The following is a 53,577-nucleotide window of genomic DNA, read 5'->3' as shown; positions in this document are numbered from 1 at the left end:
TTGAATACATCCTACAAAAATAAGGTTAGTGCGGTAATACCGCACTAATTTTTTTGCTAATTAGTTTATATTCTGATTCTTAAAAATATGAATTACACAAAAAACAGGGTAGAGTCAGAAGTCAGGAGGTATGGTGGCCCGGGATGTATGGTCGCCTTCGCCAATATCTTCTGCAAGGGCTTGGGCAATGTGTTGAGCAACAATATCCATAAATATTACTTATTATATCTAAGACTAAATTATAAAATTACTTTATTATTCTGAGATAAAACTATTCTTCTTCAAATTGAAGCTGGTGAATCAGAAGAATGTTATTTGTTTTTTTAACCAGAAAATATGTTCGGAATGTAGTACTTTTTGTTGTTAATTTCCCGATGGCAAATAGTGAACCTTCAGTTGAAGAACCCTTTTGATTTACCACAAAGGAAAGAGGGGGATAGTGGGAAAAAAAGTTTTTTACAATCATTTCGGATTGAGATTTACTGAAAGTGCCCTCAGAACCGGGCACTGTTAAATCAATACTTGCATTAAAATAAGATGCCAGTTTTTTTGCATCCCCCGAATTAATCGCTGCAGCAATATTGTCTATAATGTTATCTTGATTAATTTCTGAATTAATTTGTTGTGTCATTGACGTATCAATAGGCTCTGCTTTAGCCGAAAAAATTGATAATGTAAAAATCAGTATAATTAATAAATAATTCATAATGCTAAATTTAGCAATGTGTTTATTTACAAAAACCAAGCCATATTTAAAGGCCGAATTTCAAATCAAAAATAAACAATAATGTTGTTCCGAATCAATTTTGTTTGTATATTTTTGTAATCATTTCATTTTACATAGTTATGAAAATCATTCTTTTACTTACGGGAAAAACGAACATAACCTATATTAATGATGGACTGATGGATTACTTTAAAAGAATTAATCATTACATCCGAACAGAAATAATTACCATTCCGGATATTAAAGGCGGGAAAAATTACAACATTACAAAAATTCAGTCGGAAGAAGCAGGAGTTCAAAAAAAATATTTTACAAAAGCTGATTTTATAGTTTTGTTGGATGAAAACGGAGAAGAATTAAGTTCTGTAAATTTTGCCAGATTTGTTGAGCATAAAATGCAAACAGGAATCAAGAACCTGATGTTTGTTATAGGCGGAGCCTATGGCTTTTCGGATGAAATCAGGAATATAGCCAATGCTGAAATTTCATTATCCAGACTGACGTTTCCACACCAGCTTGTCCGTTTGATTTTTATGGAGCAATTATATCGCGCATTTACCATAATACGCAACGAAAAATATCATCATTCCTGAGTTTTCTTTCTCCTGACTTTTATTTTTTTGCGTTTATTCAGCAGTATGTTTGCAAAAAACATCAGTATTAAAGCAAGAGAGATATACTTGAAAATGTGGCCAATATAATCCCCCAAACGCGCATACATCGTCATGCCGTCGTTAGCCCTGATTTTCATTTCTATCACATCGGGAGTCCAGTATTTTGTTTGCTGAAAAACATCTCCACGCTGATTAATAAAAGCCGATATGCCCGTATTGGCTGAACGGGCTATACTTCTTCGTGTTTCAACAGCACGTAGTCTGGCATATTGCAGGTGTTGCCTGTGTCCCGGTGTATCTTGCCACCATCCGTCGTTTGTAATGATGAAAATCAGGTTTGCTTCATTGCGAATATATCCTGTAATAAAGCCGCCATAAATTGATTCATAACAGATAACCGGCGCAGCTTTTACAGGACTTTCTTTCTGTCCAAAAACAGTTCTTTCTTTTTGTGTGGCAACGCTGCCTTTCATTCCGCCAAGGTCAATGGCAAATTTTTGCAAAGGTTTAAGCAGTTTTGGAAAAGGCATCATTTCAACGCCCGGAACCAGCTTTGATTTATGATATAATTGTGGAACCATTGTTGAATCAAGGTATAAAGCGGTATTGCAAACGTCATAATAATTATTTTCACCTTCAGAATAACGAGCTGTTCGCGAGAGCTCTTCTCCCGGCTTGAATATTTTTACCGAAGACATTCCTATTATAATTTTTAAACGGGGGAAATTTTTTATCATACTCTTCAGGCTATCTGTACTTTCGTATTCATTAATTTCGTCTTCAATAATATACTCAGGGATAGCTGTTTCGGGACAAATTAGAAAATCCGTTTCATGAGTAACTTTTTCTTTTGCAAGGTTTAATATCCTATCAAGTTGTACATGAATGGGCATGTAGCCAAATTTCTCATTGTAAGGATCAATGTTTGGCTGAACGACAACGCAAGAGTATTCTGGTCCTTTTTCATTATATGTAAAATATCTTATCAGAGAAAATGCCAGCGGAACTGTTACAACTACTCCCAATGTTAATGAATACAGCAGCACATTTTTTTTGGATTTGTAAGTACCAAAAGCATTAAGCAACAACTTGTACAAAATTATATTCACATATAATATCCATAAATCACCTCCAAAAATTCCCGTAAACTCATACCACTGAACAAAAAGAGGGTAATTTGCAAAGCCATTGCCCAGATTTAACCACGACCATGTCAGGTCCCAGTCAAGATGAAGAAATTCAAATGTAATCCAGAAAAAAATAATTACAAAAAAACCACCACGAGATTTAAATATATTTCGACGTACCAGATGATACATGAAAAAAGTAATGGTCATAAACATGGAATTCAACACTATAGCCATGGCAGCGCCGAATAGTGTCGAATGGTAAATCCACCAGGTAGTTAGAAAATTCCAAATAAAAAAGGCGACATATGAATAAAAAAAGACACCGGATTTAATGAAATTGTGTTTGTTCTTTGAGATGTAATCTTCAATATATAATAAAGGAACAAAAGCAATAAAAAGCAAAAAGGGGAAACCACGTGCCGGCCATGAAAGGGAAAACAATAACCCGCTTAAAACAGAAAAAAGGAATAAATATCTTTTTTTCATAATAAAAAAGAATTGGGCAAATATATGTTTTTTATACGAACTATATGCGAACACAAATGAATTGCAAAGACTTCACTATTGAATTTATGGAATAAAAAAAGCAAAAGCATTTATCGAAAAACACCCTTAACTAAGATGAAAATAATGTTTTTGCAAACTCCTGTTAATTTCCCATCAGGAACATTTTCCCGAATTCCTTCTTAAAATACTGGTCTGCAGCGGTAGGATTCAATTCGATTTTTTCACCATGAAGACGGGTAACAACACGATAAAGATAAACTCCGTTGGCAAGTCTGTCACCGTAATCATCGGTTCCGTTCCATGCATATTCAGTAATGTTTCTTCCAATGTGTATAGGCCCAAGTTCGCTTAAGTCAATCTCTCTTACCACTTTTCCCGTTATGGTCATTATCTGAATTTTAAAATATGTTGGAATTTCGGAGCCGGTGATTGTAAAAACAAAATGGGTAGCTGTTGTAAAGGGGTTGGGCCAATTCATAACCTGGGTGATGGTTGGTTTGTTGATTACCTCAAAACTTATTGAATAGTCGTTGCTCCCGGATTCATTACGTGATACATCCTGAGCTTCAACAAAAAGCTTGTATGTACCATCCTGGGGTAATTCTGTATTATATATGATTTTGCAGCTGTTATTAGGCAGTACGGCTGGTATAAATTGCATGAATTCCTGTCCGTTTTGCATAAAATATATTCTGGTCATTGTTGTACTCCCGGGATATTGAATATATACCCGAAAACAAGCTGTATCGTTCAATGCGAAAAATTTATTTTCATCTTTCAGCGTAATTTGTATTTCCGGTTTTGAAGAAACGATATCTCCATCCATAATATGTACTCCATCAAAAGTTACATCAAGTATCGGATTTGTTATGTCTTTTCCAACATAAAATTTCACTTCTCCGAGATTGTTAAAATGAAATTGTTCCATCTGGTCATTGTCGGGATTCACTTCTATCCATAAGCTATTCAGACCATCCAGGTTTTTTGTTGAAAAAATAACAGTATCTTTCAGCACATCCCCGGCAGGGTGAGGCCTTTGCCTGAAAGAACCAATAGGATGCTTCAGCAAGTTTTTATCCACCACCCAGTATTTGATTAGCAAACTATCCATATCGTAAGTACTAATGTTCTGTGTGGCAGTTGAAAACAAAATATTCTCTCCCTCCTGAACCGTATCCTTATAAAAAGCATAATGAAGCGAAGGATTTAGAGCTGTTTCGGGAGCACCTTCGTATAATACCTGCCAGCGACACATTTGTGGGGGAGTGTGCAATGAATCGTCACGCATAGTAACAAGAAGTTTTAGGCGGGGATAGAGTGTTGCATTAATTCTGGTGTTAAGATTATAAATATCACCAGAATCGGGAGGTATGTTTTTTATAAGGGTATCAATAACTCCATTATTTCTTATACCTAAAACATGTAGTTTGACTTCGTCGGTATTTTCTTGTTCGAAAGCTTCTTGTCTCCAGTGCATTGAACTCCAATTGCTGGCAGGACCAATTATTTCTGAAAGTATGTAGCCTTCTTTCCATTTTGTTGGTATACTGTCATACAATTTAATTATGGAATTGATACTCAAACCTTGTTCTTCGTGAGCAGAGCCAATAGGGCTTCCCTTTTTGCCAAAAAGAATGTAAGGAATATTGTTGGGCAAAAAACGAATATAGGAGCTTCCAAGGGATTCAAAACTTTGATAAAGCTCTTCTTCATAATTTGCAGCATTGTGATTTTTATGGCTGTATACCAGCACATAATTTCCATCGGGAATAAAATCTGAAATGAAACTTCGTAAAGCGTTTCGTCCGTTCGTACTTGAACATGAATAATCAAAGAGTGGCGTAAATGAAGATGAATTATAGTTTATCCATGGCTCGCCTGAAACAGAATCAAACACAGCTACCAGCATTCCATTACCAGATTCACCCAGTGCTGTCCATTGTGTCATGATTACATTATTAACTTTATATAAAATATCCTGCCATGGAATATATGGATAATATCCGGTCTGACACATAATGGATTTTATGTCATTCATAAAATCAAAACGCCTTTGGGGTTTATTGTAATTCACATATTGATAATCATCATTTTTAAATTGATAAAAATGTGCCTGTCCCCAGCCTCTTTTCCCTGAAATATACTGAAATGAACTTTCACGCCAGTTGTAGTTATGTGATGAATTTGAATCAACGCTTACTCGCCAGAAATAAACTATGCTGTCGGTAGTTATGGGAAACACAGGAGCCCATTCAACCACTCCGCCCGAATGTGTTATGTGAAATGTTTGTTTTACCGGGCTGTTAAATGCATCTGTAGTGTCCAGCTGAAATTCAAAATCTGTGGACCCCAGAAAGGTATAACTTGTTGAGGCTTTTAGCGTAAGAGGTAAATCTGGTATTACGGCATATTTGTATGGATAAACAGGGACAATATCAGATGATTTTATCATCAACATCACTTCTGTATAATTATTTGTTTCGGACAACTCATCAATTTCGTGATAAAAATCAAGGTAAATGCGGAATTTATTTAAGCCCAGACCTGCTGTAAAGTCTAATGGGATTTTTAACGACAGGGTATCTTTAAAATATGGAGCCTTGATCATATTGTAATATTCCTGGCTTGAGCCATCGGGGAAAACTCTCACGGTTTGTATGATGAATGAATCGGCAATGGCCATACCGATATTGGTTGAGATAATATTTATATTAAAAGTATCAAGCTCCGAATTAACTTCCGGCGGGTCAAACCATACCTTTTCTGGAGCTATAGTATAATCCGGTTTTTCATAAACATTTAATTTTATTGCTGGGTCCCCATGCAATGTCATGGTTAATAGTGTTTCCTTTATAGTAATGTCAGGTGATTTAACAGAATCTATAGTTTTATTTATTAATTCCCCAATAGTTTTGCCATAGTTTTTATAGGAAATCTGGCGATAGAGTTCGTTTGAAAAAACATTTAAAGCCCATGGTATACCTTGTGCAATGGATGCTAAAAAGGCTATAGAGCCTTTATTTTCAATCAAAACAAATTCTTCACTCGTAGTACTCCAGTTGAGAAAGATATCTCCTGAATAACACGAATTTGCAAGAATAAAAGGGTATTTCCCGTAATTGTCGTATTCCGAAGGATGGTCAAGAGAATTGTCAAACCCAATGGACCCGGCATGTCCAAAAAAAGTCATCATGGATACGCCGTTATTAATAATTATTTTTAAAGAATCCGACTGGTTTATTTGCATAGGAGAGGATGAGGTTTTGAGAAAAGTTTTTACTTCGGCGCCATAAAAAGGTTGCTCAATTATTTGCTTATAATTTTCAAGGTATCCGGCAAATTGCCCCTGTTCAATCGAAGAAGATCCACCTCCAAAATGTAAAACTTTTTTCATCCACTCTTCCGGAATGTTTTGAGCCTGCTCAAACTGCATAACCTTGTTCAGGTAAACTGCCACGTCCTGTGGTGATTGAGCACTCAAACGCCCTGTTGCAATTGACGGCAGATAAGTTGTGTCAGCTATGCCTTGTGAAAATAACAAATCGGAAGGTGAAGAACCAAACGAAGGAACCAGGGTTTGATTGAAATAAGTTGCACTTTTTCTGTAACTAACTGAGGACCCGTCATAACCTGCACGAAAACCTTTTCCAATTAAAAACAAGTGTTTTGGTTTTTCTGAAAAATAAACATTCGCATAACGTATAAAATTTCTGATGCTAAGAGGAGATTTCAACACACCATAGGCAAACTGGTCGTACAAATGTTCCACATTGACAGTAAGTGCATTATATCCTGTTGTATTTCTATAAGAGGCATAATTTTCGGCTTCATCCCATAATGTAGGATGGGTAATGATAAAATAATCGGAAAATTGAGTGTTGGCAATACTCAGATAATTTATAAAATGCGCATCAGGACTTACAGGATAAATCCGGTCAATATAAGAGATGTTATTATCAGATGTCAGAAAACACTTCTTCTCATTTCCTGAATTGGGCAACAGGCACTTGTAAACACCCCCTTCGTAAATAACTTTAATACGACGGTGATTGGTAACATCATACAGCCTGACTGTATCGCCTGAAGCCGCATTAAAATTTGTAAAAAAGAACAAAGATTTTGCTTGTACAGCATCTTTTGCATAAAACAAAAATTTAGAACTTCCTTCAAGGTTTAATGTATGCGGATATTTTACCTGTATATATGAAATAGCGTTTCTGTCGGAAGAAGCTCCCAGGTCATTGATTGATTTAAATATTAATGCAGTATTGCTTGTCCCAAGACTGGCTGTAGAAATTTCAAAATCAAATTTTAATAGTTTGTACCCATCAAAAATAGTATCAATAATATAACCCGCACAAGTGATATTGAGGTGATGGTCGGGATTTAAAAAAGCAACATTAGAAACTCCCAACGTAACAATATTTACAGAAGCGTTGGGGCCTGAATCGTACTTATTGGTAGTGGGGATATTTCTGGTAATCTGCTGTCCTAACCCAAAGGCATTATCAAACCATCCGGTTCCTTCAGTATATTCCGGGTCGAAAATTCCGGTTGAGTTTTTTTGGCCAGCATAATAAGCATTCGTATAATCAAGTCTTGAAAGCACATATATGTATGGGACAGGAGTGTAGGCTGTAAAATTTATGTCATTATCCGCAAGTACTCTGAGATTATTTAGTGAATTGTTCCAGGTAATAAAATATGCAGATGAATCATTAAACAGGCTATAGTTTTTGTTTGCCTGAGCATCGGGATTTTTATACAACGGCGCATCTAGCGAGCCGTCGTTTTTCTCCGCATAAATCTCAATATAATCGCCCGTATTAAATACATTGTCGTTTTCTCCACTTATAAATATGTGTTGCTCAAATCCTTTATTAAATATCTGAATATTCTTCGGATTAATGCTATTGACAGGTACCCCTGCAGAAATCAAAGCGTTATAGTTTAAGCGATAAACCCCATTCTGACTGACATAAAACTTATAGTAAGATTGAGAAAAGTTTATCCATTCATTGCCAAAAGATTGGGCGTTTGAATGCCTGCAAAAAAAAACAAAAAAAATGAAAATTGCAGGTAAAAATTTTTTCATAAATATTAATCTGTGCTTATTGTGGCTTTTCGACATTGTCAACAGAAACTGTTTTTTTCCTATTTATATTAAGTTTCAGTGAAAAAACGTGAGAATAAAGCGCAATGGATGCGTTGCCGATGTCGGTAAAAGCATAATCAATGGCAACGATTTTTTTAATTACTATACCCACACCTATGTTCGGTTGAAATGTAATTTTCTTCTTGCCTTCAAAATCCGTTTCTTTCTGGATATTCCCAAAACCAGCCCGTACGAAAATAATATCATTATATCCCAGCTCCAAGCCTCCATGAGGGTCAATGGAAAGAAGATTGCTACGTATCAGCACATTTCTTTTTCCATCAAAAGTCATATCAAGGTCCACCGCAATCAATGCCGAGAATTTTTTTGGCATATCAAAACGCTTGGCGGCTCCGATGTTAAGCCTGGGCAAAGTCAACTCAAGGGTACTTTCGGGAATTTCATTACCCGTGCGGGTGAATACCTCTTTCATATTATCATTAAGATTGTATTTCCAGGCATTAAATGTTGAAGTGATGTCTCTTGCCATGACGCCAAAATACCATTTTTTCATTTCATACTGTACCCCAAAATCTAACCCGAATCCCCATGAATTGGCAAAAGAACCTACTTTTCTGTAAATAATTTTGGCATTACCACCGTAACGAAGTCCTTCAATTTTTGATTTACGTGCGTAAGAAAAAATAAAGGCATAATCGGCGGCGGAAAAAGTGGTAATACGGTCGTAGTCAATATTGCCCTGTGCGTCTATTAATTCGGTTGTATTTGGAATATCATCCACCCCAAACCTTATGAAAGAAAATGCTCCGGTGCTTTTTTCGTCAATTTTCACTGCCAGAGCCACGTAATCGTATTTTGCAATACCGGCAAAATATTCGGAGTGCATCAATCCTGCCTGAAACTGTGAAGGAACCATGGCCAGGCCTGCAGTATTCCAATACCCCGAAGTAACATCACTTACAAAGGCAACATTTGAATTTGACATACCCAAAGCTCTTGCGCCAACGCCAATAGAAAGAAATTCATTGCTGTACTTCGGAGCCTGGGAATAAGCAAAGTAAGTAAACGTGAATAAAAGCACTATAACTGCAAAAATTTTACGGGGCATCCTTATCAAAATTTTAGTTGTTATTGAGTAACGAAAAAATAAAAAAATAATTATCTGTTTCTTTATTATAGCACTATAAAGATACAAAAAATGTGTCATTTAAAAGAAAATACTTGTAAATATCAAAGAAAGTTGTATGTTTGAGTAATAAATTATAAAGTCGGATAAAAAATGAAAAAATCACTTGCGGCAATATTTTTTATTGTGTCCGTTTTTCAAGTGCGTGCTGAAATAAATATCGGAAACAGCATAGAATGGTTGTGTACCGATGCGGTTATTATTTCAAAAGGGACATTATTAAGTTTCGAAAAACAGGAAACAGGCACTCATCAATGGCTATGTACTTTTGAAACGGCCGAAGCGTTAAAGGGTTCATCGGCTAGCCCTCTGCAGTTTTTTGTCAGTAATATAGCAGAAGACAGCCTTACAAAATATATTTCAGAAAAAACGAACCTGCTAATCTTTTTACATGAAAATCAAAAAAAAGATAAAAAACTAAAAACGCAATGGGTTGTTATGGAAACATATAACTCGAATCCGGCACTAGTTAACCTGATTTCGCCTCAGAAAATACTTATATCAGCTGTTGATTTTTCCGTTCTGTCATCGCAGGATATCATACTATCTAAATGCCGCACTATCTTGAAAAGCATTGCTATGTATGAATCCGGGAACAAGACGGCATTTTTAAATTACCTTGAAATCCCCATAGATACGGAAGCTTTCGGACTTTTATATTCAGGAAGTTCCTGCATTCTGCAGGTGCCCGACTTCATGTTTCCTGACTCCAGAAAAAAATTATACTGAGCAGGTAAAAATTACATTTAAATGTACTACTGCCAAAATAGCTGCCCAGAAGCCAAACTTGTATTATCTCAAATTCGTCATTTAAACTTTTTTTTATAAAAAACTTCTTTCTTTTATATCTTTGACAACTTAAAAAATTTATGAAACCCGCATTTAACATTAACAAGCCCGAGCAACTCCGTGAAATCATTTCCGCTTTTCGCATCAGCCGAATTATCCTTACGGCATACGAGCTGGATATTTTTTCGCATATTGCTACGCAAGGTTCCGAATCACAGGAGATTTGTCAAAAGATAAAAACAGATGCCCGCGCTACCGACAGGATTATGAATGCACTTTGTGCTATTGGCCTGCTTCAAAAACGAAAACAAAAATTTTACAATACTCCTTTTTCGTCAGAATATTTATCACGAAGTAGTAGCAATTATTTAAAAGGCCTTATGCATAGTGTCAGTATGTGGGACACGTGGTCAACGATGACAGAAATGATACGCACCGGGAAAAGCCAGCGTAAAAAAGTTAAGAGCCGCAAAAACACGAACTGGTCAGAAGCATTTATAGGTGCTATGCACGAAAGGGCACACAAACAGGCAAAAGCCCTGCTCGACAAATTGAATCTCACAGAGGTGCGGTATTTTCTTGATATCGGCGGGGGATCCGGAGTTTACGCAATGGAGTTTGTGAAAAGAAACAACAAGAACAAAGCTACTATTTTTGACCTGCCGGATATTATTCCGATAACAAAAAAATATGTAAAACTGGAAGGCCTGGAAAAGCGAATTAGCTTCATTTGCGGCGATTACAACAAAAACGGTTTTGGCTCGGGTTATGACATGGCCTTTCTCTCCGCCATCATACATATTAATTCGCCTGCTCAAAATCACAAACTCATAAAGAAATGTTATAATGCCTTAAACCGGGGAGGGCAAATAGTGATACAGGACCACGTGATGGACGAAGACAGAACTTCACCTTTCGGAGGGGCTTTGTTTGCTATGAATATGCTTGTGTCCACCGAGCATGGAGATACCTATACAGAAAGGGAAATTTCAGACTGGTTAAAAAACGAGGGATTTTCAGGGGTTAAACGTACTGAAACTTTTAACAATGCTATGATAACAGCAATGAAATAACAAAACATTTTTTTTAAAAATCTTAAATTCATAACATGAGTAAAAATTATAACAAACACGCATCTTCGGGCACTGTTTACTTTTTAGGACTGATAGGCGCCGCCATTTATTACATTTCTATGGCCACAACTTTCTGGATGGGTGTTCTCGGGTTTTTGAAAGCCATGGTATGGCCTGTATTTTTGGTGTATGAAGCCCTGAAGTTTTTGGCAGCATAAGGTTTTGCTTTGCTGGTTTGAGGATAAAAGAAAAATCATAGTGAGCTATCTTTGCCCTCACTGCCGAGGTGGACATCGTGTGGCAGTTGGGAAAAAATCCTTTAATTTTAATATTCAAATACAAATCTATATACCAATGCATATGGATTATTTTCATGGGTTGATTTTTGATTACCTTCTGCATTAGTTACAATAAATTCTATTGTAGAAGCCCGAAGCCGGCAGCAGACAGGCGAACTGATAAAAATTCTGTTTTTTCCTGCGGCAATCTGCATCATCCCTGTCTTTCCGGTAGGCGGGCGCGGGAGACTTTCTCGTTTTTTTCCCGCTGATTACGCAGATTTTCGCAGAAAACTTTTACCACAACATAAAAACAATACTACTTCGACAACATTCAAAAAAGATGTAAACCACCCCATTCTTTGTCTTCCTATAGGATAAGAGGCAAAGACGAAAGCAAAGTTTACATCTTTTTTCGCCGCATTTTTAACCGCAAAGTTCGCAAAGGAAATCGCAAAGTTCGCCAAGCGGTCTTTTCATCCGCGCTAATCTGCGCTCCGCCTTGGCGGACTGCGGGACATAAAAAGAAGATGTTCCCCGCTGATTATAGCAGAAAAATTTTCTATTGAAGGAGCAGTCGTAGCGCCACTCTAAGTGGTACTACGACTTGCTATAGGCAAAGACGAAAAACCATAAAGGAGTCGTCGGAGCGCCAACATGTTTCATGTCATTGATATTTATCAAAAGAAAAGCAAAATAAAATTTTTTCATTTTTCATTTTAAAATTTATTTAATATATTTGCTTTGTTAAAATGAATTTAACACGCGTTCTTTTTTTACGAAATTAAAATAAAGCGTTAGTCAGCCGAAAGGCTGATAAACTTTTATTCTTGCTTTAGAAAACTGGTAATTTTCAATTTCTGTCGGGGATAATAGGTGAACGCTCACGCAAAAGCGTGGGCATAACTTGTTTGACAGAAAAGGTATACCAGTACCTCTAAGGCGAATATAGTTACAGTTCCACGCTTTTTTATTTATAAATACTTCGTTGGGGCTGCGGAGAAGAAATAAATAAATTATGAAAAAATTATTATTTTTTGTAATGCTTTGCTTCCCGATTTTATTATTGGCACAGCAAGAGGACGACAACTTTTTATTATTTGAAGGTGTTATAAATACTGATGAATCAAGAAAAGCATCTGATCTCTTTGAAACGGCTAAATTGTGGTTTTCTAAACCATCATCTGATATTAAAAGAAGCGTTGATTATATTAATTCTGAGGGGGGTCAAATACAGGGGAGCTTTACCTTGCCGTATTTTTGTGGTATTGGTTCTATGAAAAAAATTAAATGTAATGGAACCATAACTTTTGATGGAACAGTATTATTAAAAGACGGGAAATATCGGTATGTTTTTGAAAATTTTCTGCATAAAGGCAACGGTATCTCTTTTGGTAAAATAACTAACGAGAGTTTTTGTCCTTATGAAGAAATAAAACATGGAAGAGGTTTTAGAAATAAGCAATGGTTAAATATTAAATCAATAATAAATGAAAAAGTTGAAGAATTAATTATTGATTTAAAAAACACAATGGGAAAGGCAACACAAATGAAGGATTGGTAAAAATATAGGTTTAGTAAAGGCAAAACTTAACATGTGTAATTTTATAAATACATTAAATTATGAAAACTAAATTCCTTAAACTATTTGCTTTATTAATTTTATTATCATTAGCATTCAATACAAGTTGTAAGGATGATGATGAAAATAATAATGATACAAACGACCCTATCAATTTAAAAGTAACTGATTACGATGGCAATGAATATAATACTGTAAATATTAATGGTAAAATATGGATGACTGAAAATTTAAAAGTTACTCATTACAGAAACGGAGACCAAATACCAAACGTAACGGATTGGTATGAATGGGTTGATTTAACATATGGTGCATTTTGCAATTATAATAATGTTGGAACTTTAGGTAACATTTATGGCAGGTTATATAATTACTATGCTGTTTCCGACTACAGAAATATTGCGCCTGATGGTTGGCATGTGGCCACTATTAGCGACTGGAACGAGTTAATTAGTTATGCTGGCGGTGAAAGTGTAGCCGGAGGGAAATTGAAGGAAACTGGAACTACACACTGGGAAAGCCCAAACACTGGTGCCACAGACACATATGGATTTTGTGCACTTCCAGGTGGATGGGCATCGCTAGGAGATGAATATACAGGAATTAAATATTATGGAAAATGGTGGACAAGTAACCTTTCAGGCGATGATTATACATGGATAATTATGATTAATTATTCCATGGGATCTATTGAGGTTCTTAAAGATTGGTCATATGAAGCAGGTCTTTCTGTTAGATGTGTAAAGGATTAATACAATAAATTAAAGAAATCGCTCGCGGGAATTGCATTCTCTGTTTTTTTTCAATTTCATCTTTTTCTAAAAACGGCATCATTTTCATAAGAATTTTCGGTTTGAATCGAAAAATCTTATGATTATTTTCGGTTTGAATCGAAATTTAGTATGTTTTTAAACAGAAGTGTAATGGGTTTTTGAAATTTCATTTACAACACATTCAATAATTGTTCTTTAATTTTCTCCAGCTCGTCCTTCATCTCCACCACAATTTTCTGTATTTCGTAATCATTGGCTTTGGAGCCGAGGGTGTTAATTTCACGGCCCATTTCCTGGGCTATAAACCCCAACTTTCTCCCGTTGGAATTGTCTTCGTTCATGGTTTGCAAGAAATAATCCCCGTGTTTTTTTAAACGGACTTTCTCTTCGGTGAAATCCATTTTTTCCAGAAAATAAATCACTTCCTGCTCAAATCGGTTGGCATCAATTTTTTCCTGTGGAAATACCGATTCGAGATTGGTTTGTATGCGCTGTTTGATTTGATTAATGCGATTTTTCTCGAAAGTTTTTATTTGGGGTAAGCCCTGTAAAATGAGCAAGACGTGCTGTTCAATGTCTTTTTTCATAACATTGCCTTCGTTTTTTCGGAATGTGACCAGATTGTCTACTGCTTTTTCAAAGCTTTCAAAGATTTTTACCCACTCATTTTCATTCACTTCATCCATTGGGGTTTTCACAACATCCGGTAACCTGACCAGCAGGGGAACAATTTCCTGAGGCAGCTCTAACCCAAGCTCTGCAGATAATTGTTTAATATCTTCAAGATATTTAATGGCCTGAGGCGTGTTCAGTGAAAAATTCCCATGAGCAAAAAGGTATTCGATATTGATGTACAAATCAATTTTTCCCCGTTCCAGTTTTTTTGAAATGAATGAACGAATTTCGGGCTCCTTATCACGTAAAACAGCGGGCAGCTTAATGTTCAGGTCAAGTTGTTTGCTGTTCACAGATTTTATTTCTATGGAGATTTTTTTATCGGGCAGTTCGCACACTGCCTTGCCGTAGCCGGTCATTGATTTCATAAACAGGGTTTTGATTCATGCAAATGTAGGAATAATCATGGTATCGTTATTCAATAATTTTCTCTGTGAAACTCCGTTTTTTCTCTGCTTCCCTCTGTGGTTTTTTTATTGTTCTTTTAACCACAGTGGTCACAGAGTTTTTACAGAGGACACAGGGGAAAGGCAAGCCTTTGAGTATTTATGACAAATAGGTTATTAACAATTTTTATCATAAATTTGAGTTTTTTAAATATCCCGTTTTATAGGTATATTAGCATTATCCTTTTGTAACCAATTTGAAAAAGATACTATACATATTTTTGTTCTTATGTGCAATTAGTATTCACTTGCATGCACAGGATTTTTCAAATTTCCGGCTAAAAAAAATAACTGTAGATAATGATACAATAATCCTCGACACATTAAGCTTAATTCCCAAAAGTATTATAATTACTACTGACGTTGGGCTCACCCCGGACACATCGAAATATTTTATTGATTATGTAAATGGGATGCTGATTTTTACGGATAAGAATTATTATGAAAATGAACTTAAAAATACTAATCTGAATATCTCTTACAGGGTATTCCCTATATTGTTTTCTGCCGTTAGAAGTCATAAAAAATCCACACTAATTAATGATGCCACTAAAGAAATAAAAAATCCTTTTTTATACCAATACAAAACTACTACCGAAGATGTTTTTAAGTGGGGTTTACTCAACCGTAGCGGGAATATTTCTCGTGGAGTGTCTTTTGGTAACAATCAGGACCTGGTTGTAAACTCAAGTTTAAACCTTCAGTTGTCGGGCTATTTATCGGAAAATATTCAAGTTCTTGCTGCCATTACCGACAACAACATACCCATACAACCCGATGGGAACACCCAGCAAATACAGGAATTCGATAAAGTTTTTATACAGTTGTTTAATAAGAACAATAAACTCATTGCCGGTGATTTTGAAATAAATCGCCCCCCCGGATATTTTATGAATTTCTACAAAAAAGCTCAGGGGGTTTTGATAGAGTCAAACTTAATACTTTCCTCAAAAAAGCGCCCCGAAAATGAAGTAAAACTGAAGCTCGAAGGCAGCGGTGCATTGTCAAAAGGGCGCTATGCAAGAAATGTTCTTGCTGTTGTTGAAGGCAATCAGGGCCCCTATAAACTTATGGGGAATAACAACGAAACATATATTATTATTCTCGCCGGAACCGAACGCGTTTATATTGACGGTATCCTGCTAACCCGGGGACAGGAAAACGATTATGTGATAGATTACAATACGGGGGAAGTAAGTTTTACCCCAAAAAACATGATTACTAAAGATAAAAGAGTTGTGGTGGAGTTTGAATATACCGACCGTTATTATGCCCGTACCATGTTTTTCGCAGGAGTAGGCATGGAGTATAAAAAACTGAATGTACGATTTAATTTTTTCTCGGAACAGGATTTAAAGAACCAGCCATTGCTGCAAGAGTTGAGCGACAGCCAGAAACAGTTATTATCGGATATTGGAGACAGTGTGCAGGCTGCCATTGTTCCCAATATTGATAGTTTGGAATTTTCAAACACATACGTAATGTACAAAATGATTGATACGGTGGTAAACCTGGTGATTTATGATTCGGTTTTTGTATATTCAACCAATCCTGACAGTGCTTTTTACCGGCTGGGCTTTTCTTATGTTGGCTCAGGGAAAGGCAATTATGTTCTTTCGCAAAGCTCAGCCAACGGAAGGGTTTTTAAATGGGTAGCTCCGCAAGGTGGAAATTCCTCAGGAGATTATGAACCACTTACATTTCTTATAGCTCCGAAAAAAAACCAGATGTATTCGCTGGCTTTGGATTATGCTATTGGAAAAACAACCCGCATAAATGTGGAAGGCGCTTTAAGTATCTATGATAAAAATCTTTTTTCTTCTCTGAATAAAAAAGATGATATTGGATATGCGTTAAAAACTTCTGTCAACAACAGCATCCCGTTTGCAAAAAAAAGTAAAAACGAATGGAAACTTATAGCGGATATCAGTAATGAATGGGTGAGCAGGTATTTTAATCCTATTGAGCAATACCGTCCTGTTGAATTCATGCGCGACTGGAACCTGACAAACAATCTATCAGCTGATGAAAATATTAGCGGACTGAAATTTGGTGTACAAAATAATAAAAATCAAAATGCTATTTATCAGTTTAAATATTATACGCATGGCAGTTCTTACCAAGGCCTCTTGAATCAACTTGACGTTAACGGAGACTGGAAGAATTTTTTCCTGACGTTCAGCGGAAGTTATCTGAATACAAGTACACCAAATTATAAAACTATTTATTTTAAACAAAAAGCACATTTGGTAAAAAAGTTCAAATGGTTCTCGCTTGGAGTGCGTGAAGAGCAGGAACACAATACGTTTAAACCGGATACAACTCAAACCCTAATAGCTAACAGTTTTGCTTTTAATATTTATGAAGCCTATTTTGGGAGTCCTGATACTGCAAAAAACAAATATTATGTAAGCTATAAAAAAAGATTTGATTATCTGCCTGTTGAAAACAAGCTTGTATTGGCTTCCGATGCCGATGATATCAACCTGAATGTTGATTTGGCGAAAAATCCCCGGCATATATTTAAAGTGAGGGCTACATACCGCATGCTGAAGCTCAAAGATACAACTATCAGCACTAACAAACCTGAAAATATATTGCTGGGAAGGCTGGAATATTATACCAATTTTGCAAAAAAAGTTTTTCAATCTACAACTTATTATGAAGTTGGCTCCGGTATGGAGGAGAAAAAAGAATATTCTTATATTGAAGTTCCTGCCGGGCAGGGTATTTATACCTGGTCGGACTATAACAGCGACGGAATTAAACAGATTAATGAGTTTGAAATAGCTGCTTTTACCGACCAGGCTAATTATATAAGGGTGTTTACACCCACCAATGATTATATCAAGACATACTCCAATGGGTTTAGCGAGGTGTTAAATATTGAGCCTGCAAATGCCTGGAAAAATAAAACCGGTTTAAGGAAAATTATATCGCGTTTTGGTTTGTTGACAACATATAGTGTGGCGCATAAAAGCACCAACGTAAACTTATTACAGGCCTATAACCCCTTTTATTTCCGTGCAGATGATACGACTTTAATGACACTAAGTACTGTGTTTAAATCAGTTTTGTTTTTTAATAAGAACAACCCGAAAATTGCAGCCGAAGTTTCCTATCAGTTCAACAACTCTAAATTGTTATTGTTAAATGGTTATGAAATACGCTCTCAGGAATTCGTTGGAAGTAAAGTCAGGTGGAATATTACCCGTAAGTTTTACACTAATATTCAGTTTGAAATTGGAAGAAAAAAATATGATTCGGAATATTTTTTTGAAAAAAATTACACCATTGATTCTTGGAAAGTTGAGCCTAAATTTATATTTCAACCCGGAAATAAATTTCGCACCAGCCTGACCTATGTTTTTTCCGACAAGAAAAATATTGAAGCGCAACCCCTTATTCGAGCAGTAACTCATAATTTTGGCCTTGAAGGCAAATATAATTTCCCCGGTAAAGGAACTTTACAGGCAAAAGCAAACTATATCAACATTGCATTTAATGCAGATGAAAATACTTCTGTCGCTTATGAAATGCTGAATGGTTTCAGGCGCGGACAAAATATCACCTGGGGATTGTCCTTTCAATATAATTTAGGAAATAATATACAACTGGATATAATTTATGATGGCAGGAAAATGGGGGAAAATAAAATCATACACGTTGGCAGCGTGCAGGTAAGAGCATATTTTTAACAGCTAAGAATAATGAGTAAAAAGGTGATTTTCAGATATATTTTTCGCCTTTTTCAATTCTGACATCATTCACGAATTGACGAATCTGTTGTTCGTCATTCTTACGGCATACCAACAAAACATTTTCTGATTCAACAATAATATAGTCGTTCAAGCCCTGCAAAACCACAAGTTTGTCTTCGGGCATGTTTACAATACAATTATTACTGTCGTACATGATAACATTTTTACCGACTACAGCATTTCCGTTTTCATTTTGCTGGCGGTTTTCGTAAAGCGAACCCCAGGTTCCAAGGTCAGACCACCCTAGGTCAGCGCAAAGCACATATACGTTGTCAGCTTTTTCCATGATACCATAATCAATAGAAATGCTTTTGCAAACAGTATAAGTTTCCCTGATAAAAACTATTTCTTCGGGAGTATCATATATTCCAACTCCTTTTTTAAAAGCGTCGTTGATTTCGGGCAGGTATTTTTCAAATGCTTCTAAAATACTTTTGTTTGACCAGATAAAAATTCCGGAATTCCATAGAAAATCACCGCTTTCAAGAAATTGCTTTGCCATGTCCAGACCCGGTTTCTCGGTAAAAGTTTTAACTTTTTTCAATCTACTGTCGGCCGGATAAGAATCAATGTCTTTGAATTGTATATAACCATAACCTGTGTCGGGCCTGCTGGGAGTTATACCAATAGTTAAAAGCCAATTATTTGCTTTGCTGGCTAGTAAAGCGGATTTAATCACATCCGTAAAAACGTCTTCTTTAAGGATGATATGGTCAGAAGGAGCAACAATGATATTTGCTTCGGGGTGTTTTTCATTTATTTTATAACAAGCATAAGCAACACAAGGGGCTGTGTTTCTGCGTGATGGTTCTGATATAATCTGGTTTTCTTTGATAAAAGGTAATTGTTCCCTCACAAGCTGAGCATAGGATGCATTGGTAACTATATAAATATTTTCTTTAGGGATGATACGTTCAAATCTTTTAAAAGTCTGTTGTATAAGTGTTTCTCCCGTGCCAAGAATATCAAGAAATTGTTTCGGATGGGTGGTTCGGCTCATGGGCCAGAAACGAGAACCTATTCCTCCGGCCATTATCACACAAAAGTTATTATCCATGTTTTTCTTTTAATTTAGAAAATTGGTGCAAAAATATAAATAATCATTAAACTGATTCATACAGAAATATATAAAAAACAAAATCAGGGGGTTTTACTATTCTTTTGGCAAAACAGGCATCAGGGCACTGACATAATACCATCGGCGGTTATCAAGGCAAAAACATTTATATCTCGTTCTTATTTTAGGTCCTTTTGTGAAAGACATATTGTTTTTGGTTTTGAAAGTAACATTTTCAGGTAAGTCTTCCAGGTGAAGGGTATTGTTAAGGTGAGAGTTATATGATGAAAGAGCTCTTGCCAGGTTTTGTTCACCGCTTTTTTCTGAGGGGTATCTTCTGGCGATAAGTTTAGCAATAATGTATTCAATATCTTTAGGGAAAATAGAATTGCTTAATAAAAAAAACAACAAATTATAATATATCGTTTTCCATTCATTGCCATGAGGCTTTACCTTATTTCTGTATGTCACCCATGTAAGTAAGTGCGCATATTCGTGTACCAGGGTTATTAAAAAATTATAAGGATTTAAGTTGTTATTTACACTTATCCTGTGGTAATTTACTTTTTTATCAGGGGGACGGTAATCGCCGGTTTTACTATTACGCTCCCGTGTAATTTTTATTTGCAACGAGTAAGCTTCCAGCCAATTGCAAAGTATTTCATAAGAATGGTCTGGCAGGTAACGCCAAAGATTTTCCTTATCCACGCTTCAATGGGCTTTCAAAAGTATTAGTCTTGTTGCTAAATGTTGGACATTGATTATAGCGGTAATTTCTATTGGCAGCACAGGACAATAATACCATCATGCCAACAATGATGAACACAAGAACAACTCGTTTTAATTTCATATATTTTGTTTTGTTTCTGTGGGTTTTTTTATCGAAAATGTGGGGCAATCTTTACATTTATGCTGTTGAGATATCTTGCAGGAAGTAAATGAAAAAAAAATAAAGGCAGCAAACACAATCCCTGTAATTTTTACTGTTTTCATCTTCATTGTTTGTACAAAAATAAATCAAAAATCAATAATACACAAAATGTATTTATGTATTAACGTTTTAATTTATTGTTTAATTTCGCAAAACCAATATCCGGCATTTGAAAAAAACTCTGTTTACTATCGGGCAGTATATAGATTTGATGAGAAAGGTGTTTACCAAACACGAAAAAGCTTCTGTTTTTCGTAGCCAAATCATCACCGAAGTAAATAACCTTGGACTAGATTCGTTGGGAATAGTTGCATTTATTTCTGTTTTTATGGGGGCTGTTGTTGCCATTCAAACAGGTTATAATTCTACCAGCGCATGGATACCTGACTACACAGTTGGGTTTACTACTCGCGCATCCATTGTACTGGAATTTTCTCCAACCATTATCTGCCTGATTTTAGCCGGCAAAGTTGGTTCCAGAATATCGTCAGAAATAGGTACCATGAGGGTTACAGAGCAAATTGATGCACTGGAAATTATGGGTGTAAATTCAGCCAATTTTCTGATTTTGCCTAAAATTGTTTCTTCAGTAATTATATTTCCAATTTTGGTAATTATAAGTATGTTTCTTGGCATTTTCGGGGGGTGGTTTGCTTCTGTTACTTTTGGCATTGTCACTTCTTCCGCATATTACGAAGGCATTACACTTGATTTTATCCCATTTGAAATTTTTTATTCGCTGGTAAAAACGGCTGTTTTTTCTTTTATTATTACTTCTGTATCAGGATATTATGGTTATTATGCATACGGTGGTGCTCTTGAAGTAGGAAAAGCAAGCACTAAAGCTGTTGTTACCAGCAGTATATTAATTATTTTATTTAACCTTCTTATCACCCAAATAATGCTCGGATGATTGAAACAAGGAACTTATCGAAAGGATTTGGTGAACACAAAGTTATCAATGATATCAACCTGATTTTTGAACGCGGGAAAACCAACCTTATCATAGGACCGAGCGGATCGGGGAAAACTGTTCTTATGAAATGCATTGTTGGATTGCTTGATATTGACGAAGGCATGGTGTTGTTTGATGAGCGAAATTTTACGGATATGAACTTTAAAGAAAGAAAATCCATTCGTCAGGAAATAGGGATGATGTTTCAGGGTGGCGCATTGTTTGATTCCATGACTGTTGAGGAAAATGTGATGTTTCCGCTGAGCATGTTTACAAAAAAACCTCTTGAAGAAAAACAGGACCGTGTAAATTTTTGCCTGAAAAGGGTTAATCTGGAGAATGTAAATATGCTTTATCCCGCCGAATTGAGCGGAGGTATGAAAAAACGGGTTGCTATTGCCCGGGCCATCGCTATGAATCCAAGTTATTTATTTTGTGACGAACCAAATTCCGGTCTTGACCCGAAAACTTCCATCCTGATAGATAACCTTATCAGTGAAATTACGCAGGAGTATCAGATTACAACGGTTATTAATACCCACGACATGAATTCGGTGATTGAAATTGGAAATAAAGTGGCATTTATTTATAAAGGAAAACTCTGGTGGGAAGGGGATAACAATATGGTACTTGATACCGACAATGAGGAATTGAACAATTTTGTTTATGCTACAGAACTTACACGCCGCTTAAAAAAATAAATGCATTTTCTTGATATAGTAATATTAATACTTTTAGGTATTGGATTTTTTAAAGGATTCAGGAAAGGCTTAGTCATTGAATTGGCAAGTTTAGCGGCACTTTTTCTGGGCGTTTTTGCAGGTATTTATTTCAGCGATTTTGTCAGTGGGTTGTTGATAAATAACTTTTCATTAAACGCATCTTATACTTCGGCTATTGCGTTTATAATTGTTTTTATTGCCGTACTTATAATGGTTCGTGTTATTGCTAAAATGATAGAAAAATTGATGGACCTTGTATCCCTTGGTTTTTTTAATAAACTATTTGGCGCATTATTTTCGCTGTTAAAGTATGCTTTTATAATTAGCTTGCTGTTTTATATTCTTTGTAAACTCGATATTAATCAAAAAATTATTACTCCAGATATTAAAGAAAAATCTTTATTATACAAGCCTGTAAGCGTTATAGCTCCGTTTAGCATTCCTTTAATTAAAAAGGAAATTAATATAATAAAATCTGCTAAAGAGTGATAATTAATCAAATAACGTTGTTATTTGTTTATTTTTTTGAAAAAAGTATAAAAAATAGTCAGTCCTAAATGCGCCAGAAGTACTGTTCCTAAAATTATCAGGCAATATATATACCAAGGGTTTGCAAAGTTTCTATCAAGGTACCAGTTCACCTTGTAATCTAAAGTTTTATTTATCATAAAAAAAGTAAAACCAAACAAAATACTTATTGAAAAATGCATAAGAATTATTTCTGGAGTGCAAAATTTTCTTAAAATAGGTTTGTTGTTACTCATTGCTAGTCACATTTTTTTATTTCATACATGCCTTTCATCGCCTTATCGTAATCGGGACATTCTATATCGCTCCAATAATTGCCATGTGGCTCAAGGTGCCCGAAATTATCCCAATAAGCTTTTTTTCCCATTGCATCATAATGTAAAGCCCCGCTTTTATATTGTATTGTATAAATAACACTCATAAATGCCGTCAGAAGAATTAATAAAAGAAATGGAATTTTTATCCAGAATTTTTTTTGCCAAATCCAATGAATAAATAAGGCTAAAAATATCGCCATAATACCATAGGAATCAATCATTACCCGTTGCCCCAAACTTCCTCCATACCACCAGCACCACCAGGAAAATATAATATAAATATTAAATACGAAGAAAATGACTGTAGGGAAAAAGAGTTGTTTTAAGTGCTTATAGGAAATAATTATCCCAACGATAGCAAAAAACATTAGAGGTGTGTAGAGCAGCCAACCTTTTTTGTAACTAAACAAACCATAAATAATTTCAGGTGAATTGAAAAAAAAGTTTTCATCACGATATGAATAAAACATCCAGTGTCCTGTTACTGTTTTCCAATAATAAAATTGTGGCAACCAGATTAATACAGCGCATATTGCGATAAGAATTAAATGTGGAAATTTTTTAATAAAGAAAAAAAATCTTTCTTTAATATCCTTTACGCTTTTAATATTATAAAGTAGTAGAAATAAGCCCACTATTACATTTGTTGGCCTTATTAATGAAATTATTCCTAATAAAACACCCAGAATGATTGTTCTTGTCAGTGTTGTTTTTTGATGCCACTTTATGGTATAAAATACAAATACAGTGATGAGACTAAAAGAATATACATGTGACATTGGGGACTGCAGGGTGGCATAATAAAACAAATTTGTGCCAATAAAAATGAGTAATATCGTGAAAGCTGTGACAAACTCATTAAAAAACATTTTTAATAATTTTTTTAAAAAAACAAAGCCAATAATAAGATAGCATAATGAGCTAATCATCAACGCAATATGATAAGGTTTTGAGTATCCAAGTGCGCTATTCCCGCTTAACTTTGCATACCAGTGCCCCACCACGAAAAAAGGAGCATAAAGATAAGCGACACCCATACTCATTTTTAAAACATGTTTTTTCGTGGGGTCTTTTAACGACCATATTCTGAACTCTCCTTTTGTCTTTTCATCTTTGGTAAATTCAAGTGAAATATCATTATATATAAAAGCTGCCGGCAAATAGGCATAATACAAAATAACATCACTTGTTATCACTCCGTTTTCGTCTGTCCATTTGTCGTATTTTAAAATATAAAAACCTGTAATGATTGCAATAAAAAAAATTGCAATTCTCGACAGGGTAAAAGATTTGAACACAAAACTCATGAATGGCAAAACAATAAAAAATAGTGTTTTATTATCACAAATTAATCTATAATAGCTTTCACACCGGGCAACTCTCTTCCCTCTATATACTCGAGCATAGCCCCGCCGCCGGTTGAAACATAACTGATCTGGTCGGCAAGGTTGTACTGATTAATCGCAGCTACGGAATCGCCGCCGCCAACAAGAGAAAAGGAACCGCTGATAGTAGCACTGGCAACAGCTATGGCAATGGCTTTGGTTCCCTGTTTGAAATTGGGGAGTTCAAAAACACCCATGGGGCCGTTCCACAGGATGGTTTCTGATTTGTTAATTATTTCTGCAAAACGGCGGCATGATTTTTTCCCGATGTCAAGCCCCATCCAGTCGCCTTTTATTTTATCCACAGGGCTTTCTTTAAAATTGGCTTCATCATAAAAACCATCGGCAATTATAGCATCCGTGGGAATATAAAGATTGACACCTTTAAGCATCATATCCTGAACCATCTCTTTAACTTCAGGAATTTTATCATCTTCAATAAGCGAACCGCCGACTTCTCCACCAAAAGCTTTAATAAAAGTAAACGCCATACCGCCACCCACAATGATATTATCAACTTTATTAATAAGGTTTTTAATAATGGAAATTTTTGATGAAACCTTAGCCCCTCCCACAATGGCCGTAAAAGGAGGCTTTGCTTCGTTTAGAATTAAGTTCAGGTTGTGGAGTTCATTAGCAAGTAATAAACCAAAATATTTGTTATTAGGGAAAAACTCTGCAATAGTTGCTGTTGAAGTATGTTTCCTGTGTGCTGTTGCAAAAGCATCGTTAATGTATGCATCACCTAGTGAAGCAAGCTCTTTCGCAAATTTTTTATCGCCTTTTTCTTCTTCAGGGTAAAACCTCAGGTTTTCCAGAAGTACAACGTCGCCAGGTTTAAGAGCGCCACAAACCTCAAAAGTTTTTGGGCCAAACAAATCTCTAGTGAAAATTATATTGCGATTCAAAAGTTTAGAAAGCCTTGGCACAATAGGTGTCAGAGAATAATCCTGTTCGTAACCTCCTTTGGGTCGGCCAAGATGTGACATTAATATTACAGCTCCTCCGTCATTCAATACTTTCTGAATGGTCGGAATCGATTCTTTTATGCGTGTGTCATCGGTTATCTGACGGTTTTGATCCAGAGGAACATTAAAATCAACACGTATCAGAACTTTTTTATTTTTAAAACTAACCTTATCTATGGTTTTTACTTTATCAATGTTTTTTGTCATAATAAAAAATGTATTTTTTTGTAAAAGTATAAAACAGTTTTTTATTCTCAAAAGGAATTCATTTTTTTTAAATAATTCCTTTTATAAAAACTTTAAATTTGTATTATTAATCAAGTAATCATCAAAATTGGTATCTGGGATTATCTTTAATTATGCTCAATTTGAACAAAAGCGGGAACTTAAATAAATAATTGCAGAATTATGAAAGATATAAAAGTAACTCTTGTCCAGTATGACCTTATATGGGAGCAACGAGAAAAAAATTATAAAAAATTAAATAAAATATTTGACCAAATTGAAAACCACCAGGATATAATTTTGCTCCCGGAAATGTTTAGCACAGGCTTTACTACGAATATTGAGGATTTTTCTGAAAATATGGATGGGCCGACAGTAAGTTGGTTGAGGCATCAAACAATGAAATACAAATCTGTGATTGCGGGAAGTTTTATTTTTGATGATGGAAGTAAATGTTATAATCGCCTGGTGTGGATGCAAACTGATGGGAAATATCATGTTTATGACAAGCGTCACCTGTTTCGTTTTGGCAACGAACATAATTATTTTAGCTCCGGGAAACAAAAACATGTTTTTATAGTGAATGATTTTCGTATTTGTCCATTAATCTGTTATGACCTGCGATTCCCTGTTTGGGCAAAAAATACTTATACTACCGGAAAGTTTGAATATGATATCCTGATTTATATTGCCAATTGGCCTGAAGCCCGTAAACATCATTGGGAGATTTTGCTGAAAGCACGCGCCATTGAAAACCTTGCTTATGTTATAGGCTTAAATCGTATTGGAGAAGACGGCAGAAAGATTAAATATTCAGGAAATTCAATGATTGTAAACCCCAGAGGAGAAATCATAGGTAATTTTGATGATTATGAAGAAGGAATTAAAACTATTACATTAAGTAAAAACGAATTAACTCAATACAGGGAAAAATATAATGTGGGAGTGGATTGGGATAATTTTACTATACAGTGATGGAACATTTTGTTTTTTAAAGAATCCGCAGACAAAAAAGTACTTTATAAAATCAATTGTCAGATATTTTTCTGTCAAAAAACCTATGTAAGACAATAAGCAGCCAGAGCCGGTTATAAATATAATCATAACCCTTATTTAAAAAGCAATCTTTAAGTTCTTCAACCTTCCTGAAATTACAAATGTTGTGTTTTTTGATTATGCTTTCTGAAAGATGTTCGTCAATAAGGTATTTTAATTCATTTTTAAGCCACTTTTTTAACGGAATGGCGAATCCCCATTTGGGCCTGTCGAAGTATTGTCTGGGGATGTAATCATATAAAACTTCTTTCAGCAGGTATTTCTGTGTAGTTCCTTTTATTTTAAGTTTTTCTGAGAGGTTAAATGCAAATTCTACGATTCTGTAATCAAGCAGAGGAACACGGGTTTCAAGGGAATATTTCATTGAGGCCCTGTCAACTTTTACTAACAAATCGTCTTTCAGATAATATTTCAAATCAAACAGAGCTTGTGCTTCACTGGCTGAAATACTTGTTGATTTAAGATCTTCGGATAGCAATATTTCTTGCCTGAAATCCGGATGCAGAAGCTTAAATATTTCATTGCACTTGAAAAGGTATTGCTCCTGTGAAAAAATATGGCTTTTTATTTTTGAATAGCCCGGGTAATCAAAAATATGGGCAGCACGCCGGTATCTGTCACCAAGCATTGATAAACTAAAGTAAATGGGCTTATGAAAAGCCCGATAAAAAGGATTTTGCATACGTCTTGCCCAGTTGTATGCTCCATAACCCATGAACAATTCATCTCCTCCATCTCCCGATAAAGTCATGGTAACGTATTTACGCGCCAATTTTGAAACTAACATAGTAGGTATGGCCGACGAGTCAGAAAAAGGTTCATCATATACATCGATTAATTCAGGAATTAATGCAATTGCATCTTTTTCTGTAACCTTAAATTCATGATGCCGGGTGCCAAGATAGTCAGCAACCTTTTGAGCATAAGCACTTTCATTGTATTTTGAATCTTCAAAGCGTATGGAAAAAGTGTTAACGGGTTTGGAGCTAACGCTCTGAGCAATTGCAGTAACAAGGCTTGAATCAACGCCTCCGCTTAAGAAAGTACCAAACGGCACATCGCTAATTAAACGGTATTTTACAGAATTCTCAAGCAGAGTTTTCAATTTGTTTTTAGCCTGGGTTTCATCGCTAAATAAATCACCTTCTATTTTTTCTTCAATATTCCAGTAAGATGAAATAAATATTCCTTCGCTATTCACAACTGCATGAGAAGCTGAGGGAAATTTATATATTTTATCATAAATGGTATGTGGTTCCGGTATGTAACCAAGGTAAAGAAATTCGTTGATTGAGGAGCGGTTAATCTTAACTGATTTTTTTATAAAGGGACTTGTCAGAAGAGATTTAATCTCAGAAGCAAACGCAAAATTATGCCCGTCAAAAAAATAATATAAGGGTTTAATGCCAATCCTGTCCCGAAATAAATATAATTTTTTTTCTGCTTTATTAAATATGGCAATAGCAAACATTCCGTTAAGTTTATTTACAAAAGAAACTCCCCATAATGCAAAAGCTTCAAGAATTACTTCTGTATCTGAGGATGTCTGGAATTTGATAGTGCGTTGTTTCAATATTTCTTCTCTGATTTCACGGAAGTTATATGTTTCTCCATTGTATGCTATTACAAAATTATTATCGTGGGAAAGCATAGGTTGATTGGCTGCTTCACTTAGGTCTATAATACTTAATCGCCTGTGCCCTAATCCTATATAACCGTCAAAAAAATGTCCGGAAGCGTCCGGCCCGCGGTGCTGCAGACGTTGCGTCATCTTCACCAAATCTTCGTTTGAAAAAATGTTTTGTTCTGAATAAAAACCGGCTATTCCACACATACTTGTCGTATTAGTTTATCACCCTCCCAAGACTCTTCGATATTTCTGCCCGGGTTGATTGCCTTTCTTTGAGTTTCTCAAGCAAAATAAGTATTTCCGGATTTTCAGAATTTTCCTTCTGCAGTTTTTTTATTTCATTTTTTATATCAGAAATTTCTTTTGTTATCAGATGAAGGTTTATAGAATTAATAGTATTTGAGATGTCATTGACCAATACATTCCTGTCATCGTCTTCATGCCTGGGTGTATATATTTTATATTTTTCTTCCCAGTATTTGCTTAGTTCGTATTTGCGGCTCAGAATGCTGATAACGGTTTTTGAAAATTCAAGGTTTTTATGGTTGATGAAATGTAGAATATCGGAATGCCCAGTAGTAATCATAATATGAATATACTCATCGTATATGCTCTGAAGTATTTTTTCATGAAAATAAAATTTATTTTTTTTAAGTATTTGCGAAATAAACAAGATAGCTTTTTTTGAAATTATTTCTTTAACCCCATCATTGTTTGTTTCAACAAGCATATTTTCATCACCAAAATTCAGAATAATCCACATCAGGTATCTTTCAAGAGAAGACAAATCGTCCTTGTCAGGCAGAAATTGTTTTTCAGTTTTGTATTCAATGGTTTCGGGAGGTACAAGTTCTTCTTCGTTATGTGTTTCGGATTGAGAAATATTTTTCTTTAATTTTTTTCTCAGATGTTTGTTAAGCTCGTTAATCAAAGATTGCTCTGATATCTGCATCAGGTCTCCACATTCCTTAATGTAAACGCTTCGATGAATCGGTTCGGGAATGAGTGATATGGTTCTAACTATTTCTTTAATTAGTTCTGCTCTTTTTATTGGGTCTGTTTTAGCTTCATCAAGTAAAAGTTTGGTTTTAAACAAAATAAAATTTGCGGAATTTTCTTTAATAAATTTTTTTATCTGTATGGCATCCGTTTTTCTTGCAAAGGAATCCGGATCTTCGCCCTGGGGTAAAATCACTATCCTGACATTCATGCCCTCCTCAATTATCATATCGGTACCTCTCAGAGAAGCTTTTTGCCCGGCTTCATCCCCGTCATATATTATCGTGATGTTGTTAGTAAATTTTTTAATAAGTCTGATTTGCTCTGTTGTGAGCGAAGTCCCTGATGAAGCTACAACATTTTCAATACCGGATTGAAAAAGGGATATGACATCTGTATTGCCTTCAACAAGAAGGCAGTTATCATTAGAAACTAAAGCTTGCTTGGCGAAAAATATTCCGTATAGTGTTTTGCCTTTATTGTATATGTCTGACTCCGGCGAATTAATGTACTTAGGTTTGTTTTTGTCCGATGTCAGTATTCTTGCTGTGAAGCCGATAACCCTGCCTGTCAGGTTGTGAACAGGAAATATAACCCTTTCCCGGAAACGGTCATAATAAGTTCCGTCTTCCTTTTTAATAGAAAGGCCTGTCTTTTCAAGATATTGTATTTTGTAGCCATTCTCAAGGGCTTTTTTTGTCAGGTTATCCCAGGCTGCTGGTGAATAGCCCAATTGAAATTTTTTAATGATGGTCTGGTTAAAACCTCTTTCATTAAAATATGACATACCCACAGAAAGGCCTTCCTCTGTATTGTAGAGGTTGTTGGTGAAGTGTTTCTGAGCGTAAGCAACAAGGTTGTAAAGGCTTTCAAGTTCAGACTGCATCTGTCTTTCTTCCTCGGTCTGAACTTCGTCAACAATTTCAATGTGGTATTTTTCAGCAAGATATTTCAGTGCATCGGGATAACTTAAATGTTCATGGGTCATGATAAAATCAACAGCTCCGCCACCCTTACTGCAACCAAAACAGTAATAAAAACCTTTGGCCGGGGATACAGTAAAAGAAGGAGTTTTTTCATTATGAAAGGGACATAGCCCTACATAATTTGCACCGCGCCTTTTTAATGAAACAAAATCGGAAACAACTTCTTCGATCTTTGCTGCATCTAAAATGTTTTGAATAGTCTCTTTTCTTATCATTTCTTCCCGAAAAACATGGCTAATTTACGAAAAAATACTAATTTTAAGCCTTCATAAAATTACCATGGCACCTGCTCGTAGTTCTGTTAAATTAGTCGTCATTATATTATTGTATTTTGCCGTTTCATCTTGCGCATTATTTGATGTTTCGCGTTCAAAAAATCCAAAAAAAGTTGCTAATCGTTTTCTTAAACATTTTTATAATCAGGAATATGACAAGGCAAAGATATATGGTACGACCAAAACAAGACAAATTGTTGATTTTATGGACCAACTGCAGGCAGTGAGCGGCCAGGATAAATTACCTATGGATACTAAAGTTGTTTTGCTTGATTGTGAACAAAAGGGCGACACAGCATATTGTAATTACCTGGCTAACAATATTAAAAATGAACTCTTACTTATTAAAGTTTACGATAAATGGCTCGTTGACCTGAAAAAAGAAGCTAAAGTCCCTAAGGATAAAACTAAAATGGTTAATGATTTCTTAAAACATCAAAAAACTGATGACAGCAAAAAATAGCTTATTTGTGTTATTGATTTTTATTGGTTTTGCTTGTAAAACAGGTCAGAACGGAAGGCGCCTCACTCCCGAAAAAACTTCAGAATTGTTTTTTAAACATTTGAATAATAATGAGTTTGACAAGGCAAAAGAACTTGGTACAGAACATACTATCAAAATTGTAAAATTTATTGAAACCTTATCAAATATGGGTGGTGGAGACAAAATCCTTCTTATGGATAATAAATCAGAATTTGTTGACTGTGTTATTAATGGCCGGGAAGCCATTTGTAATTATAAAACTTATGACGGTGGGATTCAAAAAGTGTATCTGCTGAAACAAAAAGGCCGATGGCTGGTTGACCTAAGAAAAGACCCTCGGGAAAAACTCAAATAATCAACAAGTTGCTCTCTTATATCAGATTTAAATGGAATTTTATTAATAAAGTTTTTTGGAGAAATTTAGTAAATTTTTTTATTAACGGCGCTATGTGAGTAACTCTGCTCAGCATTAAAAAAAATAAAGATTTAAAGAAGTATTTTTGCAAACCATTTTAATGCATCAGAGTTCTATGCCCAAAAAACAAGCAGGTAAAGAAAAGAAAATATTTGTCCTTGACACCTCTGTAATTCTTTACAATCACAATGCCATAAGAAGTTTCGAAAACAATGATGTTGCCATCCCTATTACTGTACTTGAAGAACTGGATAATTTTAAAAAAGGCAACGACATTAAAAATTTTGAAGCGAGAGAATTTATACGTATTATAGACACGCTTTCTGCTGATTTTACATTGCAGGATTGGATACCGCTTGATTTTAAAAATTGCGGAAAATTTATCGTTGTCATAAATGGAAAGGGTGAACCTGATGCGTGCAAAATACTAGGCGAAGACAAACCGGACCACAGGATATTAAATTCAACGCTATCGCTTATCCGCAAATATCCCGACAAAAAAGTCATATTGGTTACTAAGGATATCAACCTGCGTCTGAAAGCAAAATCTCTGAATATTGTTGCCGAAGATTTTGAGACTGGGAAAATAAAAGATATCGAATCCCTTTATACAGGAAAAACACTAATAGAAAATCTTCCCGGAACAGTGATTGATAAAATTTACACCGAAGGATTTTGCCTGCCGGAAGATATAGGATTGAAAACCCCCATCCCAAACCATTACTTTATATTAAAAAACACAAGAAGTTCGGCCCTGACATTTTTTAATCCCGTTAACGGATTAATAGAACGCATTGAGAAGCGTTCAGCTTTCAGAATAACGCCCCGTAATGCCGAACAGGTTTTTGCTTTACATGCAATATTAAACCCTGCCGTTAAACTTGTGACTTTACAAGGTGTTGCTGGAACAGGAAAAACATTGCTCGCTCTGGCCGGTGCGCTTGAGCAGAAAAGGGATTTCAAACAGATTTATATGGCAAGGCCCATTGTTCCGCTGAGCAATAAAGATATCGGTTACTTGCCGGGAGACATCAAATCAAAGGTTAATCCGTATATGGAACCGTTATTTGATAATTTAAAAATGATACAAAACCAGTTTGATGAAAGAGACAAGGAATATAAAAACATAACGGATGCTGTTGAAAAGGAAAAACTTGTTATTACACCTTTGGCATATATTCGCGGCAGAAGCCTTTCAAATATTTTCTTTATCATTGATGAAGCCCAGAATCTCACACCTCACGAAGTAAAAACCATCATTACACGCGCAGGAGAAAATACTAAGATTGTTTTCACAGGAGATATTTTTCAGATAGACACCCCTTATCTTGATTCAGAAAGTAATGGGCTTTCGGTGCTTATTGATAAAATTAAACATCACCCGATTTATGCGCATGTGCAACTTGAAAAGGGTGAACGCTCCGAATTGGCAAACCTTGCCGGCGAATTGTTGTAGAATATGAAACTTTTTTACAGAACCCTTGGGGAAGGAACTCCATTAGTCATTATTCACGGCCTATTTGGAATGTCCGACAATTGGATTACAATTGCTAAAGTTTTTGCAGAAAAATTCAAAGTGATTTTGCCCGACCTTCGCAATCATGGCAATTCGCCGCATAGCATTGATTTTAACATTAATGTTATGGCAGAAGATATTAATAAATTGTTTCAGCGGCTTGGGATTTCTTCTGCATTTGTAATAGGGCATTCTCTTGGTGGTAGGATAGCCATTTCCTTAGCATTACAATATCCTGAAATAATAGAAAAACTGATAGTAGTTGATATTGCACCACGGAAATATACCGGGAATAAAAACATAACAAACTTACTGGAAGTTATGACCCGCATAGATTTCTCGATGCTTAAAACTTTTTCTCAGATTGAAAAAAAAATTTCACACTTTATATGGGATAAAAAAGTTGTCAATTTATTATTGAAGAATATTAAAAAAACAGATAAGGGTTATTACGAATGGAAATTAAATTTTCCGGTAATAAAATCCAATATTGAAACACTCATGTGTCCGATTATTGAAAAAAACACATTTAAAAAACCTGTAATGTTTTTAAAAGGTGAATTATCCGATTTTATTGTTTCTGAAGATGAACAGGAAATTTCACGCTATTTTCCAGATGCAAAAATTATTACTGTAAAAAACGCAGGGCATTGGGTACATGCAGATGCTCCAAAGGAATTTATTCAACAAGTAAACAGCTTTCTTGAAAACTAAATACTACCTACTTCCATCTCAATGTCTGGATAAGATGATGCACATCTTCTTTGATAAAATTAATCACAGGTGCAAGAGAATCGTTGTTAGGAAGTACGTTAAAATATAAAGCGCCTCTCAGGAAATGCTTAGTGCTGTCGGTAACCCCGAACTGAAATGTGGATGCAACTCCAACACCGGAAATGTCATATATGATTCCATACACTTTGTTTGTGTCGTTTTCATAATAAGAAGGTTCAATATTATCAGCTTTGGCAATATGTTTGTTCACAAACATGCGCGTGTCTTCAAAATATTGGTAGAGGTCGTTATCTGATATTACCTTTTTATAGCTTAGGTGAAGCATTCCGTTAAACTGTCGGAAATCTAAATTAATCCAAAACGGTTCAGCATTATCTCTTCTGTCAGGTTTTATTGTTGAATATACAGGTCGCTCAAATGTATAAGGGCATATACTGTCAAAAGCCACATACTGTTTTTTTGGCAAATCAATTCTGAAATATCCTTTTGGTTTCGGGACATAATTATTATTGTCGCAAGCAATTAAGAATAGAAAGGTAATTATTATTATGAACTTCTTACTCATAAATTGTGGATTCATTTGCTTTAAGAGTAATTTTTACCCTTTTTATTCTTCTGTTATCTGAGGAAATTATAGTGAACAACAGGTCTTTTAATTCTACAATATCATTATTTTGAGGTATTTTCCCGGTAATTTCAAGTATTAATCCGGCCAGAGAATCTGCTTCTCCCTTGGTTTCTTCAAAGTAATTGGGATTAATATTTATTTTTTTTGCTAGGTCGTTTAGCGATGTTTTGCCGTCAAAAATAAAGTTATTATCGTCAATTTTCCGGCAAAAATACTCATCTGATTCAACGTCATATTCGTCATTAATATCTCCCACTATTTCCTCAATAATATCTTCAAGAGTAATAATACCGGATGTGCCCCCATATTCATCCACAACAATAGCCAAATGTATTTTTTTGCTTTTAAATTCTCCCAGCAGATCACTTATTTTCATATTTTCGGGCACGTAAAAAGGCGGACGTATCAAATTCTGCCACTTGAATCCGGTTTTCATATCCAGATATGGAAGCAAATCTTTGATGTACAAAATACCTTTAATGTGGTCAAATGTTTTATGATATACAGGAATTCTTGAAAATCCGTTTTCTCTGATAAAGCTAATTAATTGGGAATATTTTGTGCTATATTCAACAGCAACAACATCAGTTCGGGGTTTCATTATCTCCGAAACCTCTATGTCACTGAATTTTACAATACCCTTCAAAATTTTTCTTTCTTGTTGCTGTGTTTTAGCGTCAGAGGTTATTTCGATGGCTTCAGAAAGTTCGTCAAAAGATATTTGTTGTTTTTTTTGAGACAATTTCTTCTCTATCGTGCTTGTGGATTTGACCAGAATGGAACTCAATGGATAAAATATTTTCTCAAGTATAATCAATGGCTTGGCCATAAAATGAGCAAAATTTATTGCCTTTTGGCTGGCATAAATTTTAGGTAAAATTTCACCAAAGAGTAGTATTAGTGAAGTAATTACAATAAATTCAAGCAGAAAGCTTAAAACATAATGACCGCTAAGGTCAAATAAATTTACGGTGATGTATGTGGCAATGATAACAATAGAAATATTTATGAAATTGTTTCCTATCAACAATGTTGCCAGTAGCTTCTGAGGGTTTTCCAACAACGTGAATATATGCTGGGCGTTTTTTGTTTTCTTGTTTTTTAATTCATCAATTTTTTTAGGGCTCAATGAAAAAAAAGCCATCTCCGAACCAGACATCAGCGCACTGCAAATAAGTAAAAGAAAAAGAAATATAAATGCAATAATAATCCTCGAAGTTATAGGTTTTAGTATAGCCAGAAAAAAAATTATTGTAAGTAGGTTGGGTAAATCCATTTACGGATTATTCAAAAATATTTATTAAAAAGGAAGGTCGTCGGTTGTCGGATTGTCGGAGCCCACCTCATTGCCTGAACTTGGCGGAAAGCTGGCAGAGGATGAGTCTTCATTATTAACATTATCACTTACAATAGTATCAGAACAACTGCTTTCTTTACGCGATAGGTTAATAATATTGCTTGCCACAATCTCTGTAATATACTTTTTATTTCCGTCTTTATCATCATAATTTCTATAGGTTACTTTACCTTCAACGTAAACCTGCATCCCCTTTTTAAGGTTTTTAGCAGCTTTCTCGGCCAGATAACGCCAGGCGACTATATTATGCCATTCCGTATTGTCAACCCATTCGCCGTTTTTATCCTTGTATGATTCTGTGGTGGCCAAACTGAATTTTGCAACAGGGTTGGTTTCATTTATATATTTTATTTCAGGATCTCTTCCCAAATTACCTATGAGTGTTATTTTATTCAAACTTGCCATAATGTGTTACTATTTTATTGAATTATATGCAAATATATTAAAAATTTTGAGTTTAATAGGCACGTGCAAAAATTACTTTTTGTTCTGATATTTTGCCTGAAAATATACAACTACCTGTTTCTTTTGGATTGTTCAGCGGAATGCATCTTATGGTTGCCTTGGTTTCATCTTTGATTTTTTGTTCAGTTTCCGGAGTTCCGTCCCAGTGAGCATAAATAAAACCACCTTTGTCTTCCAGAACTTCGTTAAATTCTTTCCAGTTTTTCACGTAAGACGTATTATCGTCGGTGTAATTCTTAGCTTTCTGAAAAAGATTTTGCTGAATCTGCTCAAGCATGTGTGATATTTTACTGTCAATATCTGTTAGCTGAAAAACAGATTTTTCCAAGGTATCGCGCCTTGCAATTTCAACTGTATTATTCTCCAGGTCTCTTGGACCAATAGCCAGGCGTATAGGAACTCCCTTAAACTCATATTCAGAAAATTTCCATCCGGGAGTTAAAGTATCCCTGTCGTCAAACTTAACAGATATGCCTTTTTTTTCTAATTCTTTTTTTATGTTAAGGGCTTTTTCACTGATGCGGGAAAACTGTTCTGCTGTTTTAAATATGGGAACAATAACCACCTGTATAGGTGCAAGCTTTGGGGGTAAAACCAGCCCGTTATTATCAGAATGCGTCATTACAAGGGCTCCCATTAGACGAGTGGAAACTCCCCATGAAGTTGCCCAGACATAATCAAGTTTGTTTTCTTTGTTTAAAAATTTAACATCAAAAGCTTTGGCAAAATTCTGGCCCAAAAAATGAGATGTTCCGGCCTGTAAAGCTTTTCCATCATGCATCAGGGCTTCAACACAATAGGTTTCAAGAGCTCCGGCAAAGCGCTCATTGACAGTTTTAATACCTTTTATTACCGGCATTGCCATCCAGTTTTGAGCAAAATTTGCATAAACATCCAGAATTTTCAGTGCCTCTGTCAGAGCTTCGGCTTCGGTAGCATGAGCTGTATGGCCTTCCTGCCATAAAAATTCCGTTGTTCTTAAAAACAAGCGAGTTCGCATTTCCCAACGAACCACATTTGCCCATTGATTGGCCAGAATAGGTAAATCCCTGTATGATTTAATCCAGTTCCGGTATGCATCCCAAATAATGGTTTCCGAGGTTGGTCTGATAATAAGTTCTTCTTCTAATTTGGAGTTTTCGTCAACAACTACTCCATTTCCGTCAGGTGCATTCTTTAGTCGATAATGTGTAACTACCGCACATTCTTTGGCAAAACCTTCAACATGACTGGCTTCCTTGCTGAAAAAAGATTTTGGAATGAAAATTGGAAAATACATATTATAATGTCCCGTATCCTTAAACATATTATCCAACGCAGCTTGCATTTTCTCCCAAATAGCGTATCCGTAAGGTTTAATAATCATGCAGCCCCTTACAGCAGAGTTTTCAGCGAGGTCGGCTTTAATAACCAGGTCATTATACCATTGGGAATAATTTTCTTCTTTTGTAATAAAATCTTTAGCCATAAAAATGTGGTATAGAATTTGTGTTTAATAAAAACGAAACAAAACTAAGTAAAAAACAAAACATAAAATTATAAAACTTGGAGGATGTACCATGAAAACAATAATTAAAATTTCGTTCCTGTTAACAATGTTAAGTTTTGCGCTTTCTTGCAATACAGCATATCAGGCAAAAACCGGATATGATGAAGTTTACGGGTATCAGAAAAATACCCCTAACGAACAGGCAACCATAACAACAAATGACCCCTCTGTAAGGGTAAAACCTCCTGCAAATCCCGATAATTATGGAGAAAGTGTAACGGAAAATTATCAGGATATAAATTATACTGAAAACAGATATTATGATTCGGGAGTTGGAAATGATGATTCCGTTATCAATAAATCTTATGAATACGATTATTCTGGGCAAAATCCCGATTATACCACTTCGGAAACCTACACCGACGATAATAATAATACTTACGTAACTAACAATTACTATTATGATGATTATTATGATTATGAATATTCATCAAGAATTCGCAGATTTTATGATTATAATCCCGGATATAGCTATTATGATGATTATTATACAAATTATTACTGGTATAATTATGACCCGTTCTTTTGGGGTACAAGCATATATGTAGGTTATAACTGGTGGTGGCCTTCTTTCTATTTCCGTCCCTGGTGGGGTTATAATTCCGGCTGGTATAATTATGGATGGAATTATTATGGATACTGGGGTGGTGGTTATTACGGGGGTTACCCTTATGGTTACTGCAATGGATACCACAACGGATATTATAATGGGTATTGGAATGGATATTACAATGGATACTGGGATGGTTATTACGATGGATACTATGGATATAATCCCGATTACTATTTCAATAGTTATGACAATAACTCCTATTATTATGGTCACAGAGAAAGTATTGGAGGTAATACCAATAATAATAACGGAACCAATGGCAACCCTTCTTTCGGAAGTAAATATATTCAGGCTCACATAAATGATGTCGTGTCTTCCGGAATTATTAATCCAAATTTGATTAATAAACCTTCGGTAACACAAAATGCTGGAAAGGGAGTTAAAGAACATTTTGGGAAAACCGTATCCCCAATTAATGTTACAAATAACAATAACATTATAAAGGATAATAATTTAAACAGTGTGAAGCCGGGAGTTACGAATAATATTAATAATGTAACTACTCCTAACAATGCTTCGGGAAATAATTCGATAAATAATAATGTTGTAAAGCCAAATATTAGCTCAGGGAACCAAATAAACTCCAATATAAATAATTACACCAAGCCTAATATAAATACAGGTGGCACACAAGGGAAAACCCCAACTAATGTTAACAATGTTGTAAAACCTAATGTGAATTCCGGGAGCCAAACAAATCCCAATATAAATAACTATACCAAGCCTAATATAAATACAGGCGGCACACAAGGAAAAACTCCTGCTAATATTAACAATGTTGTAAAGCCAAGCACAAATACCGGTACCAGAACAAACTCCAATTCAAATAACTACACAAAGCCAAATTCAAACACAGGCACAAACATAAATCAAAACAAAATAAATAACACCTATCAGAAACCTGAAGACCAAAACAACAACAAGCAACCGTCCACAAATATTAAACCGTATAGTAATCCGAATTACAATACTCAAGTTAAACCTCAACAACAGTATTCAAACCCAAGCAATTATAGTGTTCCTGAGAACAACAAGCAGGATAATAACGTGTATAACAAACCTAACAATTATTCTCCAAGTAATTCAAATAACAATTACTATAAAGCTCCACAGAATAATAATACCAATACTTCTTCGCCATCCGGGACAAAGAATAACAATTATTCAAGTCCTTCAAACTCCGGAAGTAAAAATACTTATTCACCTCCTTCTAATTCAGGCAGCAGGAATAATATTTCATCACCTTCGAATTCGGGGAATAAATCAAATTTTTCTTCCCCGTCAAAATCAGGTGGAAGCAGTAATTATTCATCACCGAGGTCAGGAGGCAGCTCCAATTATAGTTCTGGTTCCAGGTCGGGCTCTTCAGGAAGTAGCTCACCGGGTTCATCTGGAAGAAGATAATTATTGTTTATTAAAAATCTTTATAAAAATGAAAAGAATAGTAATTGTAATCGGCCTTATAGTAATCTTTATTAGTGTTATTCATGCTCAGAATGAAACGGATGCCCTAAGATATTCACAGGTCTATTATGGGGGCACTGCCCGATCCACCGCTATGGGCGGTGCTTTTGGAGTTCTAGGGGGTGACTTTTCTTCTTTAAGTATTAATCCTGCAGGGATTGGTATATATAAGAGCAAAGAAATATCCGTAACCCTTGGCAATTATTTTGTTAAAATGAAATCCGAATATAATAAAAATGAAACGGATGATTTTAAATACAATTTTAATTTAAACAGTGCGGGAGCAGTATTTAGTTTTGTTCCTAAAAAAGAGTCTGTTTGCAAAGCAATACAAATCGGTTTTGGTTTTAATCGTTTAAACAATTTTAATTATAATGGATATTTTGAAGGAGAAAATTACCTGAATTCAATTGTTGATGATTTTTTAAGCAAGGCAGAAGGAACTGTCCCCAATGACCTTTATGAATTTGATGCCAAACTTGCATTTAATACTTTTCTCATTGATACAGCCGGAAGTTTGATACATTATGTGAGCCCAATTTTTATGGGTGGAACATTGCAAAGTAAAAGTATCAGTGTTAGTGGCTCAAGTAACGAAATGGTAATTACTCTTGGCGGTAATTTTAATGATAAATTATACATCGGTGGGACAGTTGGATTTCCTTTTGTAAAATATACCGAAACTTCTTCGTACGAAGAAACAGATATGTCAGATTCTATTCCCGAATTTAAAAAAATGACCTTTAATCAGTTTTTAAACACTCAGGGAACAGGCTTCAATTTTAAATTCGGCATCATATATCGCCCTGCTGACTGGGTAAGAATAGGTGCTTCTATTCACACTCCGACTTTTTATTCTATGAAAGATAAATGGAGTTCGGATATAACTGCCTATTATGACGATGGCACAAAATATTATTCAGAATCCCCGAACGGAGTGTTTGATTATCAACTTAACTCTCCTTTCAGGGCTAATGGCGGATTTGCTTTTGTGATAAGTAAATATGCTTTGATTTCTGCTGAATATGAATATGTGGATTACAGAAATGCCCGCCTGCGTTCTTCTACAGTACGTTTTACACAAGAAAACAGGGCTATTCACGATTTATATACGATGCAATCAAATGTTCGTGCAGGTTTTGAGGTGAAACCCACCCAAATGTTAAGCGTAAGGGGCGGATATGCTTATAATTCCAGTCCTTATAAATCTAACATAAATGATGGTGTAAGGCATACGTTCAGTGGTGGACTGGGGTTAAGATTTGATAAGTTTTTTGTTGACCTTGCTTATTCTTATATAATGTCGAAAGAAAAGTATTATTTATACTCTTCAGTACCCTATCCTGTGAACAACTCTATTGGAGGAAACAATGTTCTTCTTACATTTGGAATGAAATTGAAATAAACCCAGTGTGGTTTGAAATAAAAAATGCAGGACTTCAATCCTGCATTTTTTATTTGGTAACGGTTGCTTTTATCTCGTTATTACAAGCTTACTAAGCTTCCTGTTTTTATCAAAGTTGAATTCAACGAAGTAAATACCGGATTGCAAATGTGCGGTATTGTATGTAATGGAGTTCACTCCGTTTGTGATTTGAGATTTACTTATGTGGTCAACAAGGTTCCCCAAAAGGTTATAAATGTTAATGTTCACATCGGAATTGATATTTACAAAAGATAAAGTTACCGACTGGTTTGCAGAGGGATTGGGGTAAATATTTATATTAGAAACACCTGAAGTTTCATTAATTCCCGTGAATGTGATTGTAACATCCTTCGTAATAACATCCGTTCCACAACCATTTGAAACAGTTAGTTCAACGGTGAAAGTTCCTTCAGTTGAATAAGTATGTGTGGGGTTGGGCAGAGAACTAGAACTTCCGTCTCCGAAATTCCAGGAATATGATGAGGCTACTGTGGATTGATCAGAGAATGTAACAGAAGCTCCGTTCATATTAAATGAAAAATCTGCTGTAGGTTCGGCATCATTGATAAATGCGGTAAGAGCACTGCGTGCGCTGTTGCAGTCAGGTAGTTCAACTTCCCAATCGTAGAAATAATAATAATATCTTCCCGGAGTTGTGCCTGCAGTACTTGTTTTGATTTGCAATAAATTTGTAAGAGTAAATGGATATATATTATCGGCTGTAGATTGGTCGCGCCAAAGATTACTGTAACCCGGAGCAACCAGCTTCAAATCTGTGCCGGCGGGTACATTAAAATTAAGTGTTACGCGACTTTCACCGACCGGAACATTAGTAGCAGTAATTGTTCCGTAGGTCTCAGTCCCTGTAGAATTTTTCAAAGTGATTGTTTTGCTGGATGTGCTATTTGATGTTGAGTAAATTTTTACTGATTTTAAAATAAAGGGCTGATAGGCATCAAATATCAAACCCTGCTCTGCGGTAACATTTTCTGCACCTGATGTTGTTTTATTTGTTCTTGCAGTATATGATGTTCCTCCTTCCACCACATTTTCCACATAGTAGGTAGTTGTGGAAGATAATGTAGGAGTTTGATATGAGTTTCCGGTATTTAAAGGTGTACCACCGCTGGCAACATCATACCAATAAATAGTACCGTCACCCGTTGCTGTGAGAAGAAAACTGGATTCTCCGCAGGATGATGTATCATGAATCAAAGGTGGTGTTGCGCCAACAACGACGTATCCTTCCTGAAAACTAATGTCGTTACCGCATACTCCTGCACTAGCAGTTAATGTAATATCATAGACACCCAGAGCATCAAATTCGTGTATAGGATTTTGTTCTGTGCTTGTTGTTCCGTCACCAAAATCCCATAAGTATGAAATAGCATTCTGGCTGGTGTTTGTAAATTCAACAGACAATGGCGCAGAACAGGAACTTAAATTGTTTGCAGTAAAAGAACTGATTACAGGTAAATCTGCAACGTTTACAGTTCTTTTAATAGTATCATTGGCTCGGTTAGCATCTGTATTTCCGTTTGGTTGTGAAATATACACGGCAAAGTTATTTGAGCCAAGGTTAAACATAACCGAAGGGAAAGTGATGGTATCGGTTTCAAAACTTGCCAAACTGCCCGCCCAGGCAACGGACGATGGTGTTCCGTTCAAAATACTGGTGGCATTTAAGCTCGTAAGTGTGTTTGTCCCGGAATTTCTAATAATAAGCTTGGGTTCGACGGCAACGCCTGTACAATTATACGACAGCTGCGGCTCGAAAAGATTAAGCGCTTGAGCATCGTCAGGATACATTATGTCAATAACTGCAACTTTCCCCTGATAGGGTGTGTAATTAAAAGCTGTAACTGTTACAAGAATACTGTCGGTAGTAGTTAGAGTTGGGAAGGTAATGTTTGCCACTCCTGCAGTAACATAACCGCTTCCAATGATCTGATGATTAATGGTTAAACAGACAAATGCATCGGGGGCATTGCAGTTAACTTGAAAATTTGTTTCCGTCATCATAATGGAAGGTGTATGTGTAACAACCATGGCATGAGGGTCATCGGTTCTGACCATTAATGAAGGGTCCCCAAAAATAGTCCAGGTATCTGTCATGGCAACATCATTATAGGTATCATTCATTTTAAACATACCATTAACCGATAATCCGCCAAAAGTTCTTTTGATATTGTTTACATAGCTTTCCACCAGGATATCAACCATTTCATCCTGTCCTTCCATGGGTGGTTTCCAACTTTGATTTATTGTTGACATCAGAGTGGCAACAGCTCCTTCAGGCTGACTACTGGTGCCGGCCCTGAGCCATGCTTCAGCAAAACAGGTGGTGCTTACAAAGTTACCATTTACACAGGCGACTGACCAGATAAAAGGCCAGACATTAGTATTTGTTAAATTGTTAACATCTGTATTTGAAAAACCTGAGGAGCCCCATGAAGTATTTGAGCCATGTCCAGTATAATTTATGATGCCAGCTCCAGCATTTAAGGGTACCGATATTTGTGTGGGGGTGGGATCACCTGATGCATCACTACCACCCTGGCTACCATCGAAAAATTCATATTGACTTGTATATGTAAAATCCAATAAATCTGTATTAATATTTCTAATGTGCTGATAATCATATTCATTGTCATCTCCTGGCCCCTGATCAGAAGCAATGCCAATACATTTATTGAATAAACCCGAAGTTGTAGATGGTGTTTTTTCATACCTTATAGTTCGGTTTACCTGGATAGCAACATGGTCAGCAGTTTCAGCAGAAAAGCGCCCGACAAAAAATTCCTGATAATGATCACTACCTGTTAAGTAACCATATGTGTTATCGGAACCACCACCTGATACGGTAAAAGTGGGAACCTGTGTTGCATCGCCAATAAGTAATAAAAAGCTGATTTTATTGGTGTTATAATAATTTGTAACGTAAGTTTTTATTGCTGCAGCAGTAGTTCCTGCTGTTGAAACATTTATTATTTCAGTTGGAATACCTATATCATTTTTCCAGTCAACAAAAGGCTGCATAGCCGACATAAAATTACCGTAGCAAATAATCAACATTCTATCGTGTTCGTCAAGAGGAGTGTATTTGTAGTTGGTGTTATAGTTGAGAAAATGTATGTTATAAATATTGCTGAATTCTTTATTGAGTTTTGTTAATGGCTCTGTTCTAATAAAGGGATTGATAACCTGGCCTTGTGTTGGGACAACATTTAAAGATAGATTGTGATAAACACGCAAAACCTTTGTTACTGGGTTATACTGGAAAGGATAAGTTATGACCGTTTGCCCTCTGAAATCTCTAAGGATGTATGGCTCTCTGAGCTCTGCAAGTGTTCCGGGATAAAACTGGTTCTGGCTGTATGCAGGTCCGTAAGTGTATGGTACTGTCGACGGATCAATGTCGCGTGTAAAATTGCCTTTTGATGGAGCAATATCTATGTTCTGATATTCAACATAATTGGAATAAGTTACAACCACATCCATCGCCTGATTATCCGGGACGATAAGAGATGTAGCAGTTTTTGGAAGGTCGGGGGCGCCTGCCTCCAGAATAGGCGTTGTATTTTCGACAGTAATGCGTATTTTTTGTCCCTGTGGTATAGTAACATTTTCGATGTAAAAACCCTTTAACTCAACATTAAAAGCCGAGTTATTTATATCAGCAGCTGTGAGAAGTATTTTTGCAGCCTTGGGAGTTTCTGAGTTGATATTCACCCAATTTTGTGCAAAGGATAAAAAACCAATACAGGCTAAAATAAAAAAGGAAAATAACTTTTTCATAAGGTTCAATTAATGATTACAATTTTTTCAGTTTTGATGATATTATTTCCTTTTAGAACTAATTGATAAATACCTTTGGAATATTTTGAAGAGTTAACCAGCATATTATGGGTTCCTTCTGATTTTTCTTTATTGTCAAGAAAGGTATCCACCAGTTTCCCGTTCAAGTCATATAAACACAGATTAACTTTTGTTTTTTCTGTTAAAGTAAAACCAATGTTGATTAATCCGGACGCAGGATTGGGATAACAAAAAACTGAATTATCATCAGAAGCAATATCTTCAAGGTTATAAATAACTTTAATGGAAGGAGGAAACATGATATAATCAATCCATGCACAGTCTTCTCCTTCAACAGAATAAACGTCTTTATTATAAGTCCATTTGAATGTGTGAGTGCCGTTCGAAACAGGATATTCAACCGTGCTCCACATGACATCAACCCCGTCCCATCTTCCTTTTGAAGTTCCGTCAATAAGAAATTCAAGATAATCGTACCAATAATATGTGCCGCCCCAGTTAGAACCTGGTTCACAGGAAACTTTTTTTACAAACGAAATAGTATCAGGTTGTGAAACCTCAAGTGTGATATATAATTCTGATGTTTGGTTATTTCCTATTTCGCCAGATTTTGCACTGTAAGCTCCTTCGTAAGGGCCAACATTTGTAATAATCCATGGTGCATTCCCGCTCTGCTGCCATTCAAATTTTGTAAAATCACCGGTTTCAAAATCTTCATTAGCCCTTCCGACACCTACATTATAATGATTTGTGCCGGAGTAAGCTCCGGACTGAAGTGTGTACGTAAACTCTATTTCTGCAGTATCAGGCAAAGAAGAAGAAACGGTAATGTCGAATGAGGCATCAGCGGAGCCGGATTTTTGTAATGTGCCGAAATTAAAAACTCCGTTCGAAATGGTAACGTAAGGACTTGTTGTCGTCAATGTTCCTGTAGTTCCCGGGGCATCACTGTGGCCCACATTTGATGATGTTATAACTATTTCCACGTTTTCACCGGGGTCAAAAGCTCCATTACTATTTCCAGCATCGTCATTAATTGAAAAATTACCAATAAGCAGTTCCGGGGCATTGATTTTGAATGAAAATGATGAGTTCCAAACATTACTATTGTTATCTTGAATATTAATGTTAAAATTGGCAATATGTTGATCCGGTATGAAGTTTTGTGTTGAAAATGCATATGCAGAGGCTTGTAAAGATTCCGAATTTGTGTTTATTGTTCCCCATGTTTGTGAATTATCTGTAATGCTGATATAAGGATCCGAAGTAGAAATAACAGCATTGACTCCTTGTGCATCTGCTTGTCCGAAATTCTTTAAAGTAACATCAAGTACAACGCTTTCATTATAATCCACCAGAGAATCTCCGTTAGTACTTAAACTGACATGGTTTTTAGTGTATAAAACATAAGGCCCCGCCGGAGAATCAACAATTACGGTGCCTATATACGGCTCTTTGTTCTGGCATGTAATTACCAGATCCGCAGTTCCGGGAGTTGTAATGGGATTAAGGTTCAAAGTAACATTTCCTAAAGAATCCGCCAGCGAAGCGCCATACAAAACGCCATCTTTTGAAATAGCAGCATAAGCATAAGGAGCATCCGTTGTTATATCAAATGTTGTAACTCCAAGTGGCATTAGAGGATTATAATTAACCGACATTGCGGGTGGCTCTGAATAATATACCATTAATGAAGGGTCGCCCATAAGATGATAAATTTCCCAATAATATGAATCACTTCCGCTGCCTGATTGTGTTACCGCCAGGTTTCCTGCCGAAATCATTTGTCCTTGTGTGACAAACCATTCGCCAAACATTTCATCGTGCTCATGGAATGTGCGGTCGTAGGCACCAAGTTGTGCAGCATCATAAGTAGCATGTAATGGTGGATTTGAGGATGGATAAGAACGGTAACCAACGCCCCAGTAATAATCTTCATCCCAGTATGTGCTGTTAGAACCTCCTATATAGCCCAAGGCCCCTTTACCGGAAGCCCGAAGTAAGGCTTCGCCAAAACACAGTGGGTCGTCAAATTTATTAGTAAGACAGCAATTACCAACCAGAAGAGCATATTTGTGTGCATTGTTTAACGTATTGATATCGCTGATGCTGAAAGCGGGATTAGACCATCCATCCGGGCCGCCATGCGCCGTATAGTTGGCCATACACACTCCGGTACTAACATTTTGTATGATTTGTGAAGCACTGCTCCCTGAAATGGCAAATAAATATGTATGCGAATACAAACCATGAGCAGCATTGAAATATGTTTCAGTACCATAGTTAATTTGTCCGTCTCCATACGTTGGGCCGTTTGAGGCATCCTGCCCGGCAATCATTACACAGGTGTCAAGAAATGTGGTTGATGGCATAGTGTATTGTTCGTATTCCAGAGTTTTTTCAATTTGCGGAGTTAGTTCTTCTGTACTTGTTGCTGAAAATCTTCCATAATATACTTCAGGCAAAAAATCACCGGTATATTCACAATAGTAAAGGTCAGTAACATGTGAGCCCTCTGTCCCGTTAAAAGCGGGGACCTGAGCTATGTCCCCGACAAAAAGCACAAAAGAAGGGGCTGGGTCAGTAGGTGATGCAGCGTTATAAAGTGTTTCAAGATATGTTTTGATAGATGTTGTTGTATTTCCGACTGCAGCATCGTTGGTATAAGCTTCAATAACGGTAAAACCTTTTTTTGTCTTCCATTCTATAAAAGGCTGTAATGTGCTTTGAAACATAGGGTCAGCAACGATTACATATTTTACCGGATACCTTGTAAGATTAGATTTTACAGGAAGTTTTTTGTAATTTAAAATTTTACCAGCAGAAGATTCAAAATAAGGAGAGAAAAATTTTTCTTTATTCGCTATCGTGGCATCATTATCACCATCTTCAAATACAATCTCAATATTTATGGATGTGTAAACACGAATAGTTTTTTGAACCGGGTTATAGTAAACCGGTGAAATTTCTAAAAGTCCTATGTTGATACCCCTCATAGTCCCTTTGGCTTTTACTGTAACTAGTTCGTGTTCAAGAAATTTATTGCTTTGGTATGTAACACCATTCTGTTTAAAAGCAATTTTAGTGGGGTCATCACTTTTAGACAAGGGTGGTTGAGCGGGCATCAGTGGGAAAAAAGCCCCGAAATCCTGTAATTTATATTCTGAATATGTAGAATTGCTGGCGTTTATTTTAACTTTAGCTCCTAACGGAATTTCAATAAGATGCTTTAACACAGGTAATTTTGGTTCGCCTATAAAATTAGAGCATCCATAACCTTTTATGAATAACTCATTAAAAACGCCGGCATTCGTATTGACTTTTAAAGCATTAATATCTGTAAGGGATATCGTATTTACTAATAAAAGTTTTTCGTAAGTATTTTGTTTGATTGTTAATTGGGTTGGTTGTGATTGGCTTTCAGAATAGCACTTATATGTTAGCAGGATAGCTAAGATAAATATAAAATAATGCTTCATTTGTTGTTATTATATGATAATAAATAATTATTCTAATTTACTGATGTAAAATTAGCAAAATATAATATGTTTAAAAATTTTTTAGTTAAATTTAACAGTATCTTAACCGATAAAATGCAAAAAATTTATTCTACAAGAGAAAATCCGCTCATCAATGAAGGTTTTTCGAGTTCCATAATTTTTAAAATTGTGGGGGCCAAATCAGAAAGTTTTCCCGGATTAATTTTTTTATATTTTATATCAAACAAAAAGCAAGGAACGGGGTTGCAAGTGTGAGCGGTATTAGGTGTGTTGTCAGGATTTAGGGCCATGTCTGCATTGCCATGGTCTGCTGTAAGTATCACCGAATATCTATTTTTTAGTGCAGTTTCAATGACTTGTTGCACACACTGGTCAACTGTATTCAGGGCTTTTAATATAGCCTGATAAACACCGGTATGTCCAACCATATCTGAGTTGGCAAAGTTCAGGCAGATAAAATCGTAAGTGTTTTTTTGCAGGGCATCTAATACTTTTGTTACTACTTCAAAGGCGCTCATTTCAGGTTGCACATCGTAGGTGGGAACTTTGGGTGAGGGAACCATTATCCTGTTTTCTCCTTCAAAAGGCTTTTCACGGCCGCCGGAGAAGAAAAAAGTAACATGAGGGTATTTTTCTGTTTCTGCAATTCGAAGCTGTTTTTTTCCCGCTTTGCTCAATACTTCACCAAGCGTCATCTGTAAATCTTCATTGTCAAAAGCTATATGAACATTTTTAAATGTATCATCATATTTTGTCATGGTTAGGTAGTAAAGAGGAATAATTTTCGTCCCTTGCCCGGGCATGTCTGTTTGTGTTAAAACTGTTGTTATTTCACGCAAACGGTCGGTACGGAAATTAAAGCAAAAAACCACATCTCCTGACTGAATTGTAGCCAGGGGTTTATCATTATCATTGGTTAAAACTACCGGGTTAATAAATTCGTCGGTTACGCCATCTTCGTATGATTCCTGTATCGCCTGCAACACATCTTTGGATTTTTTGCCAATACCGTTGACCATCATATCATATCCTGTTTTTACTCTTTCCCAGCGTTTATCCCGGTCCATTGTATAGTAACGTCCGACTAAAGTGGCAATTTTTCCGGCAGAATTTTGCAGGTGTTTTTGCAGTTCGTTAATATAACGGATTCCGCTTCTTGGGTCCGTATCTCTACCGTCAGTAATAGCGTGTATAAAAACTTTTTCAAGCCCGGCTTCTTTAGCCATGTCGCATAATTTATATAAATGGCTTTGCAGTGAATGAACGCCGCCGTCGGACACAAGCCCGATGAAATGTACGGATTTGTCTTTTTTTAGTGCATAATCGTATGCCTCAATTATTTCCTGATTTTTTTCTATGCTTTTATCTTCAATGGCTTTGCTGATGCGCACAAGGTCCTGATAAACCACTCTTCCCGCACCGATATTTAAATGCCCCACCTCAGAGTTCCCCATTTGTCCCTCAGGTAGCCCAACGGCAATGCCAGAAGCATCCAATTGTGTGTTAGCCACATTGGGATTATTATATAAACTTTTTACAAAAGGAGTCTCTGCAGAATAAATGGCATTACTTTTATCATGAGGCCCCTCACCCCAACCATCCATAATTATTAAAATAAGTTTTTTTGCCCTCATGGTAAAAGGTGTTTTTTGCAAAGATACAAATTAATGTACCCTTCAGTGAACCGTAAATGTGTAATTATTTTTTTACAAAATTCACCGACTTATTATCGTAATTAAGCCAGTATTTTCCTTTTTCAAGGTCAGTAACATCAATCTCCTTTCCGGAGCCTTCTGTGATAAAATTGCCTTTTAAGTCAAAAATTTCAAAATGCGTTTCTGCTGAAAAATTTATTTTGTCACCAACTTTTGTTGATTCTAATGTTATCTCGGCGCTTTTAGAATAAGTTTTGACGGTTTTGGAATAAACAGGATTATCGTTTACATCATTAAAAACGATACGAAATTGATTGTATCCTGAATGCATGGGTACGTCAAGGCTATATATGTTTTTTTTAAGTGAATCAGCAGGGCTTACATCTCCAATTTTTATCCACTTATTCCAGCGGTATTGTTCTATTTCAAAATTTTCATCAGGCATTTCTCCATTTACACTCCAGAGAAGCTTACTGTTTTTGTCCACTTTAATATATGCAAAAGATACATTTTCTGAAGGTTGCAATGCTTTGGGGTTAATAATTTTTGGTGCACAACCTTCTTTATGAATAATAACTACTGTAACCGGCTCTCCGATTTTAACATTTAATAATGAAAAATCTATTTCAAAGGCATTTGAGTTTATTTCGTCTTTTGTCGGGTTGTTATTAACAAGCACTTTAGTTACGCAAAAACTATTTCCCGAAGAAGGATTCAGCACAAATAAATTGAAGCCGTAATAATTTCCTTTTATAACAAGCTCTCCGGCCAATGATATAACAGAGATAAGTAGTAATGAAAAAAATGTAAAAATTCTATGGAACATGTGTTTTTTTGTTGAGCAATATTAATTATTTTTTTAACTAAGAAAATACTATTGCTTACAATTTTTTTCAAATAATATCAACAGCAGGGGTTTCTGCTTTAAATACATCCATCAGTTTATTTTTCACCATTTCGGGTGTTATTTTTTCAATACAATCACAATCATGTAACAAACGGCATTTATTACATTTTTTATTAATAACCAGGTAAGAAGCATTTGTACCCAAGGGAGCCCAGCGTCCGGGGTGCATAGGTTTGATAGGAGGATAAATACCTATTGCATATTTGCCAAGTGCAGCAGCAAGGTGTAAGGGACCAGTACTGCAGGCAACCATTCCGTCTGTGTTGGAAATAAAACTAATAAATTCCAAAAGCGAAAATTTCCCGGATAAGTTGACAACATTTGTTTGCACGTCAGGTAAAAGTTCTTTTTTTATTAGGTCGTTATCGTGTACAGTACCGGTTATAAAAATTTTAAACCTTTCTGCAGGAAGCATCCGGATCAATTCCGCATAATTTCTGATATTCCATTCGCGAGCGCTGCCTTTGGTTTTAGGGTGTATTATAAGATTAAATTTAGTATTATCAATTAACTCTCTATATTCTTCGGATAAAGTATTCGGATGTTTTATCCCGTAATAATTTGAAATTTCAGAAAGAGAAAAAGTTCTGTTAATGCCAAAAAACTTAAGTAATTTCAGGTTAAGCTGTGACTCGTGAAGTTTTGATTTTCTGCGGGTAAAAAATACAAGCCGGTTACAGTAACGGATATGATAAATCCGTCCGGCAGTTCCAATTCGTTTTCTAATACCTGCCTGATAGGCAAGTTGAGCTATTTGATGTTGAGGATAAGTGTGAACAATGCAATCAGCATTCATCGCTTTAAAACTTCTAATCTTATCTTGTAGGGGTTGTTTTGAGATTTGTTCCCAATCTTGAAATTCATCAACATATTCGCTAAGTTCAACAACATCTTTTGTGTATTTTTTCCCTAAAAAAATAATAGATGCACCGGGTATGATTTTTTTAATGATACCTGCCATCGGCAGGGCAAGAACAACATCTCCGATATTGTCTGTACGGCTTATGATAATACGAGGGTTACGCCGGATTGATTTTTTCTTTTTTATATAATTGTCGGAGTTTTGCATATTTTAAAAACACTGCATGTGACGAAATACGAGCAATTACAAACCCCTCATATCCATCAAGGAACCCCAAATATATTAGGTACATTTTAATGAATTTGAGAACAGGCGAAATCAGAAGCTTAACAGTCGCTCCTTTAATTCTTTTTGAATAGTAAGCATGGGCTGCTATTTCTGAAAATTTATTGACCTGATTTACATGTTCGCTAATGGTATAGTAAGAGTAATGTAATATATTCCCTTTTAAGTGTCCGAATGTAGTTCCGGGTATAAGTTCATATTTGTCATGAGGGTTAATACCTCCCCATTTGCCTTTTCGGCTATCCCATAAGCGAAGTTTCTTGTCAGGATACCAGGAACTGTGACGTATCCATTTCCCGCAATAATTTGTCAGGCGGTTCATGGTATATCCGTCATGAAGCCAGTTGTTTTTTACATATAAAATTGACTTTTTTAGTTCTTCATCAACGGCTTCGTCGGCATCAAGCGATAAAATATGAGGATATTTTGCTTGTGTAACGGCCCAGTTTTTTTGCTCAATATGACCATCAAAAACATGGCTTACAAAACGAACATTTTTTAATTTGCAGATTTGTTCTGTCTGGTCTGTTGAGAAAGAATCTACCACAATAATATCGTCGGCAAGTTCGATGACTGAATCAATACAGCGTGCTACATTGCGCTCTTCATTAAAAGTAATAATGACGACAGAGAGTTTGATTTGCATGATGCAATCTTAATAAGCCAGAGAACCAAAAAAACAAGTTAAAACCAATGTATAGTAGTGGTTTTAATTGGGTTCACACACATGACAGGAATTTCGTAAAGATTGAAAATCATTTTTTCATCGTATGCACTTAAAATGAAATCAGCAGATTCGGGGTTTGTCATGATGATTGGTTTTTGATTTGTTTTGGACAAATTTATTATTTTTTTATAAATTCCTGTAATTTTTTAATATTTTGAATTTTCCCTTTATTTCTCGTCAGGTGTGCAGCTAGCGAATAATAGTTATGAGATTTTAGAAATTCAATTTGATAGCCGAACCATTCTGTTTCATTATATTTTTTATACCGAACACATCCCACTCGCGCCTGAGGCGGTTAGATATTTCCATATAATCCTCTCGACCGAGATAGTCGAGATCAGCATCACATAAAAGCTTTTCGAGCTTATTCTTGAGTTTGGTTGGGATTTTGGTTGCCATAATCAACCCGGCAATTGTGTTTATATATTCGGGCAAGTAACCGAATCCCGGCAAGACTTCTTTTACACCATTAACAGATT

General features: G+C 35.7%; 40 protein-coding genes. 17 read left to right on the top strand and 23 right to left on the bottom strand.

The features are described 5' to 3' along the window. Window positions 1–271: 271 nt before the first annotated feature. Entirely contained in the window at window positions 272–706 is a 435-nt protein-coding gene (locus tag M0R16_07820) for a DUF4783 domain-containing protein (GenBank protein ID MCK9612796.1), read from the bottom strand. Between the two features lie 140 nt (window positions 707–846). Here M0R16_07820 and M0R16_07815 point away from each other — a divergent pair, with 140 nt between their 5' ends. Further along, window positions 847–1,320 (top strand): 23S rRNA (pseudouridine(1915)-N(3))-methyltransferase RlmH, encoded by a 474-nt coding sequence (locus M0R16_07815; protein MCK9612795.1) that lies wholly within the window; start codon window positions 847–849, stop codon window positions 1,318–1,320. Here the strand turns inward: M0R16_07815 and lnt are convergent. The 3 genes from lnt to M0R16_07800 form a co-directional block, all read right to left on the bottom strand. Beyond that, window positions 1,311–2,957, bottom strand: coding sequence for an apolipoprotein N-acyltransferase (gene lnt, locus M0R16_07810; GenBank protein ID MCK9612794.1), 1,647 nt, complete (start codon window positions 2,955–2,957; stop codon window positions 1,311–1,313). The two genes, M0R16_07815 and lnt, sit on opposite strands and share 10 nt — an antisense overlap. A gap of 163 nt (window positions 2,958–3,120) precedes the next feature. Continuing rightward, on the bottom strand, window positions 3,121–8,073 hold the full coding sequence (locus M0R16_07805; protein MCK9612793.1) for a C25 family cysteine peptidase: 4,953 nt from the start codon (window positions 8,071–8,073) through the stop codon (window positions 3,121–3,123). A 16-nt stretch (window positions 8,074–8,089) separates the two neighbouring features. Then, complete coding sequence (locus tag M0R16_07800; protein ID MCK9612792.1) at window positions 8,090–9,202, bottom strand: PorV/PorQ family protein; 1,113 nt, start codon at window positions 9,200–9,202, stop codon at window positions 8,090–8,092. 171 nt (window positions 9,203–9,373) lie between these two features. Here M0R16_07800 and M0R16_07795 point away from each other — a divergent pair, with 171 nt between their 5' ends. From M0R16_07795 to M0R16_07775, 5 genes are all read left to right on the top strand, one after another. Further along, the gene (locus tag M0R16_07795; GenBank protein MCK9612791.1) at window positions 9,374–10,009 is read left to right on the top strand and encodes a hypothetical protein; all 636 of its coding nucleotides are present in this window, start codon (window positions 9,374–9,376) and stop codon (window positions 10,007–10,009) included. Between the two features lie 140 nt (window positions 10,010–10,149). Next, entirely contained in the window at window positions 10,150–11,142 is a 993-nt protein-coding gene (locus M0R16_07790) for an acetylserotonin O-methyltransferase (protein ID MCK9612790.1), read from the top strand. A 35-nt stretch (window positions 11,143–11,177) separates the two neighbouring features. Beyond that, on the top strand, window positions 11,178–11,360 hold the full coding sequence (locus tag M0R16_07785) for a hypothetical protein (protein MCK9612789.1): 183 nt from the start codon (window positions 11,178–11,180) through the stop codon (window positions 11,358–11,360). 1,078 nt (window positions 11,361–12,438) lie between these two features. After that, window positions 12,439–12,984 (top strand): DUF4468 domain-containing protein, encoded by a 546-nt coding sequence (locus M0R16_07780; GenBank protein ID MCK9612788.1) that lies wholly within the window; start codon window positions 12,439–12,441, stop codon window positions 12,982–12,984. 59 nt (window positions 12,985–13,043) lie between these two features. After that, window positions 13,044–13,754 (top strand): fibrobacter succinogenes major paralogous domain-containing protein, encoded by a 711-nt coding sequence (locus M0R16_07775; protein ID MCK9612787.1) that lies wholly within the window; start codon window positions 13,044–13,046, stop codon window positions 13,752–13,754. A gap of 191 nt (window positions 13,755–13,945) precedes the next feature. Here M0R16_07775 and M0R16_07770 read toward each other — a convergent pair whose 3' ends face one another. Then, entirely contained in the window at window positions 13,946–14,818 is an 873-nt protein-coding gene (locus M0R16_07770) for a YicC family protein (protein MCK9612786.1), read from the bottom strand. 275 nt (window positions 14,819–15,093) lie between these two features. Between M0R16_07770 and M0R16_07765 the strand changes: the two genes are divergently transcribed. Next, window positions 15,094–18,594: a hypothetical protein gene (locus M0R16_07765; GenBank protein MCK9612785.1), complete on the top strand. Its 3,501-nt coding sequence runs from the start codon at window positions 15,094–15,096 to the stop codon at window positions 18,592–18,594. A 31-nt stretch (window positions 18,595–18,625) separates the two neighbouring features. On the opposite strand, the gene M0R16_07760 is transcribed toward M0R16_07765, so the two are convergent. The 3 genes from M0R16_07760 to M0R16_07750 all read right to left on the bottom strand — a co-directional run bounded on the left by M0R16_07760 (window position 18,626) and on the right by M0R16_07750 (window position 20,564). Continuing rightward, window positions 18,626–19,714, bottom strand: a complete 1,089-nt coding sequence (locus M0R16_07760) for a mannose-1-phosphate guanylyltransferase (protein MCK9612784.1) — start codon at window positions 19,712–19,714, stop codon at window positions 18,626–18,628. 96 nt (window positions 19,715–19,810) lie between these two features. After that, window positions 19,811–20,422: a SprT-like domain-containing protein gene (locus M0R16_07755; GenBank protein MCK9612783.1), complete on the bottom strand. Its 612-nt coding sequence runs from the start codon at window positions 20,420–20,422 to the stop codon at window positions 19,811–19,813. Continuing rightward, on the bottom strand, window positions 20,415–20,564 hold the full coding sequence (locus tag M0R16_07750) for a hypothetical protein (GenBank protein MCK9612782.1): 150 nt from the start codon (window positions 20,562–20,564) through the stop codon (window positions 20,415–20,417). The genes M0R16_07755 and M0R16_07750 overlap by 8 nt, the downstream gene beginning before the upstream one ends. Window positions 20,565–20,856: 292 nt before the next feature. Here M0R16_07750 and M0R16_07745 point away from each other — a divergent pair, with 292 nt between their 5' ends. Genes M0R16_07745 through M0R16_07735 form a run of 3 tightly spaced genes read left to right on the top strand, consistent with a single transcriptional unit; the run spans window position 20,857 to window position 22,811 of the window. Further along, entirely contained in the window at window positions 20,857–21,558 is a 702-nt protein-coding gene (locus M0R16_07745; protein MCK9612781.1) for an ABC transporter permease, read from the top strand. Next, entirely contained in the window at window positions 21,555–22,301 is a 747-nt protein-coding gene (locus M0R16_07740; protein MCK9612780.1) for an ATP-binding cassette domain-containing protein, read from the top strand. Before M0R16_07745 ends, M0R16_07740 begins: the two co-directional genes overlap by 4 nt. Continuing rightward, on the top strand, window positions 22,302–22,811 hold the full coding sequence (locus tag M0R16_07735) for a CvpA family protein (protein ID MCK9612779.1): 510 nt from the start codon (window positions 22,302–22,304) through the stop codon (window positions 22,809–22,811). A 277-nt stretch (window positions 22,812–23,088) separates the two neighbouring features. Here the strand turns inward: M0R16_07735 and M0R16_07730 are convergent, their stop codons facing one another. Both M0R16_07730 and M0R16_07725 read right to left on the bottom strand, forming a co-directional pair. Further along, complete coding sequence (locus M0R16_07730; GenBank protein ID MCK9612778.1) at window positions 23,089–24,474, bottom strand: hypothetical protein; 1,386 nt, start codon at window positions 24,472–24,474, stop codon at window positions 23,089–23,091. Between the two features lie 41 nt (window positions 24,475–24,515). After that, the gene (locus M0R16_07725) at window positions 24,516–25,727 is read right to left on the bottom strand and encodes a phosphoglycerate kinase (protein MCK9612777.1); all 1,212 of its coding nucleotides are present in this window, start codon (window positions 25,725–25,727) and stop codon (window positions 24,516–24,518) included. A 201-nt stretch (window positions 25,728–25,928) separates the two neighbouring features. Between M0R16_07725 and M0R16_07720 the strand changes: the two genes are divergently transcribed. Then, entirely contained in the window at window positions 25,929–26,720 is a 792-nt protein-coding gene (locus M0R16_07720; protein MCK9612776.1) for an amidohydrolase, read from the top strand. A 52-nt stretch (window positions 26,721–26,772) separates the two neighbouring features. Here the strand turns inward: M0R16_07720 and asnB are convergent, their stop codons facing one another. Next, the gene (gene asnB, locus M0R16_07715) at window positions 26,773–28,635 is read right to left on the bottom strand and encodes an asparagine synthase (glutamine-hydrolyzing) (GenBank protein MCK9612775.1); all 1,863 of its coding nucleotides are present in this window, start codon (window positions 28,633–28,635) and stop codon (window positions 26,773–26,775) included. A gap of 10 nt (window positions 28,636–28,645) precedes the next feature. Next, window positions 28,646–30,631, bottom strand: coding sequence for a DNA primase (gene dnaG / locus M0R16_07710; protein MCK9612774.1), 1,986 nt, complete (start codon window positions 30,629–30,631; stop codon window positions 28,646–28,648). 64 nt (window positions 30,632–30,695) lie between these two features. On the opposite strand from dnaG, the gene M0R16_07705 reads away from it, so the two are divergent. The 4 genes from M0R16_07705 to M0R16_07690 all read left to right on the top strand — a co-directional run bounded on the left by M0R16_07705 (window position 30,696) and on the right by M0R16_07690 (window position 33,820). Beyond that, window positions 30,696–31,154, top strand: a complete 459-nt coding sequence (locus tag M0R16_07705) for a hypothetical protein (protein ID MCK9612773.1) — start codon at window positions 30,696–30,698, stop codon at window positions 31,152–31,154. Continuing rightward, window positions 31,138–31,530, top strand: a complete 393-nt coding sequence (locus M0R16_07700) for a hypothetical protein (GenBank protein ID MCK9612772.1) — start codon at window positions 31,138–31,140, stop codon at window positions 31,528–31,530. Before M0R16_07705 ends, M0R16_07700 begins: the two co-directional genes overlap by 17 nt. 175 nt (window positions 31,531–31,705) lie before the next feature. Beyond that, complete coding sequence (locus M0R16_07695) at window positions 31,706–33,046, top strand: PhoH family protein (protein MCK9612771.1); 1,341 nt, start codon at window positions 31,706–31,708, stop codon at window positions 33,044–33,046. A gap of 3 nt (window positions 33,047–33,049) precedes the next feature. Then, window positions 33,050–33,820 carry an alpha/beta fold hydrolase gene (locus M0R16_07690; protein ID MCK9612770.1) on the top strand — a complete coding sequence of 257 codons (771 nt, stop codon included), beginning with the start codon at window positions 33,050–33,052 and terminating at the stop codon, window positions 33,818–33,820. A gap of 7 nt (window positions 33,821–33,827) precedes the next feature. Here the strand turns inward: M0R16_07690 and gldD are convergent, their stop codons facing one another. From gldD to proS, 4 genes are read right to left on the bottom strand one after another with little or no spacing between them, the layout of a single operon-like run. Further along, on the bottom strand, window positions 33,828–34,406 hold the full coding sequence (gldD, locus tag M0R16_07685) for a gliding motility lipoprotein GldD (protein MCK9612769.1): 579 nt from the start codon (window positions 34,404–34,406) through the stop codon (window positions 33,828–33,830). Beyond that, window positions 34,399–35,745: a gliding motility-associated protein GldE gene (gene gldE / locus M0R16_07680; GenBank protein ID MCK9612768.1), complete on the bottom strand. Its 1,347-nt coding sequence runs from the start codon at window positions 35,743–35,745 to the stop codon at window positions 34,399–34,401. The genes gldD and gldE overlap by 8 nt, the downstream gene beginning before the upstream one ends. Window positions 35,746–35,769: 24 nt before the next feature. Beyond that, window positions 35,770–36,231, bottom strand: coding sequence for a single-stranded DNA-binding protein (gene ssb / locus M0R16_07675; GenBank protein MCK9612767.1), 462 nt, complete (start codon window positions 36,229–36,231; stop codon window positions 35,770–35,772). 52 nt (window positions 36,232–36,283) lie between these two features. Then, entirely contained in the window at window positions 36,284–37,759 is a 1,476-nt protein-coding gene (gene proS / locus M0R16_07670) for a proline--tRNA ligase (GenBank protein ID MCK9612766.1), read from the bottom strand. 91 nt (window positions 37,760–37,850) lie between these two features. On the opposite strand from proS, the gene M0R16_07665 reads away from it, so the two are divergent. Together M0R16_07665 and M0R16_07660 are read left to right on the top strand one after the other, a co-directional pair. Then, window positions 37,851–39,857, top strand: coding sequence for a hypothetical protein (locus tag M0R16_07665; GenBank protein MCK9612765.1), 2,007 nt, complete (start codon window positions 37,851–37,853; stop codon window positions 39,855–39,857). A gap of 28 nt (window positions 39,858–39,885) precedes the next feature. Continuing rightward, window positions 39,886–41,322 carry an outer membrane protein transport protein gene (locus M0R16_07660; protein MCK9612764.1) on the top strand — a complete coding sequence of 479 codons (1,437 nt, stop codon included), beginning with the start codon at window positions 39,886–39,888 and terminating at the stop codon, window positions 41,320–41,322. A gap of 69 nt (window positions 41,323–41,391) precedes the next feature. On the opposite strand, the gene M0R16_07655 is transcribed toward M0R16_07660, so the two are convergent. The 7 genes from M0R16_07655 to M0R16_07625 form a co-directional block, all read right to left on the bottom strand. Then, window positions 41,392–45,141 (bottom strand): C25 family cysteine peptidase, encoded by a 3,750-nt coding sequence (locus M0R16_07655; protein ID MCK9612763.1) that lies wholly within the window; start codon window positions 45,139–45,141, stop codon window positions 41,392–41,394. A 5-nt stretch (window positions 45,142–45,146) separates the two neighbouring features. Then, window positions 45,147–48,641 (bottom strand): C25 family cysteine peptidase, encoded by a 3,495-nt coding sequence (locus tag M0R16_07650; protein ID MCK9612762.1) that lies wholly within the window; start codon window positions 48,639–48,641, stop codon window positions 45,147–45,149. 125 nt (window positions 48,642–48,766) lie between these two features. Continuing rightward, window positions 48,767–50,296, bottom strand: a complete 1,530-nt coding sequence (gpmI, locus tag M0R16_07645; protein MCK9612761.1) for a 2,3-bisphosphoglycerate-independent phosphoglycerate mutase — start codon at window positions 50,294–50,296, stop codon at window positions 48,767–48,769. A gap of 64 nt (window positions 50,297–50,360) precedes the next feature. Continuing rightward, a complete protein-coding gene (locus tag M0R16_07640) occupies window positions 50,361–51,143 on the bottom strand; it encodes a hypothetical protein (GenBank protein MCK9612760.1) in 783 nt (260 codons plus the stop codon). A gap of 67 nt (window positions 51,144–51,210) precedes the next feature. Continuing rightward, window positions 51,211–52,293, bottom strand: coding sequence for a glycosyltransferase family 9 protein (locus tag M0R16_07635; GenBank protein MCK9612759.1), 1,083 nt, complete (start codon window positions 52,291–52,293; stop codon window positions 51,211–51,213). Continuing rightward, window positions 52,244–53,017 carry a glycosyltransferase family 2 protein gene (locus M0R16_07630; GenBank protein MCK9612758.1) on the bottom strand — a complete coding sequence of 258 codons (774 nt, stop codon included), beginning with the start codon at window positions 53,015–53,017 and terminating at the stop codon, window positions 52,244–52,246. The genes M0R16_07635 and M0R16_07630 overlap by 50 nt, the downstream gene beginning before the upstream one ends. A gap of 294 nt (window positions 53,018–53,311) precedes the next feature. Then, entirely contained in the window at window positions 53,312–53,497 is a 186-nt protein-coding gene (locus M0R16_07625) for a hypothetical protein (GenBank protein ID MCK9612757.1), read from the bottom strand. Window positions 53,498–53,577 lie beyond the last annotated feature (80 nt).

This window comes from Bacteroidales bacterium, from assembly GCA_023228145.1.
Lineage (GTDB): Bacteria > Bacteroidota > Bacteroidia > Bacteroidales > CAIWKO01 > CAIWKO01.
This window is presented reverse-complemented; position numbering and strand designations above follow the sequence as displayed.

Excerpts from the sequence above, each read along its gene's own strand:
- M0R16_07770 (MCK9612786.1), bottom strand. The coding sequence starts at position 14,818 with ATGAAATCAATGACCGGCTACGGCAAGGCAGTGTGCGAACTGCCCGAT.
- lnt (MCK9612794.1), bottom strand. The coding sequence starts at position 2,957 with ATGAAAAAAAGATATTTATTCCTTTTTTCTGTTTTAAGCGGGTTATTG.
- dnaG (MCK9612774.1), bottom strand. The coding sequence starts at position 30,631 with ATGATAAGAAAAGAGACTATTCAAAACATTTTAGATGCAGCAAAGATC.
- M0R16_07690 (MCK9612770.1), top strand. The coding sequence starts at position 33,050 with ATGAAACTTTTTTACAGAACCCTTGGGGAAGGAACTCCATTAGTCATT.
- M0R16_07705 (MCK9612773.1), top strand. The coding sequence starts at position 30,696 with ATGGCACCTGCTCGTAGTTCTGTTAAATTAGTCGTCATTATATTATTG.
- M0R16_07660 (MCK9612764.1), top strand. The coding sequence starts at position 39,886 with ATGAAAAGAATAGTAATTGTAATCGGCCTTATAGTAATCTTTATTAGT.
- M0R16_07790 (MCK9612790.1), top strand. The coding sequence starts at position 10,150 with ATGAAACCCGCATTTAACATTAACAAGCCCGAGCAACTCCGTGAAATC.
- M0R16_07625 (MCK9612757.1), bottom strand. The coding sequence starts at position 53,497 with ATGGCAACCAAAATCCCAACCAAACTCAAGAATAAGCTCGAAAAGCTT.
- M0R16_07635 (MCK9612759.1), bottom strand. The coding sequence starts at position 52,293 with ATGCAAAACTCCGACAATTATATAAAAAAGAAAAAATCAATCCGGCGT.
- M0R16_07820 (MCK9612796.1), bottom strand. The coding sequence starts at position 706 with ATGAATTATTTATTAATTATACTGATTTTTACATTATCAATTTTTTCG.
- M0R16_07740 (MCK9612780.1), top strand. The coding sequence starts at position 21,555 with ATGATTGAAACAAGGAACTTATCGAAAGGATTTGGTGAACACAAAGTT.
- M0R16_07795 (MCK9612791.1), top strand. The coding sequence starts at position 9,374 with ATGAAAAAATCACTTGCGGCAATATTTTTTATTGTGTCCGTTTTTCAA.
- M0R16_07800 (MCK9612792.1), bottom strand. The coding sequence starts at position 9,202 with ATGCCCCGTAAAATTTTTGCAGTTATAGTGCTTTTATTCACGTTTACT.
- M0R16_07745 (MCK9612781.1), top strand. The coding sequence starts at position 20,857 with ATGAGAAAGGTGTTTACCAAACACGAAAAAGCTTCTGTTTTTCGTAGC.
- M0R16_07750 (MCK9612782.1), bottom strand. The coding sequence starts at position 20,564 with ATGAAATTAAAACGAGTTGTTCTTGTGTTCATCATTGTTGGCATGATG.
- M0R16_07700 (MCK9612772.1), top strand. The coding sequence starts at position 31,138 with ATGACAGCAAAAAATAGCTTATTTGTGTTATTGATTTTTATTGGTTTT.
- M0R16_07735 (MCK9612779.1), top strand. The coding sequence starts at position 22,302 with ATGCATTTTCTTGATATAGTAATATTAATACTTTTAGGTATTGGATTT.
- gpmI (MCK9612761.1), bottom strand. The coding sequence starts at position 50,296 with ATGAGGGCAAAAAAACTTATTTTAATAATTATGGATGGTTGGGGTGAG.
- M0R16_07760 (MCK9612784.1), bottom strand. The coding sequence starts at position 19,714 with ATGGATAATAACTTTTGTGTGATAATGGCCGGAGGAATAGGTTCTCGT.
- M0R16_07785 (MCK9612789.1), top strand. The coding sequence starts at position 11,178 with ATGAGTAAAAATTATAACAAACACGCATCTTCGGGCACTGTTTACTTT.
- M0R16_07780 (MCK9612788.1), top strand. The coding sequence starts at position 12,439 with ATGAAAAAATTATTATTTTTTGTAATGCTTTGCTTCCCGATTTTATTA.
- M0R16_07665 (MCK9612765.1), top strand. The coding sequence starts at position 37,851 with ATGAAAACAATAATTAAAATTTCGTTCCTGTTAACAATGTTAAGTTTT.
- M0R16_07720 (MCK9612776.1), top strand. The coding sequence starts at position 25,929 with ATGAAAGATATAAAAGTAACTCTTGTCCAGTATGACCTTATATGGGAG.
- asnB (MCK9612775.1), bottom strand. The coding sequence starts at position 28,635 with ATGTGTGGAATAGCCGGTTTTTATTCAGAACAAAACATTTTTTCAAAC.
- M0R16_07630 (MCK9612758.1), bottom strand. The coding sequence starts at position 53,017 with ATGCAAATCAAACTCTCTGTCGTCATTATTACTTTTAATGAAGAGCGC.
- M0R16_07725 (MCK9612777.1), bottom strand. The coding sequence starts at position 25,727 with ATGACAAAAAACATTGATAAAGTAAAAACCATAGATAAGGTTAGTTTT.
- M0R16_07730 (MCK9612778.1), bottom strand. The coding sequence starts at position 24,474 with ATGAGTTTTGTGTTCAAATCTTTTACCCTGTCGAGAATTGCAATTTTT.
- M0R16_07775 (MCK9612787.1), top strand. The coding sequence starts at position 13,044 with ATGAAAACTAAATTCCTTAAACTATTTGCTTTATTAATTTTATTATCA.
- M0R16_07640 (MCK9612760.1), bottom strand. The coding sequence starts at position 51,143 with ATGTTCCATAGAATTTTTACATTTTTTTCATTACTACTTATCTCTGTT.
- M0R16_07805 (MCK9612793.1), bottom strand. The coding sequence starts at position 8,073 with ATGAAAAAATTTTTACCTGCAATTTTCATTTTTTTTGTTTTTTTTTGC.
- M0R16_07650 (MCK9612762.1), bottom strand. The coding sequence starts at position 48,641 with ATGAAGCATTATTTTATATTTATCTTAGCTATCCTGCTAACATATAAG.
- gldE (MCK9612768.1), bottom strand. The coding sequence starts at position 35,745 with ATGGATTTACCCAACCTACTTACAATAATTTTTTTTCTGGCTATACTA.
- M0R16_07655 (MCK9612763.1), bottom strand. The coding sequence starts at position 45,141 with ATGAAAAAGTTATTTTCCTTTTTTATTTTAGCCTGTATTGGTTTTTTA.
- gldD (MCK9612769.1), bottom strand. The coding sequence starts at position 34,406 with ATGAGTAAGAAGTTCATAATAATAATTACCTTTCTATTCTTAATTGCT.
- M0R16_07695 (MCK9612771.1), top strand. The coding sequence starts at position 31,706 with ATGCCCAAAAAACAAGCAGGTAAAGAAAAGAAAATATTTGTCCTTGAC.
- M0R16_07815 (MCK9612795.1), top strand. The coding sequence starts at position 847 with ATGAAAATCATTCTTTTACTTACGGGAAAAACGAACATAACCTATATT.
- proS (MCK9612766.1), bottom strand. The coding sequence starts at position 37,759 with ATGGCTAAAGATTTTATTACAAAAGAAGAAAATTATTCCCAATGGTAT.
- ssb (MCK9612767.1), bottom strand. The coding sequence starts at position 36,231 with ATGGCAAGTTTGAATAAAATAACACTCATAGGTAATTTGGGAAGAGAT.